Here is a 57671-nt window from a genome sequence, read left to right as displayed (position 1 = left end):
CACGTTGATGCCGTTGCTGAGGACCACCGCGCCGACCAGGATGCGGGTGAGGGCGCGCATCAGCAGCAGGACGCCGCCGACCGCGCAGAGCAGGGCGCCCGTCACCAACAGGGTCAGGCTGACGCTCACCGGGCGGACCCCCCGGTCGTCTCGCGGGCCTCCCGCTCGATCTGCCGGTCCACCCGGGCCCCGAGCGCCCGCACGATGTCCAGCACCACCCCCAGCACCAGGAGGTAGACCCCGGTGTCGAACAGCACGGGGGTGCCGACGTGGACGTGACCGAAGACGGGCAGGTGCGTCTCGTAGGTCAGCGGATGGAGCACGGCGCCCTCGACCAGCCCGAGGATCCCGACGACCGCCGACAGCAGCAGCCCCAACCCGGTCAACAGCCCCGGATGGCCCGGGGCCGCGTCGGCCAACTCGTGTCGCCCGCCGGCCAGGTAGCGCGCCATCATGGCCAGGCCCGCCACCAACCCCCCGACGAACCCGCCGCCCGGGAGGTTCTCCGCGCACAGCAACAGGTAGACGGAGAGCACCAGCACCGGGTGGAACACCAGCCGGGCCACCACTTCGAAGACCACGGAACGGTACTCCGGGGCGAGCGTCCCCCCGGCGGCGAGCCAGGTCCGCTCGGGAGCGGTGTCCTCGGCCACCGGCCCGCGGACCACGAAGTGCGAACCGTAGGACCAGGCGGTGGGGCCGCCCGGCGGCTCGACGGCCTCCGCCACCGGGGCCGGCTCCACCGCGCCGGCCCGGCGGTGCACGTAGATCAGACTGGTCACGCCCACCGCCGCCACCGCGAGGACCGCCGACTCGCCCAGGGTGTCCCAGGCCCGGAACTCCACCAGGATCGTCGCCACCACCTCCTTCACCCCGTGGCCGGCGGTGGCCGCCACCAACGCCCCGCCCGCCGGCTCGGCCACCCGGGCTGCCGCGACCACCCACAGGGCGGTGGCGACCACGGCCGAGGCGACCAGGGCCAGCGGGATGCGCATCAGCAACCTGCGGCGGCTGATGGTCTCCTGGAAGTACACCGGCATCCTGCGCAGCACCAGCACGAACACCAGCAAGGACACGGTCTCCACGCAGAACTGGGTGAGCGCCAGGTCCGGAGCGCCGTGCACCACGAACAGCAGGGCGGTGCCGTACCCGGTGAGTCCGGCCAGCACCACCACCTTCATCCGCCGCTGCACCGGCAGGCACAGCAGGGCCGCCGCGCAGGTCAGCAGGGCGATGCCGCCCTGCGCACCGGAGTCCCACAACCGCGGAGCCACCGCCCCCGCCCAGGGCTCGTCGACCAGGAGCACGGCGAGTTGCCCGCCGAGCAGCACGCTCAGCACCGTCGCCAGGTACACCGACACGGAACCCCGTTGGAAGAAGCCGGTCACCTGGAGGGCGATCCGCTCCAGCCCCAGCAGCCCGAGCCCGAACACCCGGTCCGCGGTGGGCCAGGCGATGCGCCGGGACAGCCGCACCACGGGGTCGCGCAACAGGAACAGCACCGCACCACCGGCCCAGGCCGCGGCGGACAGCAGCAGGGCGGTGCCGAGGCCGTGCCACAGGGAGAGCGCGTACGGGTGCGCCGGTGCGGGGAAGGCGGAGGCGTACGCTCCCAGCAGTCCGTTCCACCAGGACACCCCCGGTCCGAAGACCGCGCACGCGACGGCGAGCAGCGCCGGCGGCCCCAGGAACGCCGGGCCCACCCGTTGGACGGGGGTGTCGTCGAGCCCCGGCTTGCGGGCGAACGCCCCCCACAGGAATCGCAGGGTGTAGGCACAGGTCAAGGCCGAACCGGCGGTGGCGACGGCCAGGGCCCAACGGTCGACGGCGTCGCCGTGCAACAGGGCCTCGAAGGCCGCCTCCTTGGCGGCGAAGCCGAGCAGCGGCGGCAGTGCCGCCATCGAGGCCCCCGCGACCAGTGCGGTCCCCGCCACCCACGGCAACGCCCGCCCCACCCCCGACAGTCGCCGTAGGTCCCGGGTGCCCGCGGCGTGGTCGACGATGCCGGTGACGAGGAACAGCGGGGCCTTGAACAGCGCGTGGGCGAGGATGAGCACCGCGGCGGCCAGCGCGGCGTCCCGGTTGCCGACCCCGGCGAGCACGGTGAGGAAGCCGAGTTGGCTGACGGTGCCGTACGCCAGCACCAGCTTGAGGTCGCCCAGCCGCAGGGCGCGCCAACCGCCCAGGAGCATCGTCGCGGACCCGAGCACCAGCAGCACCGGCCGCCAGAGCGGCACGTCCGCGAACGCGGGCGCCAGCCGGGCGACCAGGTACACCCCCGCCTTCACCATCGCCGCCGCGTGCAGATAGGCGCTGACCGGGGTCGGTGCGGCCATCGCATTGGGCAGCCAGACGCTGAACGGCCAGATCGCCGACTTCGACAGGGCGCCCAGGAGCACCAGGGCGATCGCGGTGGAGACGGTGGCGGAGTCCGCGGGGGGATCGGCCAGCAGTTCCGAGATCCGATAGGTGCCGGCTTCCTGACCGAGCATCAGGAACCCGACCAGCATCGCCAGTCCGCCCAGGGTGGTCACGGTCAGTGCCTGGAGCGCGGAGCGGCGGTTCTGCTTGCGTTCGCTGTCGTGGCCGATCAACAGGTAGGAGAAGACGGTGGTCAGTTCCCAGAAGACGTAGAGGACCACCAGGTCGTCGGCGAGGACCAGGCCGAGCATGGCGCCCGCGAAGGCCAGCAGGTTGCCGGCGAAACCGCCGAGCCGGGGCGTTCCGTCCTCGAAGTACCGCACGCAGTACAGCAGGACCAGCGCTCCGACCCCCGCTGCCAGCAGCACCATGAGCAGCGCCAGCGCGTCCAACCGGAGGGCGATCTCCACGTCGTACGCGGGGAGCCAGGCGAGCGACCAGCTCACCGCACCGCCCCGGGCGGCCGTGTCCCACTGGGCGAGCGCCCAGCCGAGGGCGGCGGCGGGGACCGCCGCGAGCAGGGCGAACGCCCGCGGGCCCAGCCGCCGTACGAGGGGGACGGCGCACGCGGCGAGCAGGAAGTGGGCGAGGATCAGCGCCGCCATGCGGCCCCGGGAACCGAGGGACCGCGCGCGGCGGTCCGATCAGGGAGAGGGGCACCGGGCACGGGACATAGCTATAAGCCGCGGCCCGCATTTCGCGTCCCGGCACGCCGTCGCGGCCCCGACCTGCCGCGAGGTGCCCCCCTCCGGCCCAGCACCCGGGCCCCTCGACGGGCTGACGCCGGGTCAGCGGCGGGCGGTGGAACCGGGACCGTTCTCGGCGTGCACGACGAACCAGACGGCACGCGCGGTGCTGGTGCCGGTGTTGCGGAAGAGGTGGGGCAGACCGGAGTCGAAGGCGACGGAGTCGCCCGGCCCCAGGGTGTGGCTCTCCGCGTCGACGTGGACGGTCAGTTCGCCCTCGACGACGACGCCGTACTCGACGCCCGGGTGGTCGACGGGGTGGTCGTCCTCGTCGGAGGAGGCCCCGGGCTGGTAGACGATCTCCAGGAAGTCGACCCGGGTGTCGGAGGTGGTGGTGAGCCGTTCCCAACGGACGCCGCCGCCGAAGCTAACGCTCTGCCGGTCCGTCGCCCGCTGCACCTGGACCCGCTGGGTCGGCGGGAGGGCGCGCAGCGCCCCGAAGCCCGCGGCCCGGGGGACCGGTGCGAGGGTGCGCGGTGCGGGGTCCTCCTGCGGGGCCGGCCCCAGCAGGTGGTCGGTGGAGACGTCCAGGGCACGGGCCAACTGGTAGAGGACGCCGACCGAGGGGGCGGACTTCCCGAGTTCGATCTGGGAGAGCAGGCTCGCCGAGCAGCCGATCCGCCGGGCGAGCCCGCGGACCGACTCGCCGCGCGCCCGCCGGGCGGATCTGAGCCGTTCGCCGAGCGCCGGAACACCGGAGGCGGGAGGTGCCGGAGGCGTCGTAGCAGTCACGGGCGTCAGTCTAGACCGCACATCCCGGTGTGTGGTGGAACTGCACGGAGGCGCTGGTCATCGGGCGCCCTGTGCCCTTCGTGGGCTGGCTGGTGAGATGAAGTGAGCATGTCGGGCTGGTGGGGGGCGGAGAAGAAGAGTGTGCAGTGACACTTGACATCCGATTTGAGCGGTTCCTACGCTCTGGCGAACGTGAGGCGTGACACACGCCTCGCGTCAGGAGACGACGGACAGCGCGGCGACGCGGGGCAACAGCACGAGGAGAACGTGGTGAAGCGCACTCTCATCCAGAACGCCAGTGTCATCAGCGTCGACCCGGCCATCGGCAACCTCGACCGGGCGGACCTGCTCATCGAGGGCACCCGGATCGCCGCGGTGGGCCCCGACCTGTCCGCCGCGGACGCCGAGGTCATCGACGGGCGGGGCGCCATCGTGATGCCGGGCATGGTCGACACCCACCGCCACCTCTGGCAGACGGTACTGCGCAACATCGCCGCGGACTGGACCCTGAGCCAGTACTTCGCCGGCGTCCGCGTGCAGTTGGGCGGCCACTTCCGGGCCGAGGACGTGTACGCGGGCAACCTGGCGGGAGCCTACGAGGCGCTCAACGCCGGGGTCACCACCGTGCTCGACTGGTCCCACAACATGAACACGCCCGAACACGCAGACGCCGCGGTGGAGGCCCTGCGGGAGACCCGGGGCCGGTTCGTGATGTGCTACGGCAACGCCAACGACGAGTGGCTCCCGGTCAGCGGCAAGCCCACCAACGCCGCCGACGCCCGCCGGGTGCGCGCCCAGCACTTCTCCTCCGACGACCAGCTCCTCCAGATGGGCATGGCGCTGCGCGGACCCCAGTACGCCACCCACGACGTCACCCGGGACGACTGGGCCCTCGCCCGGGAACTGGGCGTCCTCATCTCCGTGCACGTCGGGGACGGGGCCTGGGGGCGCGACCGGCCGGTGGCCTGGCTGGCCGAGAACGGGCTGCTCGGCCCCGACGTGGTGTGCGCGCACTGCAACTCGCTGGCGGACGACGAGTTCCAGATCATGGCCGACGCGGGGTGCTCCGCGGCGATGACGCCCGAGATCGAGATGCAGATGGGGCACGGTTGGCCGGCCACCCGACGCCTCCTCGACGCCGGCATGGCCCCCAGCATCGGCATCGACATCGCCACCTGCAACAGCGGCCACCTCTTCCAAGTGATGCGCACCGTCCTGCTCGTCGAACGGGCCTTCGCCCACGCGGACGCCGAGCGCAACGGCGGGACCCTGGAGGAACAGCTGCCGCTCGACGCCCAGGACGCGATCGAGTTCGCCACCCTCAACGGAGCGAAGGCCCTGCGCCTGGACCACCGGATCGGCTCCCTCACCCCGGGCAAGGACGCGGACGTGGTGATGGTGCGGGCCGACGGCATCGAGATGGCCCCGATGAACAACGCGGCGGGCGCCGTCGTCCTCGCCGGGCACCCCGGCCTCGTGGACTCCGTCTGGGTCGCCGGACGCCGGGTCAAGGCGGCCGGCAGGCTCCTGGACGTGGACGAGTCGCGGGTGGTCGGGCTGGTGAACGGCGCCCGGGACGCCGTGCTCGCCCGGGCGGGCGTCGAGCCGGGCGGCCGTTTCCGTCCGTCGGGCTACTGATCCGGTGGCGGGTGGGGCCGTCCGCCCCACCCGCCCTCCCGACCCGGCTAGCGCCGGTCGGCGACGGTCAGTTCGCAGGTCCCGCCGGTGCAGGACCGGCGCAGCCGACCCCGGGCCACCGTCTGGACCAGCCCGACCGTCCAGCACATCGGGCAGCCCCGCAGGGCGAGCAGCCCGACCGGGGCGAGCAACAGGCTCCACGCCCCGGCCACCGGCAGCAGCAGGAAGGCGCCGGCCAGGGAGCCGAACCCGATCAGCCCGCGCAGCAGGTGGACGGGGACCGACCGGCTCGCGAACGCGGGGGCGTTGGTCACGACCGCCCCCCGTCGTCGCGGGCCGGCCGGGTCCCGTCCGCGGGGTCGAGGCTGCGCCGCACCGCTTCGCGCGCCCGGTGCAGCCGCGACTTCATCGCGGCGGTGGAGAGACCCAGCGCCTCGGCGGTCCGCCGTCCGCTGTACCCCTGGATGTCGCGCATGACGAGCACCCGACGCTGATCGGCCGGGAGCGCGAGGATCGCGTCCACCACCCACTGCGCCTCCAGCCGTGCCAGCACCTGCTCCTCGGCGGAGGGCAGTCGCCGGTCCGGCACCGGGGCGTCGGCCCGGCGCATCCCCGCCCGGAGCCGGCGCAGGCACTCGTTGCGGACCACGCGGAAGAGCCAGGAGGCCAACGCCCCCGAGGCCCTCAGCATGCCGATCTTCCGGTAGAGGACGATCAGCGCTTCCTGCGCCGCGTCCTCGGCGTCCTCCGGCGAGGCGCACAGGGCGTGGGCGAAGCGGCGCACATGCGGATGGGAGCCGTTGACCAGGGTGGCGGTGGCCCGGGCGTCCCCGCGCTGCGCGGCCCGCACCACCCCTTCACCGGGCCAGTCGCGGTCAGCCACGGGAACGCCTCCGCCGGCGCAGGACGAACACCGTGCACAGACACACGAGCACGGCGGCGGTGACGATCGCACCGACGAGCATGGTTACCTCCGGGTTCCGTGCCCACGGGGTCGTCGGCACACCCAGGAGAGCCACCGCGCCCCCGAAAGGATTCACCCCGATCCGGGTACCGTACGCGCGACCACGGGCCGTCGCCCGGGCGGTGTCAGTCGCAGACGACCTCGTCGCGCGGGGTGTAGCGGGTGTGGAAGGGCTCGCGCTTCACCTCGACGCCGTCGTTGCGGAAGACCCGCTCCACGGTGACGTCGAACCCCTCCAACGGGGTCTGCGGCTGGCACTCCTCCTTGGCGCCCTCCCGGGTGCCGGGTTCCTTGACGTTCTTCCGGGGGCCGGTGACCGATTCCACCGAGTCGTACTTCTTGGTGCCGACGAAGGTGACCGTCACCGAGGTGTCGGTGGCGTTGGTCAGGATGTGCAGCGCCCTGCCCGAGTCGTTGGTGAACTTGAGGTCGAGGCTGCCCCAGGCGACGGTGGCCTCCCGGCCCTCGGGGTAGCGCTCGATGTAGAACGAGTGGGCCCCGTACTCCACGGGCTTGACGCCGGCGAAGAAGATGGCGTTGAACATCGCCGTGGCGACCGTGGAGACACCGCCGCCGGACGCCTTGGTGTACTTGTCGTTGAGGATGATGATGCCGTCGACGAAGCCGTTGGCGGTGGTCCGCTCGCCCACCGTGTCGTTGAAGCTCCAGGTCTCGCCCGGCAGGACCGTCGAGCCGTTGATGAGTTCGGCGGCCCGCCCGATGTTCTTCGTCCGGTACTCGGCCTTCTCGAAGTTGGCGGTGAAGGACGACACCTTCTCCGTCAGCCCCAGCTCGGGCAGCTTCGCCCGGCTCAGCGTCGGCTGCTCCTTCACCGTCTCCACCGCGCCGGTGCGGGCCCCGCCCGTCTTGGTGAGCAGCGGCAGCACCGCCTCGCCCAGGGCGTCGGCGGTGACCTTCTGGCCCGCTCTGCCCTCGGTCGCCACCGCCACCCGGTCGCCGTCCAGCCGCAGGGTCGCGTCCTGCGCCCGGGTGGTGACCGCGTCCACGGCACGGACCACGGCCGGGTCCTTGAACAGGCCCTTCTCGTCCAGCGCCGGCTGGAGCCGATGGTTGCGGTCGGGGCGCAGGCTCAGGTGCTCGCCCAAGGTGGCGGGGGTGAGCGTGATGCGTCCCTCGTCGGTGGTGAGGGTGATCGGCCCGGACATCGCGGGACGGGCGAAGGCGCGCAGCGCGCGGTCGGTCTCGGCGGCGGTGACCCGCGGCGCGCTCTCCCGCACCGGCAGCACCACCGGACGGGGCCCCTCGGGGGCGAGGTACGCCTTCCGCAGGGCGTCCACGGCGCCGTCCACCTCCAGCGCCGTCCCGGTCCGGGCGGGGGTCACCTTCGGTGCGCCCCCGGAGAAGGCGACGGCTCCGTCCCGGACCGTGCGGTCGTGTTCCTCCGCCAGTTCGCGCACCGCGGCCCGGGTCGCCTCCTCGTCGGTGCGCACCACCGGGTCCACGGGACCGCCGTCGGAGGAGAACAGGTTGCCGATCACGGTGAACGGGTCCTTGCCGGCCCGGACGGCCCGCGCGGCGGTCTCCTCGGTGTCCACCTCGAACCCGGCGGCCCGCGGGGAGATCCGGTCGGTCCGCTCGCCCACCACGACCTCGATGGGAGCCGTTGCGCGGGCCGCCAGTTCCCGGTCCAGCTTCTGTCGCGCCCCGTCCCGGTCCAGCCCCCCGATGGCCACGCCGAGCACGCTGGTGCCGGTGGGCGCCTCCTCGGCGGTGAGCGCCAACCCGGTCAGGTAGAGCGCACCCGTTCCGAGGACGACGGCACCGCCCACGAGGGCAGCGGGGTGTATTCGGCGGCGCATGGAACTCCCAGGGGTGACCGGCAAGGAAAGGGCCGGGCCACGGCCCGGCCGGTGCGATGCTACTCAGGACAGTACTGTCCCAAATATAGTCAAATGGTAAATGGCCGGAACATGTCGTTCCGCGGCCGATGAGCGAGGCCCGGCACCTCCGGACCCGCTCACGCGTGCGGGACGACCGCCACCGGGCAGTGCGCGTGGTGGAGCGCGGCGTGGGCCACCGAACCGATGAGGCCCCCGGTGGGGGTGTAGCGGGCCCGGCGCCCCACGACCAGCAGTGCGGCCCCGCCGGCCGCGGCCAGCAGCACCTGTCCGGCGCTCCCGATCTCCACGTGCTCCACCACCGGCACTTCGGGGAACCGCTTCCGCCAGGGCGCGAGGACCTCGGCCAGCGCCGTGCGCTCCATCGGTTCCAGCCCGCCCGCCTCGTCGGTGCGGCGCAGGAACTCGGGGTAGGCGTAGAAGGGCGGCAGGCTCCAGGCCCGCACCACCCGCAGGGTCGCGCCGCGCGCCGCGGCGGCCTCGAAGGCGAAACCGAGGGCCGGGTCGCTGTCCTCGGCGCCGCCCTGCTGGCCGACCACGACCTCCCCTCCCGGGACCGCCGCCGTACCGGAGGGCACGCGCACGGACACCACGGGCCGGGGCGTGTGGGCGATCACCTGCTGACCGTGCGAGCCGAGCAGGAAGCCCAGGACGGGCCCCTGCGCCCGGGAGCCGAGGACCAGCATCTCGGCCCCGCGGGCCGCACCGAGCAGCGCGGGAACCGGTGCCTCGGTCAGGACCTCGGTGGTGACCGCCAACTCCGGGCGCCCGTCCACAGCGCGCTCCCGGGCCCCGGACACCACGGCCTCGGCGGCCCGGTCCAGGGCGTCGTCGCCCTCGACGACGGGGAAGTCCCGCGGCTCCCACCAGGGCGCGTGGACGATGCGGAGCGGGAGCCCCCGCAGGGCCGCCTCCCGGGCCGCCCAGTCGACGGCCGCCGTGCTCGCCGGTGAACCGTCCACCCCGACAGCGATAGCGCGGGTCATGTGCCATGCCTCCTCGTGACGCAACGGAGCGGCAAGGCTACCGCTCCCGCTCCAGCCTCCCCGACCCGGGCGCCCGGGGGCAGGGCCGATCGTCCCGAGATCCGGGTTTCCGCAGGTCCGCGCGGTCCGAGGGGCCTATGCGCCCGAGGCCAGGCGCATAGGCTGCCGGCATGACCTCACAGAGCTACCTGACGGAGCTGTTCTCCCTGGACGGCAGAGTGGCGGTGGTCACCGGCGGCAGTTCCGGGATAGGCCGGGCCGTCGCCGGGGCACTGGCGCGTGCCGGGGCCGGCGTGGTGGTCGTGGCCCGGGGCGAGCGGGACCTGGTGGCGACCGTGGACGAACTGGCCGCCGCCGGCTGCCGCGCCGCCTGGGTCAGTGCGGATCTGAGCACCCGGGACGGGGTGCGCGCGGCGGCCGAGCGGGCCGCCGAGGTCTTCGGGGAACCCGACGTCCTCGTCAACAGCGCCGGGGTCAACCTCCGGCCGCCCCTGGGCCGACTCGACGAGGAGGTCTGGGACGCCACCATGGCCGTCAACCTGGAGGCGCCGTTCCTGCTGGGGCAGCGGTTCGGTCCCGGCATGGCCGACCGGGGCTTCGGCCGGATCATCCACGTCACCTCGCAGCAAGCGCACCGCGCCTTCGTGGACAGCGGGGCCTACGGGGTGTCCAAGGGCGCCCTGGAGTCCCTCTCCCGTTCCCAGGCGGAGGCGTGGTCGCCGTACGGCGTCACCTCCAACACCCTGGTGCCCGGCTTCGTGATGACGCCCCTCAACAGGCGCCTGGCCTCCGACCCGGAACGGGTGACTGCCCTCGCCGCCCGCACCATGACCGGGCGCAACGGACTGCCCGCCGACTTCGCCGGCGCGGCGGTGTTCCTGGCCTCCAACGCCTCCGCCTACGTCACCGGCCAGTCCCTCTTCGTGGACGGCGGCTTCTCGGTGCACTGAGCGCGTCCCGCCGGCTCCTTCGCCCGCTCGGACCGGACGGCGTTGCGCCGCTCCGACCGGCCGTCGACGATGACGAGGGTGATGACGCGCACCCGCTCCCGCGGTCGCCGTCCGCTCCTGCGGCCGGCGGCGCGGGTCTCCCTGATCCTCCTGACAGCCCTGGCCACGTCGGTCCTGCCGCACCCCGCGGCGCACGCCGGCGGCCCCACGCCCGGCCGGGACGCCCCCGCGGTCGAGGACCGGGTCCGCACCCACGCCGGCTGGGTGCGCGGCACCCGCACCGACGCGCACCGCACCTTCCACGGCATCCCCTACGCCGACCCGCCCACCGGCGCGCACCGCTGGGCGGCGCCCCGTCCGGTGTCGCCCTGGGCGGGCGTGCGGGACGCCACCCGGCCGGGACCGCTGTGTCCCCAGGTGCCCTCGCCCTACACCCCGTCGGCCAGCACCGAGGAGGACTGCCTGGTCCTCGACGTGACCGCGCCCGCGACGCGGGGCGGGCGCGGGGCCCCGGTGCTGGTGTGGATCCACGGCGACGGCGCGGTCGGCGCCGGCTCCTTCTTCGACGGGCGCCGACTGGCCGACCGGGGGACCGTGGTGGTCACCGTGAACTACCGGCTCGGGATCTTCGGCGGGTTCGCGCACCCGGGCCTGCCCGGGTCCGGCACCTTCGGACTCCAGGACCAGCAGGCCGCGCTGTACTGGGTGCGGCGCAACGCGGCGGCCTTCGGCGGCGACCCGACCCGGGTCACCGTCGCCGGATCCTCCTTCGGCGCCGCCGCCATCACGGCGCACCTGACCTCCCCCACCGCCCGCGGCCTGTTCGACCGGGCGGTCCTGGCCAGTGGCGAGGGGCTGATGGACATGCCCGCCGGCGCCATGGGCCCGGACGTCCCCGGCTACCGGTGGTACGTGTGGCGGACCCTGCGCGAAGTGGAGGAGGCCAGCGCCCACATCACCGCCCCGCTCGGCTGCGCCCACGCCGACCCGGCCGCGGGCCTGCGCTGCCTACGGGCCCTCCCGGTGGCACGCATCCTGGAGGTGCCGTCGATCATGAACGTGTTCCAGGCGTTCGCCCACGGCACGCCCGTCCTCCCGGAACTACCGCCCGAGGCGCTGCGCGCCGGACGCCTCCACCGGGTGCCGGTGCTCTCCGGGGCCACCCTCGACGAACACCGCACCTTCGTGGGCATGCAGTACGACGCCGTCGGCACCCCCTTCACCCGCGAGGACTACGCCACCGCCCTGGACACCGCGTTCGGCGCCGACGCGCCCCGGGTGCGGGCCGCCTACCCGCTGCGCGACTTCCCCTCGCCGGCCCTGGCCTGGGCCACGGTCGTCACCGACCGGATGTGGGCGCTCGGCACCGACGCCCAGCACACCGTGCTCGCCCGCCACGTGCCCGTGTACGCCTACGAGTTCGCCGACCGCGACGCCCCGATGTACCTGCCGCTGTCGGGGGACTTCGACTTCGGCGCGTTCCACGCGGGCGACACCCCCTACGTCTTCGAGGACCCGCAGGCCCAACCGCTGTTCACCCCGGCCCAACTGCGGCTCTCGGACACCATGACCGACCAGTGGGCCGCCTTCGCCGACACCGGCGCGCCCGTGGGGGCCGGGCTGCCCCCCTGGCCCCGCCACCGCCCCGCGGCCGACGTGCCGTACACCCAGTCGCTCGCCCCGGACCGGATCGGGCCCGTCGACTACGCCCGCACGCACCGGCTGGGGTTCTGGCGCGGGCTGCCGAGCACCCCCGTCCGGTGACCTCCGGGAACCCGCCACCGACACCGACCGACTACCTCCCCGAGGCGACCTGCGGGTGACCGTCACCCGCAGCACCCCTCGTGGAGGCCCGAGTTGAGCACCATCAGACGCAGGAGCGCCCTCGCCACCGCCGGGGCGGCCCTGGCCGCCGGCTTCGCCGGCCCCGCAGCTGCCAGCGCCGCGACCGCGGGCCGCCGCTCCGGTGACGCCCCGCGCGCGGACCGTCCGCTGCGCGTGGACATCGTCCTGTTCGACGGGGTCGAGGAACTCGACGTGTTCGGTCCCTTCGAGGTGTTCGCCGGGGCCGCGGCGATGGGCCACCCGGTGCGCGTCCGGCTGGTGACCGGGGGCGCCCCGGGGCCGGTGACCCTCGCCTTCGGGACCCGGGTGGAGGTCGCCCAGGGCTGGGAACCGGACGGCACCGACGCGATCGTGGTGCCCGGCGGCGGATTCGGGGACCGGGACGGGCCGGGCATCTGGCCGGAGATCCGCGGTGGTGTCCTGCCCCGGAAGCTGCGGACGGCGGCCCGTCGGGGCTCCACCCTGCTCGGGGTCTGCACCGGCGTGGTGCTGCTGCACGCGGCGGGGCTCGTGGGCGACCGACCGTGCACCACGCACACCGGCGCCCGGCCGTACCTGCGGGAGCGGGGCTGCGACGTGCGCGACGTCCGGGTCGTCGACGACGGGGACCTCGTCACCGCGGGCGGCATCAGCTCCGGCATCGACGGCTCCCTGCACCTGCTGGACCGCGAGGTGGCGTCCGAGGCGGCGAAGGACGTGGAGTACCTGCTGGAGTTCGAACGGCGGGGCACGCCCCTGCGCACCTGAGGTCAACGGCGCAGCGAGGCGGCGTCCCCCATCACCACCACCGGGTGCGCCGCGGGGTCGAGACGGCGCAGCAACTCCCTCATCCGGCCCCGGGGCAGCGACACGCAGCCCTTCGTCGGCCCCCCGTGGTCGACGTGCAGCCAGATGCCGCTGCCCTTGTCGAGGCCGAGCGGGCGGGTCTTGTCCAGGGGGGACGTCCCGGGAACCCGGTTGTAGTCGATGGCCAGGACGTAGTCGAACGAGCCGGCCAAGGGCTCGTCGAGGAACCCGGTGCCCGAGTCGCCGAACCGGTCGTCCCGGTCGTAGGGCAGCTCCGTCCCGGGGTCGGGCAGCAGACCGCCGGCGTCGCCGAGCCCGAACACCCCGATCGGGGTGCGCAGGTCGCCCGCCCGGTGGTCGTCCGTCCACCCGCGCAGCGCGTTGTGCGCCGGCCAGGGGCCGGCGACCGTGCGCCAGGTACCCTGCGCGTCCCGCTGGTGCAGGGCGGCCGTGCCCGCGCTGGAGTCCCGGCCGGTGCCGGTCACCACGAGCGCCTGCCGCGCCCCGGACGGGACCCGGGCCCGGGTCAGCGAGCCGAGCCCCGCGATCGCCGCCGTCTCCCCACCGGTTCCCGGCCCCGGCCGGCCCTCGATCGGAGGGCCGGCCGGGGGCCCGGGCCGGCCGACGGACGCGGCGTCCTCGTCCCCGCCGGCACCTCCCGCGCCCGGCGCGTCCGCCCGGGAGCAGCCGCCCACCAGCAAGGCCGTGCAGCACAGGGCGGCGAGCACCCCCCGAACGGGGCGCTGCGGGCGGGTACGGGCTCGGGCGGGGCTCGCTGACACGGGGACACCTCTCGCTCGCGGGGCCGGACGCACGGCCCACCGGTGGGTCCATGTGTGCCCGTCCGCGCGGTGAACCCCGCACCCGTTGGGCCGACCCGACCACCCACCGGGTGCCCGGTCACCCGAGCGGACGCCGCGCCCGGGCCCGGCGCTCCCGAACGGCCCAGTCCGTCGGGCGCGGCGCCGCGGACGCGCGCTGCAATGGGCAGATGACCGCGCCCCCGGACGACTGCCTGGCCCGCAACGAGTGGATCTGCGGCGCCTACCTCACCACCCGGCGCCACATCCTGGCCGACGCGGTCCTCCAGCACGTCCAACTGACCTTCCTCGCCGTGCTGATCGCCCTGGTCGTGGCCGTCCCCCTGGCCGTCGCCGCCCGGCGCTGGCGCTGGGCCTCCGGACCCGTCCTGGTGGTGACCACGGTGCTCTACACGATCCCCTCCCTCGCCATGTTCTCGCTGCTGCTGCCCGCCTACGGGCTCTCCGCCTCCCTGGTCGTCGCCGGACTGGTCCTGTACTCACTGACCCTGCTGGTGCGCAACGTCCTGGCCGGGCTGCGCGCCGTACCCGAGGAGACCCGGCAGGCGGCCCGCGGCCTCGGCTTCGGGCCCGTCCGACTGCTGCTGTCGGTCGAACTCCCGCTCGCCCTGCCGGCCTCGATGGCGGGCTTGCGGATCGCCACGGTCTCCGCGGTGTCGCTGGTCACCGTCGGGGCCATCGTCGGCTTCGGCGGACTCGGCAACCTGATCTACTCGGGCATGAACACCTACTTCAAGGCGCAGGTCCTCACCGCCTCGGTGCTGTGCGTGGTGATCGCGGTCCTCGCCGACCTGCTGTTGCTCGGGGTGCAACGGCTGCTCACGCCCTGGACGAGGGCCGCCCGTGGATGAGTTGCCCCCGGGCCCGGGGAGACGGCCCTGAACACCCTGGCCGAGGCATGGCGCTGGCTGACCGACCCGGCGCACTGGTCCGGCGGCGACGGCATCGGACACCGGCTGCTCCAGCACGCCGTCCTGACCGCCGTCTGCCTGGTCGTCAGCTGCCTGATCGCGCTGCCCGTCGCCCTGGTCCTCGGCCACCTCGGCCGGGGCGGCGCGCTCGCCGTCAACCTGGCCAACGTCGGCCGTGCCGTGCCCACCTTCGCGGTCCTCGTCCTGTTGCTGCTGACGCCGGTCGGGCAGTACGCGGAGGGGCCGACGGTCATCGCCCTGGTGCTGTTCGCGGTCCCGCCGCTGCTCACCAACGCCTACGTCGGGATGCGCGGGGTCGACCGTGACGTGGTCCGGGCCGCCCGGGGCATGGGCATGACGGGGCGACAGGTGCTGGTGCGGGTGGAGTTGCCGCTCGCCCTGCCCCTGGTGCTCACCGGAGTGCGGATCGCGGCCGTCCAACTCGTCGCCACCGCGACCATCGCGGCCCTCGCCGGCGGGGGAGGTCTGGGCCGGATCATCACCGCCGGGTTCGCCCTCGCCAGCACCCCGATGGTCGTCGCGGGCGCGGTCCTGGTGGCCGCGTTCGCCCTCCTCGTGGAGGGCCTCTTCGAAGTGGTCGAACGCCTCGCCCCGTTCCGCGCCCGGGGCCGGCGGTGAGCGCCCGCCCGGCCCGCTTCGCCCGGCTGACCGCCCTGCTCCTCGTCGCGGTGCTCACCGGCTGCGCCTCCGGCCCGGCGCTGGAGGACCGGGACGCCGTCACCGCACCGCCCGGCGACAGCAAGGACCTGGTCATCGGATCGGCGGGCTTCACCGAGAGCGATCTGCTCGCCCAGATGTACGCACTCCTCCTCGAAGAGGCCGGCTACCGCACCCGACTGCTCACCGTCGCCAACCGCGAACTGTACGAACCCGCCCTGGAGTCGGGACAGATCGACGTCGTCGCCGAGTACGCGGCCACCTTCGCGGACTGGCTGAACGCCAAGGAGAACGGCCCCGACGCACCCCCCGTCGGCTCGCCCGACCTCACGGCTACCATGGAGGCCCTGCGCCGTCTCGCGACCCCCCGCGGGCTCACGGTCCTGGACCCGGGCCGCGCCGTCGACCAGAACGCGTTCGCGGTGTCCGCCGCCTACGCCCGTGAGCACGGGCTGAAGACCCTCAGTGACCTGGGGCGCTCCGGGCTGCCGGTGCGGCTCGCGGCGGGGGACGAGTGCGTCCAGCGGCCGTACTGCGAGCCCGGCCTGAGGAAGGTGTACGGCATCGACATCACCGGGATCGACCCCAAGGGCGTCGGCACCACCCAGGCCAAGAAGGCCGTCCAGAGCGGCCAGGACCAGATGGTCCTCACCACCACCACCGATGCGACGCTCGGCGAGTTCGACCTGGTGATCCTCGCCGACGACAAGCACCTCCAGAACGCCGACTACGTCGTCCCCGTCGTCAACCGCTCCCGGGCCGGCGCCGAAGGGGTGACCGGCGCCCTCGACCGGCTCAACGAGGTCCTCACCACCGCGGACCTCGCCTCCCTGAACCGGGAGGTCGACAGTTGGCGACGGTTGCCCGAGGACGTCGCCCGGTCCTACCTCAGGAACCGGGGGCTGCTGTGAGGCACCGGCGGGGGCACCCGGTCACACGTCCGCCACCGAGTCGAACGCGACCTCCCCGCGCGTCACCCCCTGGGCGTCCGCGTCCACCGACCTGCGCAGCGCCTCGTGCAGCTTCGCCGGGGTCAACACCCCGAGGAACCGCGCCCCGTCGAGGACCGCCACCCAACCCGCGTCGTGCTGGAGCATCACCCCGAACGCCTGCTTCAGCGACGCCCCCACCGCCACCCACGCGTTCATCCGGTGCGCCAGGTCCCCGACCGTGCCGCCCCGGCCGGCGAGCGCCAACTCGTCCGCGCCCACCCAGCCGTGCAGGTCCCCGCCGGCGTCCAGCACCACACCCCAGCGGGCGCCCGCCGCGCGCAACCGGCCCGCGGCCCGCTCGGCCGACTCCGCGGTGCGCACCACCACCGGCTGCTCCAGGTCGTCGGCTTCGACCACGGTGACCGAGAGCCGCTTCAGTCCCCGGTCGGCTCCGACGAACCCGGCCACGTACGGGTTCGCGGGCGTCCCGAGGACCGCGCCGGGGGTGTCGTACTGCTCGATGCGCCCCTTCCCGTACACGGCGATCCGGTCGCCGAGGCGCACCGCCTCCTCGATGTCGTGGGTCACCAGCAGCACCGTCTTGCGCACGGCCGCCTGCATCCGCAGGAACTCGTCCTGCAACTGCTCCCGCACCACCGGGTCCACCGCACCGAACGGCTCGTCCATCAACAGCACCGGCGGATCGGCGGCCAGCGCCCGGGCCACGCCCACCCGCTGCCGTTGACCGCCGGAGAGCTGGTCGGGGTAGCGCGGTCCGTACGTCGCCGGGTCCAACCCCACCAGCTCCAGGAGTTCGGCGGCTCGCGCCCGGGCCCGTCCGCGCTTCCAGCCGATCAGCGCCGGCACCGTCGCCGTGTTGTCGAGGACCGTGCGGTGCGGGAAGAGCCCCACCTGTTGGATCACGTACCCGATCCGCCGGCGCAGCCGCACGGGGTCGACCCCGGCGATGTCCTCCCCGTCGACGAGGATGCGTCCGGTGGTGGGTTCGATGAGCCGGTTGACCATCATCATGGTGGTCGTCTTCCCGCACCCGGAGGGTCCCACCAGGGTGACCAGTTCCCCCTCCGCCACCTCGAAGTCGAGGCCGTCCACCGCCGTCGTGCCGTCCGGGTAGCGCTTGCCGACCTGCTCGAACCGGATCATTCCCCCACGCTAGCCGTGGCGTCCGGCGCCCGCACACGGGGCCGTCGGCTGCCCGCCGGGTGCCGTACGGCAGCGCGGGGAGCTGTGGTCCACTGGTGGGACCACTCCCCAGGAACTACGCATCACAGGAGCATCCGAGTGCCTCTCACGTACCGCCAGCCGGGCGTCGTGTACACGGACCACCACTTCAGCGTCCCCTTGGACCACGGCCACCCGGCGGGGGAGCAGATCGAACTGTTCGCCCGGGAGGCGGTCGCCCCCGGACGCGACCCGGAGGGCCTGCCCTGGCTGGTCTACCTCCAGGGCGGACCCGGCTTCGGCGCCAACCGCTTCGCGGGCGCCTCCGCCTGGCTCCCGCGGGCCCTGGAGGAGTACCGCGTCCTCCTGCTCGACCAGCGGGGCACCGGCCGCTCCACCCCCGCCACCCGGCAGACCCTGCCGCTGCGCGGCGGTCCGCAGGCCCAAGCCGACTACCTGGTGCACTTCCGCTCGGACTCCATCGTCCGGGACTGCGAGGCCATCCGCCCAGCCCTGACCGGCGGCGCGCCCTGGACGGTGCTGGGGCAGAGCTTCGGCGGCTTCTGCGCCACCCACTACCTGTCCGCCGCGCCCGAGGGGCTCGCCGCCGCCCTGATCACCGGCGGGCTGCCGTCCCTGGACGCCCACGCCGACGACGTCTACCGGGCCGCGTATCCGCGGATCGCCCGCAAGGTCGGGGGACACTACGCCCGCTACCCGATGGACGTGGAGCGGGCCTGGCGGATCGCCGGCCACCTGGAGGAACGGGGGGCGGTCACCGACGGGGGCTACCTGCTGACCGTGGAGGCGTTCCAGTCCCTCGGCATCCTCCTGGGCGGCGGGGACGGCAGCCACCGTCTGCACTACCTGCTGGAGCACGCCTTCGCCCGCACCTCGAAGGGGCCCGTCCTCGCGGACGCCTTCCTGTCCCAGGTGCACGCCGTGCTCTCGCACGCCGAGCACCCGCTGTACGCGCTGGTCCACGAGTCCATCTACGCCCAGGACCGCCGACCGACCGCCTGGTCGGCGGAGCGGGTCCGGGCGGAGTTTCCGGAGTTCGACGCGCGCCGGTCCTTCGCCGGCGCGGGACCGCTGCTGTTCACCGGCGAGACCGTGCACCCGTGGATGTTCGAGGCGGACCCGGCGCTGAGCCCGTTGCGGGAGACGGCGGAGCTGCTGGCCGAGCGCACCGACTGGACCCCGCTCTACGACGCGGACCGGCTCGCCCGCAACGAGGTGCCGGTGGCCGCGGCCGTCTACCACGACGACATGTACGTGGACACCGCCCACTCGCTGGACACCGCCCGGACCGTGCGCGGGCTGCGCACCTGGGTGACCGACGAGTTCGAGCACGACGGGGTGCGGGTCGGTGGAGCACGGGTCCTGGACCGCCTGCTGGACCTGGTCCGCGGCGCAGCGTGACCGATCGGGGACTCAAGGCCACCGCCGTGCGGGTCGTGCGGTACGGCGGGGCGCAGCTCACACAATGCGCCGGGGCGTGCGCCGGGCGCATACCCCGCGGTCAGGAAAGGGATCTTTCCGTTGATGGTTCGTCAAAACCATGCAGGGCAAGGCTAGAGGCGTTCAGACCTGATCCCCGGGAACCCTGTCACCAGGTAAAACTGCTGGTCCAGACCACTTTGGGTATGCGTTACGGGTAGGAAACGAAGCGTTCGGATTCGTGCTCGGGCGGTCCTTTTGCCTACAGAATGTCACTCCACAAGTACCGTTCCCGTGGGGGGCTCGCCATGCGCACCAGGACTGCCGCACTACTCGCCATCACCGCCCTGTCAGCGACGCTCGTCGCTTGCGGCACCGACAGTCCGGGAGGGGCCGAGGGGAGCAAGTCCAGCACGGCGGCCGAAGCCGGCAGTTCCGCGCCGGACAAGACCGCCAAGCCGGTGCTGCCCGAGCCGGGCCCGGACGGGACCTACGAGCAGACCTGGAAGCGGTCGAGCGCCGACACCAGTTGCGACCAGTTCCGCGAGCAGATGACCCCCGAGGAGCGCTGGGTGATGGCCTTCGAGATCCTCACCGAGCAGCGGGGCGAGGACGTCGACGCCCCGGGTCGCTCCGAGGCCACCCGCTTCGAGGCCGACCTGGGCGTGGCCTGTCACAAGGCGGTGGCCGACAGCAAGATGACGGAGGTCGGGTCCACGCTCTACAAGTTGGACCCCAGCTACCAGTCCTGACCGGCCCCGCGGTCGGTCGGCCCTCCCTCCCGCCGGCCGCCCGCGGTCGCCGCGCCGGGCGGGCACCCGCTCTCCTCCCGGAATTGACAACCGGCATTGCCGAACCTGCAATGATCCCGTGACCGACGAGACGACCGGGCCCGCCTTCGAGGCGACCGACGAGGACCGCACCCACGACGTCCTGGCGGGGGTCGGACCGAGACTCCGGGCCCTGCGCAAGGAACGGGGGGCGACGCTGGCGGGTCTGTCCGCCGTCACCGGGATCTCGGTGAGCACCCTGTCCCGACTGGAGTCGGGGCTGCGCAAGCCGAGCCTCGAACTGCTGCTGCCGCTGGCCCGCGCCCACCGGGTGCCGCTCGACGAACTGGTCGGGGCGGCCCCCGCGGCCGATCCCCGGGTCCGCTCCCGCCCCATCCACCGCCACGGCCGCACCCTCTTCCCGCTCACCCGCCAGCCCGGCGGCCTCCAGGCGTACAAGGTGATCGAACGGGCCCGGCAGGGGGAGCCCGACCCCCGGGTCCACGAGGGGTACGAGTGGCTGTACGTCCTGGCCGGACGGTTGCGACTGGTCCTCGGCGAACACGACGTGGTGCTCACCGCCGGAGAGGCCGCGGAGTTCGACACCCGCGTCCCGCACTGGTTCGGCGCCGCCGGCGAAGGGTCGGTGGAGTACCTGAGCCTGTTCGGCCCGCAGGGCGAGCGCATGCACGTGCGCGCCCGCCCGGCCCGCTCCGTGCCCGACCGGACGTCCGACGGAGCGGGGCGGCCGCCGAACGGGCATCCGGTGTGACGTCCCGCACACCCCTCCTCTCCGGTGCCCGCGCACATCCCGCCCCACCGGAACCACGCGGTGCCTCCCGTACGGACCGCCCTCGCCTCGTGCCCGTTACCTGATGCATAATCCACAGTTGCGCATCACACGCAACAACATCTGATCATCAAGAAACAGGAAGCCAGGGGTGTGGCATGAGGGGCCGATCGATACGTGGCACGGGCATCGCGGCGGTGACGGTGGCCGTCGCGGTGGTCGCGACGGCCTGCTCGACCCCCGGCGGCGGTGACTTGGGCGGCGGTCCCGCCGACTCCGCGGTCGTCGGCATCGCCTACGAGCCCGAGAGCCTGAGCCCGCTGCTCGGCTTCGGCAAGGACGGCAACTCGAAGGTCTTCGACGGACTGCTCACCCACGACGCCGAGATGAACCTGCGCCCCGCGCTCGCCGTCGAACTGCCGGAGGTCAGCGACGGCGGCCTGACGTACACCTACCGCCTGCGCGAGGGCGTGAAGTTCAGCGACGGCGAGCCCTTCACCGCCGCGGACGTGGTCTTCACCTACCGCACCATCCTCGATCCGAAGACCAACAACGCCTCCAAGGGCGAACTCGACGCCCTGAAGACCGTGACCGCCCAGGGCGACGACACCGTGGTCTTCCGTCTGAAGTACCCCTACGCGCCCTTCGCCGAGCGGACCGTCCTGCCCATCGCCCCCGAGCACGTCGCGGGCCGCCAGGACGTCAACAACGGCCCCTTCACCACCAAGCCCGTCGGCACCGGCCCCTACGAGCTCGTCACCTGGTCCAAGGGCGAGAAGCTCTCCTTCCGGGCCAACCCCGAGTACTGGGGCGGGGCGCCGAAGGTCAAGAACTTCACCATGGCCGTCATCAAGGACGACGACGTGCGCGCCACCCGGCTGCGCTCCGGCGACCTCGACGGCGCCATCCTCCCGCCCAACCTCGCGGAGACCTTCGCCGAGGACGAGGACCGCAAGACCCACACGGCCAAGACCTTCGACTACCGCGTCGTCACCCTGCCCACCGGCAACCCGGTCGCCGGGGACGTCGCCGTCCGCCGCGCCCTCGACCTCGCCGTGGACCGCCGCGCCATGGTCGACTCCATCCTCAACGGCGCAGGCAAGGAGGCGTACGGCCCCGTCCCCACCGACAGCGAGTGGTTCACCGAGGGCACCGAGCGCACCCACGACCTCGCCGCCGCCGAGAAGATCCTCGACGACGCCGGCTGGAAGCCCGGCGACGGCGGGGTCCGCGTCAAGGACGGCGTCCGCGCCGCCTTCCCGCTCTGGTACCCCTCCGGCGACAAGCTCCGCCAGGACCACGCCCTCGCCTACGCCTCCGACGCCAAGAAGGCCGGCATCGAGATCAAGGTGCAGGCCGGCACCTGGGAGGTCATCGAGCCGCGGATGTCCAAGGACGCCGTCCTCGCCGGCGGCGGCTCCCCGGCCGACCCCGACTTCGACCAGTACACGCTGCTCAAGTCCACCCTCGCGGGCGACGGGTTCAACAACATGGCCTGGTACGACAACCCGGTCGTCGACGAAGCCCTGGACGACGCCCGCCGCAGCGGCGACAAGGCCGAACGGGGCGCCGCGTACGACACCGTCCAGCGCGAACTGGTGAAGAACCCCGGCTACACCTTCCTCACCCACATCGACCACCTCTACGTCACCGAGGACCGCTTCGGCCCGCTCACCACGCAGGTGGAGCCGCACGACCACGGCCTCGCCGCCGGCCCGTGGTGGAACGTCGAGGACTGGCAGCCCACCACGTGACCACCCCCGTCGACGGCCGCACCGGCGGCCCCCGCGCCACGCGGGGGCTGCCCTGGGGCCCCGCGAGCCGGCTGGTCGCCCGGCGCGCCCTGTTCGCCCTGCCGATCCTGTTCGCGGTCACCCTCGGCGTCTTCGCCGTCGCCGCGGCCTCCCCCTTCGACCCGGTCAAGGCGTACGCGGGCACCGCCGGTCTCACCGCTTCGCAGGAGAACCTCGACCAGCTCCGCGCCAACCTCGACCCGGACCAGTCCTTCGTCGCCCGGTGGTGGGACTGGCTCACCGCCGCCGTCACCGGCGACCTCGGCGACTCCGCGGTGATGCGACAGCCCGTCGCGGACGTCATCACCGAGCGCCTGGGCTGGTCCGTCCTGCTCGCCGCCACCGCGTTCGCCCTCGCCATCGTGCTGGGCACCCTGCTGGGCGTCCTCGCCGCCCGCCGCCGCGGCGGACCGCTGGACCGCGTGGTGACCTCGCTGGCGTACGGCCTGGAGGCCGCCCCGCCGTTCTGGCTCGGCCTCCTCGCCATCTGGCTCTTCGCCCTGAAGCTCGGGGTGCTCCCGGCCGGCGGCCTCACCGACACCGCCGCCACCACGGTCACCGCCGGCCAGGTGGCCCACCACCTGATCCTGCCCGCCCTGGTGCTCGCCGTCTCCCAACTGCCCTGGTTCGCCCTCTACGTCCGCCAGGGCGTCGGGGACGCCCTGGACGAGGACCCGGTGCGCGGCGCCCGGGCCCGGGGCCTCGCCCCCCGCACCGTCCTCCTCGGTCACGCCCTGCGCTCGGGGCTGCTGCCGGTGCTCACCCTCATCGGCTCGCGGGTGCCCGAACTCATCACCGGCGCCCTCCTCGTCGAAACCGTGTTCAGTTGGCCCGGGATCGCCGCCGCCACCGTCGAGGCCGCCACCTCCGTCGACTTCCCGCTGCTCGCCGCGCTCACCGTCCTCGCCACCGTCGCCGTACTGCTCGGCAACCTCCTCGCCGACCTGCTGTACGGCCTCGCCGACCCGAGAGTGGGCTTCGATGGCTGACACCACCGCCCAGGTCCCGCTCACCGAGGACGACGGTGCCACCACCGTCTGGACCTCCCGCGGCGGCCCCCGGCGTTCCACCCGGACCTGGCGGCTGTGGTCCTCCGCCACCATCGTCCTCGCCGTGGTCCTCGCGGTGCTGGTCGTCCCGCCGCTGGTGCACCTCGACGAGCAGGCCGTCGACCTCGCGGCCAAGCTCCAGCCCCCCTCCTGGGAACACCCGTTCGGCACCGACGACGTCGGCCGCGACCTGCTGCTGCGCTGCATCTACGGACTGCGGGTCTCGCTGCTGGTGGGACTCGTCGCCGCGCTGGTCGCCACCGTGATCGGCACCGCCGTGGGCACCGCCGCAGCCGTCTTCGGGGGCTGGGTCGACCGCCTGGTGATGCGGCTCGTGGACGCCTTCGCCTCCGTGCCGCACCTGCTGCTCGGCATCTTCATCGTGGCGATGTTCCGCCCCGGGGTGTGGCCCGTCGTGTTCTCGGTCGCCCTCACCCACTGGCTCTCCACCGCCCGCATCGTCCGCTCCGAGGTGCTGTCGCTGCGCTCCCGCCCCTACATCGACGCCGCCGTCTCCGGCGGTGCCTCCCGCCGCCGGGTGGCCGTGCGGCACCTGCTCCCCGGCGTCCTGCCCCAGGCCGGCCTGGCCGCCGTCCTCATGGTGCCGCACGCCATCTGGCACGAGTCCGCGCTGTCCTTCCTGGGCCTCGGCCTGCCCACCCACCAGGCCAGCCTCGGCACCCTCGTCCAGACCGCCCGCAGCTCCCTGCTCGCCGGGGACTGGTGGCCGACCCTCTTCCCCGGACTCTTCGTCATCATCCCGACCCTGGCCATCGCCGGGCTCGCCGGAGTCTGGCGCGAACACCTCAATCCGCGACGCCGATCGGAGCTGATGCTGTGACCAGCACGGCGAAGAGGCCCCGCCCGCCCGCCGCCACGGTGGCGGAACCGGCCCGGCCGCCCCTCCTCACGGTGCGCGGCCTGTCCGTCCGCTTCCGCATGCGCGGCGGCGCCCACGTCCGCGCCGTCAGCGACGCCCGCTTCGACCTCCGGCGCGGCGAGTGCCTCGCCCTGGTGGGCGAGAGCGGCTGCGGCAAGTCGGTGCTCGCCTCCGCACTGCTCGGCCTGCTGCCCGCCAACGCCCAGACCGCGGGCAGCGCCCTGCTCGACGGCGCCGAGCCCGGCACGGAGACCGTCGACCTGCTCACCGCCGACGAGGCCACCCTCGCCCGCCGGGTGCGCGGCCGGCGGGTCGGGCTGGTGCCCCAGAGCCCGGCCGCCCACCTCACCCCGGTGCGCACCGTCCGCTCCCAACTGGAGGAGACGCTGCGGGAGGTGGCCGGCACCCCGCGCGTCGAACTGCGGGCCGCAGCCCGGGCCGCGGCCGTGCGCGCCGCCTTCCCCGAGGACCACCTGGACCGCTACCCCCACGAACTCTCCGGCGGCCTCGCCCAGCGCGCCGCCACCGCACTCGCCCTGATCGGGGACGCCCCCCTGCTGCTGGCCGACGAACCCACCACCGGACTGGACCGCGAACTCGTCGACCGCACCGTCGACGAACTCCGCCGGCACACCGGCGAGGACCGCGCCCTCCTGCTGATCACCCACGACCTGGCCGCCGCCGAGCGGATCGCCGACCGGGTCGCCGTCATGTACGCGGGCCGCATCGTGGAGATCGCCGACGCCCCCGCCTTCTTCGGCGAGCCCGGCCCCCGCCACCCCTACGCGCGCGGCCTGCTCGACGCCCTGCCCGAGCGGGCGTTCACGCCCGTCCCCGGGATGCCGCCGGAACTCACCGACCTCCCCGCCGGCTGCGCCTTCGCCCCCCGCTGCGAGCGGGCCACCGACCGCTGCGGCACCCTCCCCGCCCTCCGGGCCCCCGAGCCCGTCGCCTGCCACCACCCGCTGCCCGTCCGGGTCGAAGCCGCGGAGGTCCCCGGTGCTTGAACTCCGTTCCGTCGTCGCCGGGTACGATCGCCGCGCACCGGTCGTCCGGGGCGTGGACCTGCACGTCGCCCCCGGGGAGTCCGTCGGGCTGCTCGGCCCCAGCGGGTGCGGCAAGTCCACCCTCGCCCGGGTCGCCGCACTGCTGCACCGTCCCTACGCCGGCGAGGTCGACCTCGCCGGCGAACCCGTGCGCGGCTGGCGCCACCAGGCACCGCGGGCCCAACGCACCGCGATCGGCGTGGTGTTCCAGCAGCCGAGGCTCGCCGCCGACCCCCGGCTCACCCTCGCCGACATCATCGCCGAGCCCCTGCGCGCCACCGGCCGCCCCGCCGAGGCCCCCCGGCGGACCGAGGAACTGGCCCGGACCGTCGGCCTCGGTCCCGATCTCCTCGGCCGCCGCCCCCACGAGGTCAGCGACGGGCAGTTGCAGCGGGCCTGCCTGGCCCGCGCCCTGGTGCTGCGGCCCCGCCTCCTCATCGCCGACGAGATGACCGCGATGCTGGACGCCTCCACCACCGCCGCGCTGGTCGCCGTCGTGGAGGAGTACCGGGCGCGAACCGGCGCCGCGCTGCTCGCCGTGGGCCACGACCGCGTGCTGTTGGAGCGCTGGTGCGACCGCACCGTCACCTGGGCCGAGCTGCCCGGGACCGCCGCACCCCCCTCGCACGCCCGGGGAGCGTCGGAGGAGGAGATCGCGCGACGGACGGTCGACCTGCGCAACGGGGGGAAGGACATCACCCGTGCGGGCATGACCCCCGAGTAGGTGCGGCGCCTGGAGGGGCGGAACGTCGCCGAGTACGGCAACCCGCTCGGCCCGACCGCGGACCGGCCGTACGCCAAGTACGGCTCCCGGGAAGCGGTCACCGAGGCCGCCACCCGCACCAGCGCGGCCGTCGACGGCGAACTCGGCCCGGAGTACCGGTCCCATCCCTGCGGGACGGACCGGCCCGCCGCCGCCTGACTCGGCGGTCTTGCAGGCTCAGCCTCGGACGGCGTACACGATCAGGTTGTCGACCGGGTGCCCCGCGTCGTCGTAGGCACCGTCACAGGTGATCAACCGCAGCGCCCGTTCGGGCGTGTCGCCGTACACCTTCTCGGTGGGGAAGGACCGCTTGCGCACCGTCTCCCGGGCGGTGACCCGGAAGTGGACGTCCTTCCCCGCAGTGGTGCGCACGGTGATGCGGGCACCCTCGCGGATGTCCTTCAGCCGCTCGAACACGGCGGGCCCGTGCCGTGTGGTGTTGTGTCCGATGATGACCGCGGGCCCGGGCGCGCCGGGCACCGGGCGGCCGGTGTACCACCCCGCCGTCATGCCCCGGTCGGCCGGCGGCACTTCGACGGTGCCGTCCCGGTTCAGCCCCAGCGGCATCAACCCGCTGGAGATGCCGAGCGAGGGGACCAGCACCCGCGTCGGGGTCGAGGCCCCGTCGGCACGGTCCGCTCGGCCCTTCGAAGGAGCGGGAGCGGCGCCGTCCGCCCGGGCGGACGGCGTCCCGGGGGGCGGTGTCGGTCGAGCGGACGAGCCGCAGCCGGCGAGGGCCGCGACCACGGCGAATGCCAACAGGGCCGGCCCGAAGGCACGGAAGGGGGAAGGACGGAGCACGGGGGTCCCGGGGTCGTAGGGGCGAGGTGGCGGTGGCGCCGCCCGACGGGTGGCGCCACCGGTGGGTCAGACGCCGGGCCGACCGGCCGTGCGGCGGCGCACGACGAAACCGCCCGCGCCGGCCAGCATCAGCAGACCGGCGGCAGAGCCGACCAGCGCGCCGGATCCACCCCGCTCCGCAGGACGTTCGCCGGCCGCGACCCCGCCGCGGGGCGCGGCCCGCGTGCCGGCGTCCTCGACGGCGGCCTCGGGAGTCTCCCGCAGCCCCAACGGCGGCGCCGGCGTGGGTGTCGCCCCGCCGGCCGCGACGCCGCCCCGCGGAGCGGCGGGCACCAGTGCCACCCGCTGGCCGCCGTCCCCCGGAGCGGGGGCCGGGGACGCATCGGACGCGAACAGCGGGACGGGTCGGTCGGCCGGAGGCTGCGAGGCCACGGCGACGGAGGCCGGGGCGAGCACCCCGCCGACCGCGATGGTCAGCAGGGCGGCCCGGCGCAGGGCGGTGCGGTGGGTCATGGAGAGGTCTCCCGAGTTCGGCTAGGGACGATGCGGCGTCCGGTGACCGGTCGGGACCGGCCCACCGGGACGTCCGCAAGACTCGCCCGCCGATGTGAAGAACCTGTCAGCCCGCTGTGCGGATCACATCAGCCCGCATCGGTCGCCCTGCTTCGCCCCCGGTCCGCCGGGGCGTCGAAGCGGGGCGGGATGCGCAGGGTGAACACCGATCCCGTGCCCACGGCGCTCCGCACCTCCACCGTGCCCCCGTGGGCCTCGGCCAACCGCCGGACGATCGCCAACCCCAGCCCGCTGCCCCCGGTCCGCCGGTTGCGGGACTTCTCCGCCCGCCAGAACCGGTCGAAGACATAGGGGAGGTGCTCCGGCGCGATGCCCTCTCCCGTGTCGCGGACCTCCAGCACCAGATCCCCCCGCGGCCCGCCCCGAGAGGCGCGCACCGTCACCTCGCCGCCCGCCGGGGTGTGCCGGATCGCGTTGGAGACGAGGTTGCCGACCGCCTGCCGCAGTCGCACCGGATCCGCCGCGGGATGCACGTTCCTCGACGGCGGCCCGTCCGGACCCGCCCCCACGGTCAGGGTGACGCCCGCCGCGTCGGCGCGCGCCTGATGGGCCGCCGCGACCTGGGCCAACAGTTCCGCGATGCGCACCGGCTCCGGGCGCAGCCGCAGTGCCCCCGCATCGGCCTCGGCGAGGTCCTGGAGGTCGTCGATGATGTGCTGGAGTTGCACCGCCTCCTCCAGAAGGGAGGACACGAACGCCGAATCCGCCTCGGCGACCCCGTCCTGCGCACCCTCCAGCCAGCCCCGGATGTTGCTGAGCGGCGTCCGCAACTCGTGCGCGACATCGCTGACCATCACCTTCCGTTGCTCCTCCAGCCGGGCGCGGTGGGCCGCCATGTCGTTGAACGCCGCGGCCAGCCGCCCGACCTCGTTGTCCCCGGACACCGCAACGGGCGTCCACCGGTCCCCGTCCCCGTCGTCCTTCATGCGCTGCGCGGCGCCGGTCAGCGCGTGCAGCGGACGCACCAGCCGGGTGCCCGCCACCACGGAGACGCCGACGGTGAGGGCCAGCACCAGTGCCGCGACCCCGGCGATCTTCGCCGTGTTGGCGGTCGACAGGTCGAACCTCGAAGGACTGCCCCCGTCCGGCGCGGTGATGAACAGCAGGGCACGGGGCGCCACGTGGGAGGACAGCTGCTCGCGGCGGGCACTCTCCAGACAGTTCGCGATGATCCGTCTGTCGACCGTGGACCGTGTCGGGTGCGGGTGCGGGTTCACGCCGGGCGCGTCCGACCAGCTCAGATCGAGGGCGATCGTCACATGGGGGAGGAAGCTGCGGTCGAGGCAGGTGTTGGTGAGGCGGTTCAGCGCGTCGAGCGCGACCCGCTCGGAAGGGGTCGGGGAGTTCAGGGCAGCCGCTTCGCAGAGTTGCCCGTCCAGGAACATCCGGGTCGAGGACCTCGACGGGTCGCCCTGTTCCACCCGGGGTCGCCCACTGTGGCCGGTGACGATGGTGGCGGAGAATCCGCTCCGGAGGTAGCACCGGGCCTGCCGTTCGGCGAGGACCAGCAGCCGGGAGCGGTCCGCCGGGGAGAGCCGGAACGGGCCCACCGCCCGGGGGTCTATTCGACCGGATTCCGCTTCTCCCACCGTGCGGGAGCCCTCGTCCGTCCCCTCTTGCGAGACGGCGGCCACGGGCGCCCCCCGGCGTCCGAGCGGCTGGCGGGTGCTGCCCGGCGCCGAGTCGGTGGGGACGAGGGCCCGGGGTTCGGCGGGCTCGGGGGTGACGGCCGGGGGGAGGTCGTCGGGTTCCAGGGTCCGCCGGGTCACCCGGGTCCCGCCGGTGCCCAGCGAACTCAGGGCGGTGTCCACGTAGGTCGGGTCGACGACGGCGGATTCGCGGGCGGGCAGGGACGGGCGCGGCCTCTGGGTGCTGGAGTCGGCCAGGGGGGTGCGGTGCTCGTCGGTGAGGGTGATCCGGCGTCCGGTCCGCCGTGCCAGTCCTTCCACGGTCTCCTGGACGTCGTCCCAGCGGGGACGGGTGGCCGCGTAGGCGAGGAGGGTGTCGTAGACATGGGCGTCGTCGGCGAGCAACCGCCCCTGTTCCTTCCTGATCGCCCCGGACGTGGTCTGTGCGGCGAGCCATGCGGTGGCCGCCACCGAACACGTGGCCACCAGCGCCGACACGGCGAGGAAGCGCCCCAGCAGGCTCTTGCGCAGGGGCAGTCGCCGGGTGCGCTCGGCGGCCCTACGCACCGCGCCCGCCCGGGTCGGTGAGCTTGTAGCCGACGCCGAACACGGTGAGCAGCCGTAGCGGACGGCGCGGGGAACGCTCGATCTTCTTGCGCAGGTTCATCACGTGGACGTCGACGGTGCGGGCGCTGATGTACCGGTCGAAGCCGTGGAGTTCGGCGAGCAGCCGCTGCCGACTGAACACCCGGTCGGGCTCGGCGGCCAACGCGGCCAGCAGTCGGAACTCACCGGGCGTGCAGTCGACGGCCTCGCCGTCGACGTGCACCTCGTGCCGGGCGGGGTCCACGGTGAGCGTGCCGACCCGCAGCGCCGGCGGCTCCGGAGGGACGACGGCCCCGGGCCCCGGGCGCCGGGAACGCCGCAGCAGGGTCCGGACCCGGGCCATCAACTCCCGCGGACTGTACGGCTTGGTCATGTAGTCGTCGGCACCGAGGTCGAGTCCGAGGAGCAGGTCGTCCTCGGTGCTGCGGGCGGTGAGCATCAGCACCGCCACCTCGCGGGACTCGGCCCGCAGCACGCGGACGACGTCCAGACCGTCGGCCTTCGGCATCATCACGTCCAGGATCAACAGGTCCGGTGCGCGCTGTCGGACCCGTTCCAGAGCGGCCAGACCGTCCCGGACCACGGTGACGCCGTGTCCCTCGCGCTCCAGGTATCGGCGGATCAGTTCGGCCTGTTTGTCGTCGTCCTCGGCGACCATGACGTCTGCGCACACAGCGACGATCGTAGAGGAGGTACGACCGTCGTCCCGGTGCTCCCGCCCGACTCCGGATCCGCCGTCACTTCGGAGCGAACACGCCGATGCCGTTGGCCACCATCCGCTCCGACCCGTCCGTGGGATGGTTGCGCACCGACACGCCGCCGGCACCGGCGGAGCGCGCGGTCAACGTCGACGAGCCGCCGCCGTCGAGGTTGAAGCCCTCCGCGGCGCCCGCCTCCACCAGGACCCGGGCCAGTTCCGCCACCGTCAGACCGGTGCGGTACGCGCGCGCCCCGTCCACCGCGAACAGCAGCAGCCGGCGCCCCCCGTCGGCGATCCCCACCGCGGTGCGCACCGCCGAAGCCGCCGTGTCCAGCCCGGAGATCGGCGTGCCCCCGCGCAACACCGGGAACCCGCCGATCGCGAACCGGTACGTCACGCCGGCCGTCGACGGGACGAGCCGGTGCCGCACCGTCACCTCGTCCCCCACCGAGAGCTTCCGCAACCGCTGGGCCCCCGCCTCCCGACCGACCAGCACCGTGGTGCCGCCCGCGATGCGCCCGCTGCCCGGCGTGTCGCTGGTGTCGACCACCTCGCCACCGCGCACCACCACCTCGTGGACGTCCGCACTGCACGGCGCGCCGCGGCTGGTGTCGCTGCCGCAGGTCGCGCGGAGCCGGGAGCGGCTGCCCCAATCGGAGGTGAACGCCCCCACCGAACCGTTCTTGAGGGCGTACTGGTTGAGCCCGTGGAGCTGCACCGTGCCGTCCGCGGTGGTGAAGGCGCCGTCGAGGCGGAGCCGATCGAGCCGGGCCCTGCCTCCGGTGTCGACGCCCAGCACGTCCTCGGGCGAGGTGCCGGAGGGCAGTGACGGGCCGAACCGCTGTTTGCGGGGGACCGCGGCCTTCAGGGCCCGTCCGTCGGCGACGGCCGGACCCACCGGCGCGTAGGTGGGCGACACGCCGGGGTGTTGCGCCTCGGAGATGTTGAAGAAGTCACCGTTCACGCCGGCGACCGCTCCTTCGGCGTCGGCCAGCGAGGACACCGTGGCCCGCGCTCCGACCACCGAGGGGTAGAGCAGTCCGACGCTCACCCCGGGGGCGCCGAGGTCCACGCTGAGCAGGTGGCCGTGGGTGACACCGCGCGGGGTGTCGATGTCGTAGTGCCGGTACGTCACACCACCGGCGATCCGCTGGGTCACGCCCCGTGCGCCGTGCGCGCCGGGCGGTGCGCCGCGGACGGCGCCCCGGGCGGTCGCCCGGTCGGGGGACGCTCCGTGCGCGGGCGGCGCGCCGGACAGGGCCGCGCCGGTGACGGCGACGTAGGCGAGGCACGCCGTCAGCAGCACCGTGACCCGAGGCCCCGGACGGTCGGCGCGGGGGCGCGGGCGCGCGTCGTCGTTCGTATCCGTACCGCGTGCGGTCACGGGTGGTGCTCCTTCCGCCGGCCGACGACCAACTTCCGTTCCGAGGAACGGCCTTCGATGATCGAGCAGTGAGTTCAGCAGAAGGGTGCGCCCCGTGGGGGGAGCCCGCCCTGACCGGAGGCGAACGGGCGACAAAACGCACTCCTTCGGGTGCCGGAGCCGGCTCCGCACGGCGCAGCGGACCGAAGGCACCTAGGGAATGCGTGCCACCGCCCCCCAACCCACGTCCGCGGCGACCCCCACCGTGCTTCCGTCCGGCCGCCAGCGGGGCATGGGCACCAGCCCCGGAGCCACCAACTCCAGCCCTTCGAAGAACCCGGCGATCTGCTCGGGCGTGCGCAGGGCGTAGGGGATGCCGCCGCCCCGGGCGTACGCGTCGTTCGCCAACGCCAGCCGGGGGAGCCGGGAGCTGGGGGCGGTGTGGCTGAGGATCAGCCAACTGCCCGGGGCTACCGCCTCGACCAGCCTCCGGACCAGGGCGTACGCCTCGTCCAGGTCGGTGACGTGACCGAGCATGTCACTGAACACGAGCGCGGTCGGCGAGGCCAGGTCCAGGGTCCGGGCGGCCTCGACCAGCACCCGCTCGGGCTCGCGGACGTCCGCGTGGGCGTAAGCGGTGGCCCCCTGCGGAGAACTCTCCAGATAGGCGGACCGATGGGCCGCGACCATCGGATCGTTGTCGACGTACACCACCCGGGCCCGGGGATCGACGGACTGCGCGATCTCATGGACGTTCGGTGCCGACGGCAGCCCGGCCCCGAGGTCGAGCACCTGCCGCACCCCCGCCTCGGCGACGGCCCAGCGCACCGTCCGCCGCAGGAACTGACGGCTCGACTGGGCCACCTGTCGGATCTCCGGCACCTGCGCCGCGAACGCCTCGCCGGCGATCCGGTCGGCCTCGTAGTGGAGGTCTCCGCCCTGCCAGAAGTTCCAGATCCGTGCCGAGTGCGGTACGGAGGTGTCGATGTCGGTCGGCGCCTGGGGCGGGGGAGTGGGCTCGGGCATGCTGCGACTCCTCGGGGCGACGGGCCGCGGCCCCTCGCGGCAGCGGGAGCCGCCGCGGGCCGGGGCCGGCGGGTGCGGTCCCGGTCATCCTCGTGTGCGGCCGCTGCACCGCCGGGGAGGCCCCCGCCGGTCACCCCGCGTGTCGGGCCGGTCGCCCGCTCGCTGCGCCGAACGGCGTACATTGCGCATGCACCGCAGGGCGCGCATCGTGGAGACATGGCCGACCACGAGTGCCCCGAGCCCCGACCGGGCCGGCAGCGGAGCGCCCGTCCACCGGGGCGCCCGCGCCTGCTCGCCCGCTATGTGCAGGCAGGCCCGGAAGGGCCCCGAGAGGCGCGCGCCCATGTGCGGGCGGCACTCGCCCGGTGGCACGTGGACCCCTCCACCACCGACACGGCGACCCTGCTGGCCTCGGAGATCGTCACGCACGCGGTGCGGCACGCCGGCGCCGAACCGGGACGCCCTGACGCGGACCGGGTGCGGTGCCAGGTCGAGCACTGGCAACGGGGAGCCGTGCGGGTCACCGTTCAGGGGCCGCCGTGCAGGTGCATGCCGAGCCCGCGTCCCGCTTCCTCGGCAGAGGGCGGTCGGGACCCGGTGGCGTCCTTGCGGGAGTACGCCCGCGGGTTGGAGATCGTGGTGGCCCTGTCGGACGCCTGGGGCACCCGGCAGACGGGTTCCGGTCAGACGGTCTGGGCGCAGGTGTAGGGACGGGGCGGGCCCGAAGCGCCGTCCGCGAGGCGGAGCGGCAGCCCTGTGGGGGCACGTCCGAGGACGTGCCCCCACAGCCGTGTCATCGACGGGAACGGCTGAGGACCCCGTCAACACGGCAAGTGTGGAATTGCAGATGTCTGCAATTCACGGGCAAAGAAAAACGCGTCGACGGTCAGCCGCGGTGTCCGCCGTCGTACGGCGGCTGCGTCCAGCCGTTGCCGTCCCCGGGGTAGGGATCGCCGGGCCGGGCGGTGGGGTCCCAGGACGTCGGCCCGTACTCCGGGGCGGGGCCTCCGGGTGCCGCGGTGCCCGGGTGTCCGTACTCCTGGGGCGGTACGGCGGCCTGGGCCTCCTGGGCGGCGTACCGACGGTGGCTGTGCGCCGGGTGGGCGAGGTGGACCTGACCGTGCTGGACGGCCTGCTGCTGGTGGGCGGCCCTGGTGTAGACCTGTCCACCCATGCCCGGGTACTGCTGTGCGTAGGGGTGCGGGCGGGCCTGGGGGTGCGCGCCGTACGCACCGGAGCCGACGTAGTCGTGCATCGTCTCCGGGGAAGCGGCGTACGCCGGGGCGCTCGGCTGCTCGGCCGCCCAGGGCTGGCCGGCGGCCGGCGCCTCGGCCGCGAAGTCCCGGGCCCGGGGGCTCGGGGCGTCCGCCACCTCGGGCTCCTCCTCGGCCGGCTCGTCGTTCGGCTCGTCGCCCGGCAGCAACAACTCGACGTACTCGGCACCCGACTTGCGCCGTTGCTCGGCCCACTCCTCCAACTGGGCCTTGCACGCCAGGTCGAGGTGGGTCACCGCATGGGCGTCCACGACGACCCGGTCCTTGTCGGCGACGGAGTCGAGGGCGCGGATCAGCCGGATGAGCCGGAGGAAGGTCGCGTTGCCCCGCAGCACCAGACGGGTGGTGTCCCCCTCGGTGGTGGTGCGCAACGTCAGGTGGGACATCCGCAGGGCGATCAGGACGATGGCGACGGCGAGACCGCCGATCACGCCTTCCAGGAGGTCCGTGACCACGATGGCGCCCGTGGTGATGAACATGACCAGGCCCTCACCGCGGTCGGTGCGCCACATCTTCACGAACGAGGGCGGGTTGAAGAGCTTCCACCCCGCGTGCAGCAGCACGCCCGCGAGGATGGTGACCGGGATCATCCCCAGCAGCCCCGGCAGCAGCAGACCGAAGCCGAGCAGCCAGGCGCCGTGCAGGATGCGGAGACCTTCGTCTTCGCGCCGGCCTGGAGGTTGGCCGCACTACGGACGATCACGGCGGTCATGGGCAGTGCCCCGAGGAAGCCGCACAGGGTGTTGCCGACGCCTTGGGAGAACAGTTCCGCGTTGTACTTGGTGCGCGGACCGGTGTGCATGCGGTCCACGGCCGCGGCGCTGAACAGGCTCTCCGCCGAGGCGATGACGGTGAAGGTGATGACCATCGTCAGCACCGCGGGGCTGGTCAGGTGGGAGAAGTCCGAGGGACCGACGAAGTTCACCGCCTCCAGCATGTTGCCCACCTCGACCTTCTTGACCTCCAGGCCGGGGAACGCCGCCACGGCCGAGCCGAGCATCACGGCGATCAGGGGTGCGGGGACCTTGCCGAGCGGATCGGGGACCTTCTTCCAGACGAAGCAGATCACCACGGCCATCACGCCCAGTCCGAGTGCCGCGACCTTGTGGGTGTCGCCCACCACCTCGGCGGCGAGGTCCGGCAGGCCCGCGATGTTCTTGGTGGCGGTGCCGAGTTGCTTGGAGTCCACCAGGGCGTAGGTCTGGCTGAGGATCAGGGGCAGCCCGATGCCGGCCAACATGCCCTGGACCACCGAGAGCGAGATGGACTGGAAGACCCGGCCCATCTTCAGCACCCCCAGGATCATCTGGAGGATGCCGCTGACCAGGACCACCACGCCGAGCATCCCGACGCCGTGTTCGGTGGTGAACTCCAGGACGAGGACGGCGAGTCCGGCCGCCGGCCCGCTCACCTGGAAGGTGCTGCCGGGAAGGAAGCCGACCACGAGACCGCCGACGATGCCGGAGATGATGCCGAGGGACACCGGCACCCCCGAGGCGGCGGCGACGCCGATGCACAGGGGCAGCGCCACCAGGAAGACGACCACCGAGGCCATCAGGTCCGTGCCCAGGGAAGCGACGGAGAACGATCCGGATGCCTGGCCGGTCGTCGCTCCGCCGCTTCTACGGGCGTGTCGCCCTGCGGCGGGACGCGTGCGTTGAGTCGACACCTTGGTCCTTTCGTCGTGCTCCGCTCGCCGGTCGGTCCCCGGAGCGTTCCGGGAGCCGTGCCGGGCGGTCGGCCGCACGGGTTGGGGGGTGAGGGTGGATCGGCCGTTCCCGTTCCGTCGCCGGACCGGCGACGGAACCCGCCCGCACCCCGGGAGCGCCCGGCGGTGACCGGGGCGGGGAAGCCGGGGCCGTGTCGGGGAGTCCGTGTCGACGGGACCGGTTCCTCGCGGGGATCGGTCGTCGCCTCACGTCGCGCTCCTCGCTCGGCAGGTGGGGGGAAGGCAGAAGTGTGTTGGGGCACCTGGGTGGGGCGCCTGGGGCGGGATCATGCGCGCACGGTGTGAGCCGTCCGTGAGATCACCGTGAGAGCGCCCTCACGAAACCCGTTCCGCACCAGCCGCGCGGATCTGCGGCGGTACCGCTGCGACGAGCCGGAGCAGTGGGCAAGGCGAACCGTGTCGTTCCTGGTCAACGAGGTGGTGGCGGGTCTCCGGGACCAGAAGGAAGGGGTCGTTCCGAAGGTCGGACGGGCACGTTCCGGAGGGTCGTTCGCCAACTTGAAGAGTTCTTCAATTCATCAGGTGGCGCGAGGTCGCAGGGGTGGAACGGGGTGGTACGGGGTGGTTCGTCGAAGTGGTCGGGGAGCGCGCCCGGGTCGGCGGCGTCCACGGTGCCCGGCGGGCCCGGGAGGAACGTGGGGACGCCGTGCGCCCGGCGTGCGAGCATGTCCTCAGCACGGGCGACGGCGAGGACGGGGTGAACGGCTGGTGAGCGCGGCGGTTCCGCTGTATCAGGCGAAGGCGGAGTTCTTCCGCATGTTGGGGCACCCGGTGCGGATCCGGGTCCTGGAGCTCCTCCAGGACGGCCCCACGCCGGTGCGTGACCTGCTGGCGGAGATCGAAGTGGAACCCTCCAGCCTGTCGCAACAACTGGCGGTGCTGCGACGCTCCGGCATCGTCACGGCCACCCGTGAGGGCTCCACGGTGGTGTACGCGCTGGCCGGCGGGGACGTCGCCGACTTGATGAGGGCCGCCCGCCGCATCCTCACCGAGATGCTCGCCGGGCAGAACGAGCTGTTGACCGAGCTGCGGGCCGCCGACGTCGGTACCGAGGCGTCCTGACACCGCGGTGTGCGAGGGACGGGTCGCCGGGGAAACGTGATCGAGGCGTTCCTTCCGCGTTCGTCCGCGTCCCGGTGCAGTGCGGCGGTTCTCCCCGAACTCCGCCGTCAGCTCCACGACGGCCGCCGGACCGGCCCCGGCCGGGCGAGGAAGTCGTAGCGCATGGGCGGCGGCGCCCTTCCTGGCGGACCGTGACCCGGAGCCGGCGGGGGCGGGGGAGGCGCTGTCGACCGGGGTGCGACGGACCGGTGGGCGGAGTGCCGTGGTCCGGTTGTCGCGATCGGACCCCGATGGCGGGAAGGGGCGGGATTTGTAGCATACTCACCGGATACCAGCAGGACCGTGAAGCGGGGGGCCACAGTGACGATCGATGCTGCCGTTCGGGGGAACGCACACGGAAGAGCGGCCGCGCCACCGGGCCCGACCGATTCGGGGACCCGGAGGGACGGCGCCGCATGAGCGGCGCTTCCGCCGTCACGCTCGCCACGCCGTACCTGGACACCGACGCCGATCAACTCTCCTTCTCCCTCGACGAGCCCGCCCGTGCGGCGTTGGTGGTACGGGACCTGACGGTCAACGGAACCGACGTCCAACTCAGGGTGTTGGGTGCTTCGCACCAGGTGTTCGTCGGGCCGGTTCGGGAGACGGTGGCCTGCCTGCCCGGCATCAAGGGCGGACTGACCGATACCACGCGGATGTTCGATAAGTGGGAGTATCGTTTCTCCGCCCGGGTGGAGACCCTGGATGCGGACGACTTCCGCACGCGGGTGGAGCAGGTGCGCCGGCGGACCGACGTCCACCCCCGCGCTCTCTACGGAATCTTTCCCGGAGCGTCGGAAGCGGTCACGGCGCTGACCGTGGACCCCCGTGTCACGGGGCTCGACTGGCACACCTGGCACACCTACCCGCAAAGCTGCCGGATCGTGGCGACGCACACCCGGCTGGAGGCCCGATGAAGACCGCACGACGCTTGGGCGCGGCATTGCTCGTCACGGTGGCGCTGTCCGCCTGCTCCAGCGACTCGGAGGACGCCAACTCCGTTCCCCACTACTGGATCAGTCAGCAGTACACCTCGGTGCCGCTCGGCTACGTGGACAAGAAGGACGGTCCGTCCGAAGTCGCGGAGGAGATCGACGACCACACCTCGGCCCGGGACCGCAGTGCAGCCGGAGACGCCGTCTTCCTCCGCTACCGGGACGACATCGTCTCCATCACCCCCCGCAAGCGCCGGGGCAGCCAGATCGAGGTGGCGGACTACCGCACCGGCTACCACCGGTGGAACACGAAGCTGCCCTCCAGTTGGCCGCACCCCGACAGCGACGCCTTCCGCGGTGGGGGCCCCGGCACCGGCAAGTAGTGCCGCACGCCGCTCCGTCCCGAGGGACCGACCGCCCCTCTGCCGTCCTCCAACGAACCTTCGAAAGGCATCACCGTGACAGAGATATTCGAGTCGGCGGGCACCGCCCTGCTCTACGGACTCGTCGGTTTCGTCGTGATGGCGGCGGGCTTCGTCGCGCTCGACCTCGTCACCCCCGGCAAGCTCTTCCACGTGGTGTGGACGGAACGCAATCGTGGTGCCGCCGTTCTCCTCGCGGGGCAGACGGTCGCCATCGGCCTGGTCATCGAGCAGTCGATCCGCGCCAGTGAATCCGAGCAGGGCCTGGAGTACGGTCTGGTCAGCACCTTGCTGTACGGCCTGGCCGGTGTGGTCGTGATGACGGTCATCTCCTTGGTGGTCGGCCTGCTGACGCCGGGTCGTCTGGGGGCCGTGGTGCTGGAGGACAACGACGGCCGTCCCCACCCCGCGGCCTGGGTCCAGGCCGCCATGTACCTCGGTACGGCCTTCATGGTCGGTGCCGCCGTCTCCTGACCCGCCCGTGACCGTCGATACCACCCCCCGCCCCGCCGACACCGCACCCACCACGGGAGGCGCCCAGTCGCGGGGGGCCCGGTTCCTGTTGCTGCTCGCGGTGTTCATCTGCGCCGCGTGCGGGCTCACCTACGAACTGGCTCTGACCGCACTCGGCAGCTACCTCATCGGCAACTCCGTGACGCAGACCTCCGTGGTCCTGTCCGTGATGGTCTTCGCCATGGGGATCGGCTCACTGGCGGCCAAACCCCTCCAGAAGCGCGCGGCCGGCGGATTCGCCCTCGTGGAGGGCGCGTTGGCGCTCGTCGGCGGTCTGTCGGTGCTCGTCCTGTACGTCTCCTTCGCCTGGCTCCGCATCTACATGCCCGCCATGGTGGTCGTGTCCTTCGTGGTGGGGCTGCTGATCGGCGCGGAGATCCCGTTGCTGATGACGCTCCTCCAGCGCATCAGACGACAGGAGGCGGGCAGTGCCGTCGCCGACATGTTCGCGGTGGACTACATCGGTGCCCTCGTCGGCGGTCTGGCCTTCCCCTTCCTGCTGCTGCCCGCCTTCGGCCAGCTCCAGGGCGCGCTGGTGGTGGGGGCTGTCAATGCGACCGCCGGTGTCGTCGTGGTGTTGTGGATCTTCCGCCACGAGATGCGTCGGGTGGTCCGCCTCGGGTTGCTGACCGGGATGACGGCCGTCCTCGCCGTGCTCGCCACGGTCTACGTCCTGGCCGACGACATCGAGGTCAGCGCCCGGCAACAGCTCTACCGCGACCCGATCGTGCACGCCGAGACCACCCCCTACCAGGACATCGTCATCACCCGGTCCAGAGCCTTCACCGGAGCTCCGGACACCCGCCTGTTCCTCAACGGCGACCTCCAGTTCTCCTCCGTCGACGAGTACCGGTACCACGAGGCGCTGGTGCATCCCGGGCTGTCGAAGAAGCGTTCGTCGGTACTGATCCTGGGCGGCGGGGACGCGCTCGCGCTCCGGGAGGTGCTGCGCTACGAGGACGTCCGCGAGGTGACCCTGGTGGATCTCGACCCCGCCATGACCGAACTGGCGCGTTCCTTCCCCCCGCTGGTCGACCTGAACGAGCGGGCGCTCGACGATCCGCGGGTCACCGCGGTGCACGCGGACGCCTTCACCTGGCTCCGGGACGCCACCCGGCGCTACGACGCCGTGCTGATCGACTTCCCGGACCCGGACACCGCGTCCCTCGCCAAGCTGTACAGCGTCGAGTTCTACCACCTGCTCGGGCGCGTACTGACCCCGCAGAGCCAGGTGCTGGTACAGGGCGGCTCCCCGTTCTTCGCCCCCAAGACGTACTGGTCCATCGGCGAAACGATCACCGAGGCGGGGTACGCGGTGACGCCCTATCAGGTCGATGTCCCCAGTTTCGGCAACTGGGGCTTCTTCCTGGCCGCACCGGGCGACACCGCAACGGCACCGACTCCGCACCTCGCCGCGGGCGCGCCGCCCCTACGGTTCCTGGACCCCTCCGTCCTCCGGGCGGCGACCGTCTTTCCCGTTGACCGCCGCCCCCAGGACGTACGGGCCAGCACCCTGATGGATCCGGCCGTACTGGAGTACACCCGCCACGAGTGGCGCCACTACTAGGGTGACCGGGTGCGGCGGCTCAGGCCCGCTGGACCAGACGCAGGTACCGCGACCAGTCCCAGAAGTCACCGGGATCGGTGTGATCGGCGCCCGGGACCTCGTGATGTCCGATGATGTGCTTCCGATCGACGGGGATGCCGTACTTCTCGCAGAGGACCGCGGTCAGCGCGGCCGAACTCTCGTAGAGGGCGTCGGTGAAGTACTCCGGTCGGTCGACCCACCCCTCGTGCTCGATGCCGATGCTGCGGGTGTTGTAGTTCCAGTTGCCGGCGTGCCAGCCGATGTCGCGTTCCCGGACGCACTGGGCGATGTGTCCGTCGAGGGAACGCACCACGTAGTGGGCCGACACCTTCCGCGACGGGTTCTGGAAGATGGCCAGGGTGTCCGGCCACGTCTCCTGGGTCACGTGGATGACGACGCGGTCGACGGCGTAGCTGGCCGGGCGGCGCGATGCGGTGTAGTTGGACGTGCTCGCGGGCGCGGGCTCCGCCAGCAGGTAGTCGACGGGGCTCCGGTGGGCCGCCTGCGCGTGCGATGCGGGGAGCGCGAGCGTGGGGAGCGAGGCGAGGGCGGCGCAGGACAACAGACGGCGCCGGCTCGGCTCCCCCTGGGATCGGGGCATGAACTCTCCTGACTCTCGGTCGTGGTGGGCACGGGAGTGCAGTACGGGACGGACCCGAACGGGAACCTCCCGCAGTGCGTGCTGGGGCACGGGGTCCGGAGGGGTGTCGGCGGACCGCGCCCCGTCACGGTGCACCGTCAACGGGTCCCACCGGTGACGGCGCGCCGTGACGCTCGCCTGGCTGGAGCCGCGCCGGGCGAGGCCGCGCGCGGTCGCCGCCCCGGTCGACCGCACGGGCCGGCCGCTCAGATCGAGGGCACCCCGGGCTTCGGGAGCGTTGCGGCGACGTCCCGGAGTCGTGCGTGGAGCCCGCGATGGGTCTCCCGGTCCGGGAGCCACTCCTTGCGGACCTTCGCGATGCAGGTGTAGTTGGTGTCGCAGACGTTCGCCACGGGTGATTCGACCGCCTGGGTGAGGAACTGGTAGGCGTCGAGCTCGCTGAACCCGTAGTCCCGCACCAGCCACTGCACCAGGTCGAGTTGGGAGATGCGGAAGGCGTCCTCCAGCGGGCGCGCCGAACCGGTGGAGATCAGGTGGGTGTCGGATTCGAGACGCGGCCAGGGAGTGGACACCCCCTTCAGCAGTTCGACGATGATCACGGTGTTCATGGCGCATTCGACCGCAACCCCGCAAGTCTCCCCCTCGCCCTGGCGGGCGTGGCCGTCGCCCAGGCTGAGCAGCGCGCCCTCCACGTTCACCCCCAGGTAGCAGGTGACGCCCGCCCTCATCTCCGGTGTGTCCATGTTCCCGCCGTGGGCATCGGGAGCCAGGGCGGACCGCACCTCCAGATGGGCGGGTGCGACGCCCACGGTGCCGTGCATGGGGTCCATGGGCAGAGCGAGCCGCAGGTCGCTGTCCTTGGCCTGGAACGTCGCCGTCCGCCGGGCCCGGTCCAACTGCCAGATCCAGACGGTTTCCGGAAGCGGAGCCTGGAGGGAGGCGGTCGTCGAGGTCGACGTCAGTGCCCCGAACAGCGGCACGGTCGTGGAGGCGGCCCAGTCCCGTGCCGGTTCGATGGAGACGAAGTGCACCGCCACCGTGTCACCGGGCTCCGCGCCCTCCACGTAGAACGGGCCGGTCTGCGGGTTGAGGTAGGGGAACTCGCAGACCTGGGACACGAGGTCCTTCTCCGACCGCACCCGGCCGCCGAAGCAGTCCTCGGTGAAGACGTCGAGCACCGTGCCCGGAGTGATGCGGGCGTAGGGGGCGGCCCCGCCGAAGGTCCAGGCGTAGTCGCCCGGTTCCGGGCGGACCGTGATCATCCGGGGGTCACTCATGGAGTACTGCTCCTTGCCGTCGTCGCTGCCGGGACCGTCGAACGGGCCCCGCTCCGACAAAGGTACGGTTCCCGAAGAGGGCAGCGGAAGGCTGATCACGGCATCTGAGGATGCAGGGGCGAATGTGGATAACTCCGGCACTCGAACGAGTAATTCCGCTTGCTTGTCCATAAGGGAGAGCTCGGCGGGGTCGTCCACGGGGCAGTGCTCCCCCCACGGCGTCACCCTTCATGGCCGGGGTCCGTCGAGCGGGATCAATCCTCACCCCGCGCCACCGCCAGAGCGGTTGCCGGATCCCCGGCCGCCGGCCCCGCGGGGGCCCAACGTCCGTCCTCCCGTCGGAAGGGCCACCACCGGCCGCTTCCGTCGACACCGATCCGGGCGCGCCCGTCCGGCGTCGTCCACGCGCCCCCCTCGCCGTGCAGGGGCGGGGCCTCCTCCGCTTCCCACGCCGCGGCCACCACCGCCCGTGCCCGGGCCTCCTCCTCGTGCGTCGGGGTCCACGCGCGTTCCAGTGCGGACACCGCCCCGGCACCCCCGTACCGCCAGGCGCGCACAGCGAGCGCCAACGCGTCCGGCGTCCGACCGGAAGCCGATGCCAACCGCATCACCGTGTCCTCGTCCGGATCGCCCGCGGCGAGCCGGACCGCATCCTGCGCCAGGGGCGGCTCCGTGACGGGTGCTCCGAGGTCGGAGGAGAGCGACTCGACGAGGAGCCGCCGGGCCTCGCGGGCCGTCTGGAGCGCCAGGAACTCCAGGGCGCTCGGAAGCAGGTCCGACGAGGGCGACGTCCCGACCCCCAACGAGGGGGCCGCCCGCGGCGGCTCCGGCACCGGGGGCAATCCGGGCAAGGGCGGCAGCAGGTAGCCCGTGGCGAACGCCTCGACGGCGTCCACTCCCGGCCGTACCTCCTCCCGCAGGGCGCCCGCCGGGGTGGGTTCGACTCGGGCCGCGGTGCGGTCCTGCACCGCGGCCAGCACCTCCCGCTCCCCCCTCCCCCGCAGGAGCAACAGGGCGAAGGGGTCCTGGTCCAGGATGCGACCCACCTGGTAGGAGAGGGCCGCCGTGTGGCCGCACTGGTCCCACGCGCCGCAGTCGCACTCCGGTTCCAGATCGCCGATGCCCGGCAGGAGCTCCACGCCCGCCGCGGCGGCGTCCTCCACGAGGTCCGGCGGCATGTCGTGGTCGAGCAGCGCCGCGAGGTGGCCCGCGCGATCCACGGTCACCTCCAGGAAACGGTCCCACTCGTCCCCCGAGAACTGCTGGAGCAGCACGTCCGCGCGGTGCGCGGTGCCGTCACGGTCGCGCACCACACCCGTGATGCGCCCGGGGCGCACCGTGACCGCCCCCACCGCACCGGAGCGCGCGAGGGCACGCCCCGATCTCAACTGGTCCGCTTCCAGAGCCGTGTCCTCCAGCGCCTTCAGCCACGACCGTCCCCACCAGGTCCTCGCGAAGCCCCGACCGTGTGCAGGAGGCTGCGGGGCGAAGGTCCGCTCGTGCTCGGGAGTGGTGAAATCCTCGTGGTCCATGCGCTCCTCGTTCGTCCACGTGCTCTCATCGGTTCGGTCCGCCGTCCGGCACGGCGCCCGCTCACCGCGAGTCCTCCCGCAGCGACACCAACTCGCTCAGTTCGGCGTCGGACAACTCGGTCAGGCCCGACTCGCCGCCTCTCAGGACGGACTCGGCCAACTCGTGCTTGCGCACCAACATCCGTGCGATGCGGTCCTCGACCGTGCCCTCGGCGATCAGCCGGTGCACCTGCACGGGCCTGGTCTGCCCGATGCGGTACGCGCGGTCCGTGGCCTGGGCCTCCACGGCCGGGTTCCACCAGCGGTCGTAGTGCACCACGTGTTCCGCGCGGGTCAGGTTGAGCCCGGTGCCGGCAGCCTTCAAGGACAACAGGAACACCGGCACCCCACCGCTCTGGAAACGGTTCACCATGTTCTCGCGCTCCGCCACCGGTGTTCCGCCGTGCAGGAGTTGGCAGGGGACCCCGCGCTCGGCGAGGTGCTGCTCCAGCAGCCGTGCCATCTGGACGTACTGGGTGAACACCAGCACCCCCGCCCGCTCCGCGAGCATCGGGGTCAGCAACTCGTCGAGGAGTTCCAGCTTTCCGGACCGTCCGACGAGCCGGGGCTCGTCCTCCTTCAGGTACTGCGCGGGGTGGTTGCAGATCTGCTTGAGTCCGGTCAGCAGCTTGACGATCATTCCGCGCCGGGCCATCCCGTCGGCGTCCGCGATGTCCGTGAGGGCCTCGCGGACCACCGCCTCGTAGAGCCCGGCCTGTTCCGGTGTGAGGGAGACCGCCCGGTCCGTCACCGTCTTGGGCGGCAGCTCCGGAGCGATGCCCGGGTCGGACTTGCGGCGGCGCAGCAGGAAGGGCCGCACGAGTGCCGAGAGCCGCTCGGCCGCCCCGGGGTCGCTCCCCGACTCCACCGCCCGCGCGTAGCGGTCGCGGAACTCACCCAGCCGTCCCAACAGCCCGGGAGTTGTCCAGTCGAGGATCGCCCACAGCTCGGAGAGGTTGTTCTCGACGGGGGTGCCGGTCAGGGCCACGCGCGCGCCGGCCCCGATGGTCCGCACCTGCCTGGCCGTCGCCGAGTAGGGGTTCTTCACGTGCTGTGCCTCGTCGGCGACCACGAGGCCCCATGCGACGCCTCCGAGCCGCGGTGCGTCCACACGCATGGTTCCGTACGTGGTGAGCACGAACTCGCCGTCGGCCAAGTCGTCGAGGGAACGGTCCGCTCCGTGGTACCGGCGCAGGGCGGCGCCCGGTGCGAACTTCTCGACCTCCCGTTGCCAGTTGCCCAACAACGAGGTGGGGCAGACGACCAGGGTCGGCCCGGCCGTCGCCGGTTCCCGTTGGCGGTGCAGGTGCAGCGCGATGACGGTGATCGTCTTGCCGAGGCCCATGTCGTCGGCGAGGCAGGCGCCCAGCCCCATCGAGGTCATCCGCGCGAGCCAAGCGAGCCCCCGCGCCTGGTAGTCGCGCAGGGTGGCCGCGAGTGCCGCGGGCGGATCGACCGGGGGCATCCCCTCCGGGTCGGCGAGCCGTTCCCGCACCGACGCGAGCCAGCCGGCCGGTCTGACCTCCACCCGCTGTCCGTCGACCTCGGTCCGCCCGGTGAGGACGGCGCCGAGCGCCTCCACGGGGGACACCCGGCGGTCCTCCCGTTCCCGAGCGTGAGCGAGCTCGGTCGGATCGACGAGGACCCAACGGTCGCGCAGTCGGACCACCGGGCGCTTGGCTTCGGCCAGTTGGTCGAGTTCCGCTCTGCTCAGGCTGTGCTCCCCGAGCGCGAAACGCCAGTTGAAGGCGAGGAGTGCATCGGCCGACAGGAACGAGGGCGTCCCGTCCGGCGCGCGTCCGGTCGGCTCCGTGCCGTGGTCGGGCGGGCCGATGACCGCATGGGCGGTCAGCCGGTGCGCGAGTTCCGCGGGCCAGTGGACGTCCACCCCCGCGAGGGCGAGCGCCCGTGACCCACCACCGAGCAGTTCGGTGACCTCTTCGTCCATCAACTCGATCTCGCTCGGCACGCTCGCCGACAGCAGCGGGGCGAGCGGCGCCCACGCCTGGGTGGCCCGCCGCAGCGCCAGCAGGACGTCCAACCGGACCCCCGGGGCGAGTCCGGTCGTGCCGCCGGGCGCCGCCCAGACGTCGGCTGCGTCCACGATCACGGTCGGGTCGGCACGGTGGTGCACCTGGAGCACCACCCGGAAGCGGAGGTCGTCGTGGTCGGGCCGGTCGCCGGACAGCCCCGGCACCTCCACCCTGAGGGAGATCCGCACCCCGGAGTCGTGGGCGGCGGCCACCTGTGCCGCCCACGTCCGCAACTCCGGAACCGGTGAGCGCTCTCGGGTGGCGAAGGGTCCCGCCCCGGTCACGAGCGCCGCGGCGGGGGAGCGGGGCAGGGCATCCGCCACGGAGTGGAGGAAGGCCCAGAGGTGCTGCTCGGGGTCCGGGAGGCGAACGGCCTCGTCGTCGTGCGGCAGTGGCAGGGCGTGCGCCTCCGGCGGCATGGCAGCCGCCAGTTCGCGCACGAGCTCCGCGTCATGGGCGCCGAGCGGCCCGAAGCGCCAGGCCGCGCGGTCATCGGCGGCCAGACCGGGAAGGAGGAGGCCGCGGGCCGCGAAGTGGAGGGCCAGCAGGGAGGCGCTGTGCCAGAAGGCCGCGGTGGCGCCGGCCGGGGGGAGCCCCTGGGACGGGGCGAGCACCGCCAGCGCCGCGCGGATCTCCAGGAGGCGCGCGGGGACGCTGATCGTCGTCACCCCGGTCTCTTCGTCCGGTACGACGACGGTGATGTCCGTGGTCTCGCCGACGAGGGCAGGTGGCAGGGGCTCGTCCCGGGGGCTCCAGAAGGCCATCCGCTCCGCTCCGGAACGGTCGGAAGGGAGGAACAGGACGGTGAGACGGGCGAGGTCGGGCACGGCATCGAGGGGAACGTCGGGCGTACGCGGCACTACCGGGCCACACTCCTCAAACTTGACTACCTGGCGGCGGGTAATCATACATGGAGTGATGATGAGGGAAGGGTGAAATCTTGGTGATGTCGGTCACTCCATGCCGGTCGCGTGGACGGGCCCGCCCCTCTCCTCAGGGGATTCCCTCATGCGGAGGAGGTGGTGGATCGGGGTGGGTTCAGGGGTGGGTCGGGGTGCCCATCGGAACCCGTGGTCCCGTTCCGTCGTTTTTCCATCAGGAGCAGTGCAGGTCCCCGAGGAGGTCGATCAACGGTGTCGAAGCAGACGAAGATCGTCGTGGGCTGTGTGGCGGTGGGGCTCGTCCTCTCCGCCTGGTTGCCGTTGTGGAGCGTCCTGTTGATCGTCCTTGGCGTCCCCGCAGCGGCCTACCTCGCCCTCGACCCCGCCCAGCGGCGCAGGCTGCGACGTGTGCGCCGCAAGGAGATCGGCCGGTGACGGGTCACCCGCGCCACTCACCTGCCGGCCGCCGATGCGACCCGATCGCCACTGGATGCCGTCGAGCCCGTCGGATGCGTGCACGGTTCCCTGCGGCAGAACGAAGGCGAGGGGGCGGTCGTCGTCCGCGCGGCGCACGACGCGCGGCCCGGTGGCCAAGTTTCGCCCCTTGACAGTCTCCTTCGCCGTGGTGAACACCCACTCGTCACCGTCCAGGACGAACCAGATCGGTCCGATGTGCGTGGCTTCCTTCGGCCCGAACGGTCGAAAGCATTCCGGGGTGAGTGTCCTGTGAAACGAAGGCCCTCCACCGCTCGTCGGTCATCTTCTCTGCCATGTGCCCATCCTGCTTGCCGAGGGGCCGAGGGTGGGGAAGGCTTGCGGAACGGAGACTCCGGCCGGTAGTCGATGAGGCCGAGAGCGTGGGGAGCGGGGAGCGGGACGATGGGGCAGAAGACGGGACTGAGTTGGCTGCTGGACGATCTGATCGATCGGGTCGAACACGTCAGGCACGTACTGGTCCTCTCCAACGACGGGCTCGTCACCGGCGCCAGCACCGCGCTCGCCCGTGAGGACGCCGAGCACCTCGCTGCCGTGGCGTCCGGACTGCACAGCCTGGCCAAGGGGTCCGGACGGCACTTCGGAGCCGGCCAGGTGCGGCAGACGATGATCGAGTTCGACGGGGCGGTCATGTTGGTGACCGCTGCCGGCGAAGGGAGTTGCCTCTGCGTTCTCAGCACCGCCGAGGTCGACATCGGTCAGGTCGCCTATGAGATGACCTTGCTGGTGAACCGGGTGGGGGAGCACCTCCGGGTGGGTGCCCGGTACTCGGAGCGCACCACGATCGTGGACGGTTGACGGGAGGGGTCGCCGTCGGTCGAACGGACGTCCGGGCAAGGGAGGCGCCCCCCCGGCCGGGCGGCCCTGGATCGGCCGCCCTCACCCGTGCGGGATCGTGGAACGGCCCGCTGGCGGCGTCGTCACCGACGCCCGAGAACCAGCGACCGCAGCGACTCGTCGACCGATCCGGCTGCCGACGAGATCCGGCGCCGTCGCCCCACGGGCACCGGGACACCCGGGCGGGCAGCCGCGCGCCGTGTGCCCCGCCCCCTCACCACTGACCGACCCCCGTGACCCGGACCACCGCCCGGCCCTCCGCATCGGAAGCCGTGAGGTCGACCTCGGCACTGATGCCCCAGTCATGATCGCCGTTGGGGTCGGCGAAGGTCTGCCGCACCCGCCACAGCGCGTGCTCCGCATCCTCCTCGATCATCAACAGCTTCGGACCGCGCGCATCGGGGCCCGTGCCCAGGTCGTCGTACTCGTCCCAGTACCGGTCCATCGCCTCGCCCCAGGCGTCGGCGTCCCACCCGGCGTCCCCGTCCAACGCGCCCAGCGCGTCGACGTGGTCGAGGGCCGCGAGCTCCACCCGGCGGAACATCGCGTTGCGGACCAGCACCCGGAAGGCGCGGGCGTTGGCCGTCACGGGCTTCACCTGATCGGCGCGTTCCTGAGCCTCCTCGGCCGTCATCTCCGCCGGATTCGCGAGCTGTTCCCACTCGTCGAGGAGGCTGGAGTCCACCTGACGCACCAGCTCGCCGAGCCAGGCGACCAGATCCTCCAGGTCCTCCGACTTGAGGTCGTCCGGCACGGTGTGGTCCAGCGCCTTGTAGGCGCTCGCCAGGTACCGCAGCACGATCCCCTCGGTGCGTGCCAACTCGTAGAACGACACGAACTCCGTGAAGGTGAGCGCCCGTTCGTACATGTCGCGGATCACCGACTTGGGCGACAGCGGGTGATCGCCCACCCACGGGTGACTGCGGCGGTACGTGTCGTAGGCGTGGGACAGCAACTCGTCCAGGGGCTTGGGGTACGACACCTCCTGGAGCCGTTCCATCCGCTCCTCGTACTCCACCCCGTCGGCCTTCATCGCGGCCACGGCTTCGCCCCGTGCCTTGTTCTGCTGGGCGGCGAGGATCTGCCGCGGGTCGTCCAGGGTGGACTCCACCACCGAAACCATGTCCAGGGCGTACGAGGGGGACTCCGGGTCCAGCAACTCGAACGCGGCGAGCGCGAAGGTCGACAGGGGCTGGTTCAGCGCGAAGTCCTGCTGGAGGTCCACGGTCAGCCGGACGATCCGGCCCTCCGCGTCCGGCTCGTCCAGTTTCTCCACGATGCCGCCGTCCAGGAGGGACCGGTAGATCGCAATGGCGCGGCGGATGTGTCGCAACTGTTGCCGGCGCGGCTCGTGGTTGTCCTCCAGCAGGTGCCGCATGGCGTCGAAGGCGTTGCCGGGCCGGGCGATCACCGACAGGAGCATGGTGTGCGTGACCCGGAACCGTGACGTCAAGGGCTCCGGCTGCGAGGCGATCAGCTTCTCGAAGGTGCTCTCCGTCCAGCCGACGAAGCCCTCCGGGGCCTTCTTGCGCACCACCTTGCGGCGCTTCTTCGGGTCGTCCCCGGCCTTGGCCAGGGCCTTCTCGTTCTCGATCACGTGCTCCGGAGCCTGGGCCACCACGAAGCCGGCGGTGTCGAAGCCCGCCCGTCCCGCCCGTCCGGCGATCTGGTGGAACTCCCGCGCGCGCAGCGTGCGCACCCGGTTCCCGTCGTACTTGGTCAGAGCGGTGAAGAGCACGGTGCGGATGGGCACGTTCACCCCGACGCCCAAGGTGTCCGTGCCGCAGATCACCTTCAGGAGACCGGCCTGCGCCAGCTTCTCCACGAGCCGACGGTACTTCGGCAACATGCCCGCGTGGTGCACCCCGATGCCGTGCCGCACGTATCGCGAGAGGTTCCGACCGAACTTGGTGGTGAAGCGGAAGTTTCCGATCAGCTCGGCGATGCGGTCCTTCTCCTCACGGGAGCACATGTTGATGCTCATCAACGCCTGCGCCCGCTCCACGGCCTGGGCCTGGGTGAAGTGCACGATGTAGACCGGTGCCTGCTTGGTCTCCAGCAGTTCCGTCAGGGTGTCCGTGAGCGGCGTCAACCGGTACTCGTACGACAGCGGGACGGGGCGCGTCGCCGACCGCACGACCGCGGTCTCCCGTCCCGTCCGCCGCGTCAGGTCCTCCTCGAACATCGACATGTCGCCGAGCGTCGCCGACATGAGGACGAACTGCGCCTGGGGGAGTTCCAGCAGGGGGATCTGCCAGGCCCAGCCGCGGTCCCCCTCCGCGTAGAAGTGGAACTCGTCCATGACCACTTGACCGACGTCGGCGTTCCTACCGTCCCGCAGCGCGATCGACGCGAGCACCTCGGCCGTGCAGCAGATCACCGGTGCGTCGGAGTTGACCGAGGCGTCACCGGTGAGCATCCCGACGTTCTCGGTGCCGAACAGCTTGCACAACTCGAAGAACTTCTCCGAGACGAGGGCCTTGATCGGCGCCGTGTAGAAGGTGACCTCGTTCCGTGCCAGGGCCGCGAAGTGCGCGCCCGCCGCGATCATGCTCTTGCCGGAGCCGGTCGGCGTCGACACGATCACGTTCGCCCCGGAGACGGCCTCGATCAGGGCCTCCTCCTGATGGGGGTAGAGCGTGAGACCCCGCGCCTTCGCCCACGACTCGAATGCTTCGTAGAGGGCGTCGGGGTCGGCGGACTGCGGCAGCTGAGCGATAAGGGTCACCCGCCTATCTTGCCTGGCTCCCGCTCCGATCGGGGAATCGGTCGACACCTCGAAGATCGCGAACGCTACGCTGATCCGCTGGCACGGCATCACCGCAGGTCCAGCGGCCGTGTCGGGCACGGCACGGCCCGGGGCAGGGGATGCCCCGGGCAGCCGGACCGGGCCGGGGACGATCCGTACGCGAACAGCAACAGAAAAGGGGCGGGGAACCATGATGGGACCGGCGCACTCCCTGTCAGGAGCGGCAGCATGGTTGGGGGTGGGGGCCGCGGCGGCAGCGGCGGGGCACAGCATGCCCTGGCCGGTCCTGCTCACCGGCGCGCTGATCTGCGCGGGCGCCGCACTCGCGCCCGACCTGGACCACAAGGCCGCGACGATATCCCGGGCCTTCGGACCGGTGTCCCGCGCCCTGTGCGAGATCGTCGACAAGCTCTCCTACTCCGTGTACAAGGCCACCAGGAAACCCGCAGACCCCCGCCGGTCGGGCGGCCACCGCACCCTGACGCACACCTGGCTCTGGGCCGTTCTGATGGGCGCCGGCGCCTCGGCGCTGGCGTTCACCGGCGACCGGTGGGCCGTGCTCGCGATCCTGTTCGTGCACCTGGTCCTCGCGATCGAGGGCCTGCTGTGGCGGGCCACCCGCGGGCAGGGCAGCGACGTCCTCGTCTGGTTGTTGGCCGCGGCCGGCTCGTGGATACTCGCCGGCGTGCTGGACCAGCCCGGCAACGGCTCGGGCTGGCTGTTCACCGCCCCGGGCCAGGAGTACCTGTGGCTCGGGCTGCCGATCGTGCTCGGAGCCCTGGTGCACGACCTCGGAGACGCACTCACCGTGTCCGGCTGCCCCGTGCTGTGGCCCCTCCCGATCGCAGGACGGCGCTGGTACCCGTTGGGTCCGCCGAGGTTCATGCGGTTCCGCGCGGGAAGTTGGGTCGAACTGAAGGTGCTGATGCCCGCGTTCATGCTCTGCGGCGGAGTGGGCGGGGCCTTCGCGCTGAACGTCCTGTGACTCCCGGCGCCCCCGGAACCGGGGCGGGCCCCGCTGCTGCCTCGACGGGCGATCGCGTGGCACTCACCGGGCGGGGGGACGCGTGGCCCGTTCGAGCCCCAACAGGACGGAGGAGTAGGCCCGACCCGTCGCGTGGTGCATGCCCACCTCGCACATGCGGTTCGCCGACCAGTGTCCGTCGTACGAACGGGCCGCCACCGCCGCGGCTTCGCGGCGGGTGGCCGACTCCGTCAGCTCCCGGTGCAGCATCCCCCGGTCACCCGCGAACGCACAGCACCCCGCGTCATCCGGCACCTCGACCTCGTCGGCGCAGGCATCGGCCACCGCGCGGAGTTGTCCCTCGTTCCCGAGGTGGCGCATCGAGCAGGTCGGGTGGAGCACCGCCGACTCCACGGTGCGGTGCACGGTGAGCCGCGGCAGCAGTTCCTCCGCCGCCCACGCGATCGAGTCGACGACGGTGAGTTCCCGGTGCAGCGCCCCGTTCTCGGGAGTCAGGTACGGGACCACTTCGTGGGCCAGGCCCAGCGTGCACGAGGAGGCGTCCACCACCAGCGGAAGGCGGCCACCCCGGGTCCATCCCCAGGCGGCTTCCACGATGCGGTTCGCCATCAGTGCGTTCCCGGCGGCGTACCCCTTGGAGTGCCAGATGGTGGCGCAGCAGGTTCCCGACACGTCGCGCGGAATCCACACGGGCCTGCCCGCCCGGGCGGAGACCTCCACCAGGGCTCGGGGGAGGGAGGGCCCCTGCTGCCCCGGAGAGTTGCCGAAGATGCGGTTGACGCAGGCCGGGTAGTAGACGGCGACCGCACCGGCCCGCGGGGTGCGCGGCAACCTGCGCGGGGCGGCCCCGGGGACGGAGGGCAGCCACTCCGGAACGAGGTCGGGACGGACCGCGCTGCGCGCGGCCCGCGTCACCGCGACGAGCAGACGATCACTGATGCGGTGGGCGGCCGAGACGGCCAGCCGTGTGGACGCCTCCACCGCCGCGAAGCGTCGTGCTGCGAACGCGGCCACCCGCTCCTCCCGCGCCGAATGCCGCTGGTGTCGGAAGTCCCTCATCAACGCGCCCGTGTCGATCCCGACCGGGCAGGCCAAGGTGCAGGTGGAATCGCCCGCACAGGTGTCGACGGAGGCATAGCCGTAGGCGCGCAACAGCCCCTGCTCGACCGGTGAACCCGCGGGCTGGCGCATCATCTCGCGGCGCAGCACGATCCGTTGGCGGGGCGTGGTGGTGAGGTCCTGGCTGGGGCAGGTGGGCTCGCAGAAGCCGCACTCGATGCAGGGGTCGGCGACGGCTTCCACCTCGGGGATGGTCTTGAGGCCGCGGAGGTGGGCTCTCGGGTCGCGGTCCAGCACGATCCGCGGCGCCAGCACTCCCGTGGGGTCGATCAGCCGTTTGAGCCGCCACATCAACGCGGTCGCCCGGGGACCCCACTCCCGTTCGAGGAAGGGGGCGATGTTGCGGCCGGTGGCGTGCTCGGCCTTGAGGGAGCCGTCGAAGCGCTCCACGGTGAGCCGACAGAAGTCGTCCATGAAGGCGGCGTAGCGGTCCACGTCGGCCGGGTCGCCGGCGTCGAACGCGAGGAGGAAGTGCAGATTGCCGTGGGCGGCGTGCCCTGCGACCGCGGCGTCGAAGCCGTGCCGGTGCTGGAGCTCCAGCAATGCCTCGCACGCCTCGGCCAGGCGGGCCGGAGGCACCGCGAAGTCCTCGGTGATCAAGGTGGTCCCGGAGGGGCGCGAACCGCCGACCGCGGTGACGAACGCCTTGCGGGCCTTCCAGTAGCCGGAGACGGTTCCCGGATCGCGGGTGAACGCGTTGGTGATCGAGGCGACCGGCGCGACCAGGTCGAGTGCCTCCGTCACCCGTCGGGCCGCGGCCTCGTGCACGAGTCGGGCGGCGGCGTCGGGGGCCCGGAACTCGACCAGCAACGCGGTGGTCCCCTCGGGCAACCCGGCCCAGTCGGCGGGTACCCCGGCAACCTTGACGGACGCCCGGAGCGTGTTGCCGTCCATCAGCTCGACGGCCGCGGCCCCCGCCTCGTTGAACGCGGGCACGGCAGCCGCGGCTGCCGGCAGGGAGGGGAAGAACAGCAGCGCGGCCGTCACGTACCGGTCCAGCGGCAGGGTGTCGAAGACGACCTCGGAGATGAACCCGAAGGTGCCCTCGGAGCCCACCATCAGACCCCGCATGATCTCCACCGGAGTGGAACCGTCGAGGAAGGCGTCGAGACGGTAGCCGTTGGTGTTCTTGATCTCGTACTTCGCCCGGATGCGGGCGACCAGTTCGGGGTCCGCCTCGATCTCCGCCTTGAGTTCCCGCAGCCCTCTGCACAGCTCGGGTTCCGCCCGGGCCAGGTGGGCGCCCGCCTCGGGATCGCCGGTGTCCACGACCGTGCCGGACGGGAGGACGAAGGTCAGGGAGGCGACCGTCCGGTAGGAGTTGCGGGCGGTGCCGGCGGTCATCCCGGAGGCGTTGTTGGCGACCACGCCCCCGATGGTGCAGGCGACGGCACTCGCGGGATCAGGCCCGAGGACCCGTCCGTACCGCGCGAGTGCGGCATTGGCGCGGACGACCGTGGTGCCGGGCCCGATGCGGGCCCGGACGCCGCCGTCGAGGACCTCGACGCCCGCCCAGTGCCTGCGCACGTCCACCAGGATGTCCTCGCCCTGCGCCTGCCCGTTGAGCGAGGTGCCTGCGGCACGGAAGACCACCTCCCGCCCCTTGCCCCGCGCGTAGGAGAGGACCGCGGAGACGTCGTCGAGGTCCTCCGCCACCACGACGGCCTGCGGGAGGAAGCGGTACGGACTCGCGTCGGAGGCGTAGGCGACCAGGTCGGAGACCCCGGTGAGCACTCTGTCCGCACCGAGGAGGGAGACGAGTTCACTGCGCAACGGCTCCGGTGTGCCCCCCGCCCGGTCGACGCCGACCCGATCGGGAGCGGGCTCGTCCGGGCGGGAAGCGGGCTGCAGGGCGCCCGGGTCCGGTTCCAGCAGGGGCATGGCTCCTCCTCGTCCTGGGGTGCGCTTCGTGCCGTGGCGTGCCCGGCTGCCGTTCGTCACCGGCTGCCCGGCCGTCTCCGCCCCGGCTCCGTCAGGCCCGGTGGTCCGGGGCGGGGGCGCCTCGTCCGGGCGGGAGAACGGGACCGTCGATCAGGGTGGCCAGCAGCAGCCCGAGGGTCTCGCGCTGGTCGCCGTCGAGCGGGGCGAGGATGTCCTCGGCTGCAGCCCGCCGCACGGAGCGCAGGACCTCCAGGGTCCGGCGTCCGGCGTCGGTGAGTTCGATCCGGATGACCCGTCGATTCGTCGGATCGGGTGCCCGCCGCACCCGATCGGCGGCTTCGAGGCCGTCGACCAGGGTGGTGACGGCCCGCGGCACCACCTCCAGACGTTCGGCGAGGTCCGTCATGCGGGGCGGTGAGTCGTAGAGCGCGAGGATCCTGAGGAGACGGGACTGGGCAGGGGTGACGCCGAGCCCCCGTGCCTCCAGATGACGCTTCTGAATGCGGTGCACGCGACGGGTGAACCGCAGCAACTGCTCGGCGAGGACGCCGTCCGGGTCCGGGGTGCTCATGGCCGAATCCTAGCGGGCGGAGGTCATAGTGAACATAGGTAACTATGAGCTATACTCCTCATGGAGTCGGGTCGCCCCATCTGCCCGCGCCAAGGGTGCGGCATACGGGGTACGGTGCCGCGCCTCCGCTCGCTCGTGAGTCCGTAGGAGTTCCATGCGCGCCGGATCGATGCCTTCGACGTCCCTGTCGCCGGAGGCGGAAACGTTGCCCTCTCCGCCGTGGAGATCTGGGCAACTGCTCCGCATCATGCGACTGTTCCATCCGTACCGAGGCAGGCTCGCACTCGTTGCCCTGCTGGTCTGCGGTGCTTCCCTGATCTCGGTGTTCACCCCCTTCCTCCTCAAGGCGATCATCGACACCGCGATCCCGGAGGGCCGTACCGGACTCCTGGGGCTGCTGGCGCTGGGCATGATCGTCGGTTCCGTGGCGACGAGCGTGTTGGGCGTGTGGCAGACCCAGATCTCCACCACCGTCGGCCAGCGCGTCATGCACGACTTGCGGACGGCCGTGTACGCCCGCCTCCAGCGCATGTCCCTGGCGTTCTTCACCCGTACGCGGACCGGTGAGGTGCAGTCCCGCATCGCCCATGACATCGGCGGGATGCAGGCGACGGTCACGTCCACCGTGACCTCGCTGGTCTCCCACTTCACCTCGGTCGTGGCCACGCTGGTGGCGATGCTGGTGCTGGACTGGCGGCTCACCGCGGTGTCCGTGCTCCTGCTGCCGGTGTTCGTCTGGCTCAGTCGTCGTGTGGGGCGAGAGCGCAAACGGATCACCGCGCAGCGTCAGAAGCAGATGGCTGCCATGGCGGCCACGGTGACGGAGTCGTTGTCCGTCAGCGGCATCCTCCTGGGGCGCACCCTCGGGCGATCCGAGTCCCTGACCCGTGCCTTCGCCGTGGAGTCCGAGCGGCTGATCGACCTCGAAGTGCGCTCCAGCACGGCCGGACGGTGGCGGATGGCCGTCATCTCCATCGTCATGTCCGCCATGCCCGCGGTCCTCTACTGGTCGGCAGGCGTGGCCTTCGCGTTCGGTGGGCCAGCCGTTTCCCTCGGCACCCTCATCGCCTTCGTCTCGCTCCAGCAGGGGCTCTTCAGACCCGCGGTCGGCCTGCTCTCCACCGGCGTGGACGTCCAGGCCTCGCTCGCTCTGTTCCAGCGCATATTCGAGTACCTGGATCTACCCGTCGACATCGCCGAACCGGTGAATCCCGTTCGTCCAGGGCGGATCAAGGGTGACATCGCCTTCGAGGAGGTCGAGTTCCGATATGACCGCCAGGGCGCATGTGCCCTGCAAGGAATCGACATCATGCTCCCCGCGGGCGGCAGCCTCGCCGTCGTCGGAGCAACCGGCTCGGGAAAGTCGACCCTGGGTCACCTCGTCCCGCGCCTGTACGACGTCACGGCGGGCCGCGTGACCGTCGACGGGATCGACGTACGCGACTTGGACTTCGACACCCTTGCGGATGCCGTTGGCGTGGTGGCCCAAGAGACCTATCTGTTCCACGCGACCGTCGCAGAGAACCTGCGCTTCGCCCGCCCTGAGGCCACCGATGAGGACATCACGGCAGCCGCCCGTGCCGCCCAGATACACCACCACATAGCTGCGCTTCCCGATGGCTACGACACGGTGGTCGGTGAGCGGGGCCACCGATTCTCCGGAGGGGAGAAGCAACGCCTCGCCATCGCTCGCACCATCCTCCGGGACCCACCGATCCTCCTGCTGGACGAGGCGACCAGCGCACTCGACACCCGGACGGAGGCGGCGGTGCAAGAAGCGCTCGACGCCCTGTCCGAGGGTCGCACCACCATCACCATTGCGCACCGGCTGTCCACCGTTCGAAACGCCGACCACATCGTGCTCCTGGAAGCGGGAAGGATCGTCGAGCGCGGCACGCATGAGGAACTGCTGGCCTTGGGCGGACGTTACGCCGCCCTGGTGCAACGGGATACCGAACTGGAGACGACAGGGTGAATACCTACGGGATTCAGCGGCTTTGCCGGGTTAGCGTGCCGCCATGCAGACCAAGACCCCGCAACGTCGCTCCATCCGTCTGACCCGCCGGGGCCGGATTGCTCTGGTGGCCACCACTGCGGCGGTGATCGGTTCGGTGGTCGCTCTTCCCGTGGTTCTCTCGGGAGAGCAAGCCGAGGAGCCCACTTCTCTGACCATCCCAGTGGGCTGGCGGGCGGAACAGGTGTACACCGCCATCGACAAGGTTCTGGCCCTTCGGAGCGGCACCACGAAGAAGGAGCTGCCCGCCATGAAGCTGCCGCTCCCCGCCGAGGCGAAGGGGAACCCCGAAGGCTATCTCTTCCCCGCGACCTACCCGACCACGGAGGATTCCACTCCACGCTCGCTCCTGAGCCAAATGGTGGACGCGACCAACGAGGAGCTTCGCGCCGCTCCTCTCGCCGCAGGCGCCAACT

The 57671-nt window shown here is 72.6% G+C and carries 48 protein-coding genes and 3 pseudogenes (2 of these 51 cut by a window edge); 27 read left to right on the top strand and 24 right to left on the bottom strand.

Annotated features, from left to right (window positions below; genetic code table 11):
• The 3 genes from ABT092_RS10520 to ABT092_RS10510 form a co-directional block, all read right to left on the bottom strand.
• Positions 1-129, bottom strand: partial view of a Na(+)/H(+) antiporter subunit C gene (locus ABT092_RS10520; RefSeq protein WP_351242007.1) — the start only. Its footprint begins 456 nt before the window's first position; 129 of the gene's 585 nt are visible here — the first part of the coding sequence; the start codon lies at positions 127-129; its stop codon lies beyond the left edge, outside the window.
• Positions 126-3026, bottom strand: a complete 2901-nt coding sequence (locus tag ABT092_RS10515) for a Na+/H+ antiporter subunit A (protein WP_351242005.1) — start codon at positions 3024-3026, stop codon at positions 126-128. The genes ABT092_RS10520 and ABT092_RS10515 overlap by 4 nt, the downstream gene beginning before the upstream one ends.
• Positions 3027-3209: 183 nt before the next feature.
• Positions 3210-3899, bottom strand: coding sequence for a helix-turn-helix domain-containing protein (locus tag ABT092_RS10510; RefSeq protein WP_351242003.1), 690 nt, complete (start codon positions 3897-3899; stop codon positions 3210-3212).
• Between the two features lie 270 nt (positions 3900-4169).
• Here ABT092_RS10510 and ABT092_RS10505 point away from each other — a divergent pair, with 270 nt between their 5' ends.
• Positions 4170-5537 (top strand): amidohydrolase family protein, encoded by a 1368-nt coding sequence (locus tag ABT092_RS10505; protein WP_351242001.1) that lies wholly within the window; start codon positions 4170-4172, stop codon positions 5535-5537.
• 47 nt (positions 5538-5584) lie between these two features.
• On the opposite strand, the gene ABT092_RS10500 is transcribed toward ABT092_RS10505, so the two are convergent.
• From ABT092_RS10500 to ABT092_RS10485, 4 genes are all read right to left on the bottom strand, one after another.
• Positions 5585-5851: a hypothetical protein gene (locus ABT092_RS10500; protein ID WP_351241999.1), complete on the bottom strand. Its 267-nt coding sequence runs from the start codon at positions 5849-5851 to the stop codon at positions 5585-5587.
• Positions 5848-6420: an RNA polymerase sigma factor gene (locus tag ABT092_RS10495; protein WP_351241997.1), complete on the bottom strand. Its 573-nt coding sequence runs from the start codon at positions 6418-6420 to the stop codon at positions 5848-5850. Before ABT092_RS10495 ends, ABT092_RS10500 begins: the two co-directional genes overlap by 4 nt.
• A gap of 206 nt (positions 6421-6626) precedes the next feature.
• Positions 6627-8321 (bottom strand): VanW family protein, encoded by a 1695-nt coding sequence (locus tag ABT092_RS10490; RefSeq protein ID WP_351241995.1) that lies wholly within the window; start codon positions 8319-8321, stop codon positions 6627-6629.
• A gap of 158 nt (positions 8322-8479) precedes the next feature.
• Positions 8480-9346: a universal stress protein gene (locus ABT092_RS10485; RefSeq protein ID WP_351241994.1), complete on the bottom strand. Its 867-nt coding sequence runs from the start codon at positions 9344-9346 to the stop codon at positions 8480-8482.
• A 170-nt stretch (positions 9347-9516) separates the two neighbouring features.
• On the opposite strand from ABT092_RS10485, the gene ABT092_RS10480 reads away from it, so the two are divergent.
• From ABT092_RS10480 to ABT092_RS10470, 3 genes are all read left to right on the top strand, one after another.
• On the top strand, positions 9517-10296 hold the full coding sequence (locus ABT092_RS10480; RefSeq protein ID WP_351241992.1) for an SDR family NAD(P)-dependent oxidoreductase: 780 nt from the start codon (positions 9517-9519) through the stop codon (positions 10294-10296).
• 81 nt (positions 10297-10377) lie between these two features.
• Entirely contained in the window at positions 10378-12060 is a 1683-nt protein-coding gene (locus tag ABT092_RS10475; RefSeq protein ID WP_351242103.1) for a carboxylesterase/lipase family protein, read from the top strand.
• 93 nt (positions 12061-12153) lie between these two features.
• Positions 12154-12888 carry a DJ-1/PfpI family protein gene (locus ABT092_RS10470; protein ID WP_351241990.1) on the top strand — a complete coding sequence of 245 codons (735 nt, stop codon included), beginning with the start codon at positions 12154-12156 and terminating at the stop codon, positions 12886-12888.
• 2 nt (positions 12889-12890) lie between these two features.
• Here ABT092_RS10470 and ABT092_RS10465 read toward each other — a convergent pair whose 3' ends face one another.
• On the bottom strand, positions 12891-13709 hold the full coding sequence (locus tag ABT092_RS10465; RefSeq protein ID WP_351241988.1) for a L,D-transpeptidase family protein: 819 nt from the start codon (positions 13707-13709) through the stop codon (positions 12891-12893).
• A 209-nt stretch (positions 13710-13918) separates the two neighbouring features.
• Between ABT092_RS10465 and ABT092_RS10460 the strand changes: the two genes are divergently transcribed.
• From ABT092_RS10460 to ABT092_RS10450, 3 genes are read left to right on the top strand one after another with little or no spacing between them, the layout of a single operon-like run.
• Positions 13919-14599, top strand: a complete 681-nt coding sequence (locus ABT092_RS10460; protein ID WP_351241986.1) for an ABC transporter permease — start codon at positions 13919-13921, stop codon at positions 14597-14599.
• Positions 14600-14626: 27 nt separating this feature from the next.
• Positions 14627-15298, top strand: a complete 672-nt coding sequence (locus ABT092_RS10455; RefSeq protein ID WP_351242101.1) for an ABC transporter permease — start codon at positions 14627-14629, stop codon at positions 15296-15298.
• Positions 15295-16248, top strand: a complete 954-nt coding sequence (locus ABT092_RS10450) for an ABC transporter substrate-binding protein (RefSeq protein ID WP_351241984.1) — start codon at positions 15295-15297, stop codon at positions 16246-16248. Before ABT092_RS10455 ends, ABT092_RS10450 begins: the two co-directional genes overlap by 4 nt.
• 21 nt (positions 16249-16269) lie before the next feature.
• On the opposite strand, the gene ABT092_RS10445 is transcribed toward ABT092_RS10450, so the two are convergent.
• A complete protein-coding gene (locus tag ABT092_RS10445; RefSeq protein WP_351241982.1) occupies positions 16270-17433 on the bottom strand; it encodes an ABC transporter ATP-binding protein in 1164 nt (387 codons plus the stop codon).
• A gap of 138 nt (positions 17434-17571) precedes the next feature.
• Here ABT092_RS10445 and ABT092_RS10440 point away from each other — a divergent pair, with 138 nt between their 5' ends.
• From ABT092_RS10440 to ABT092_RS10400, 9 genes are all read left to right on the top strand, one after another.
• The gene (locus ABT092_RS10440) at positions 17572-18873 is read left to right on the top strand and encodes an alpha/beta fold hydrolase (protein WP_351241980.1); all 1302 of its coding nucleotides are present in this window, start codon (positions 17572-17574) and stop codon (positions 18871-18873) included.
• A gap of 326 nt (positions 18874-19199) precedes the next feature.
• Entirely contained in the window at positions 19200-19643 is a 444-nt protein-coding gene (locus ABT092_RS10435) for a hypothetical protein (RefSeq protein ID WP_351241978.1), read from the top strand.
• A gap of 118 nt (positions 19644-19761) precedes the next feature.
• On the top strand, positions 19762-20433 hold the full coding sequence (locus ABT092_RS10430; protein WP_351241976.1) for a helix-turn-helix domain-containing protein: 672 nt from the start codon (positions 19762-19764) through the stop codon (positions 20431-20433).
• 176 nt (positions 20434-20609) lie between these two features.
• Positions 20610-22205, top strand: coding sequence for an ABC transporter substrate-binding protein (locus ABT092_RS10425; protein ID WP_351241974.1), 1596 nt, complete (start codon positions 20610-20612; stop codon positions 22203-22205).
• The gene (locus ABT092_RS10420; RefSeq protein WP_351241972.1) at positions 22202-23233 is read left to right on the top strand and encodes an ABC transporter permease; all 1032 of its coding nucleotides are present in this window, start codon (positions 22202-22204) and stop codon (positions 23231-23233) included. Before ABT092_RS10425 ends, ABT092_RS10420 begins: the two co-directional genes overlap by 4 nt.
• Entirely contained in the window at positions 23226-24134 is a 909-nt protein-coding gene (locus tag ABT092_RS10415; RefSeq protein WP_351241970.1) for an ABC transporter permease, read from the top strand. The genes ABT092_RS10420 and ABT092_RS10415 overlap by 8 nt, the downstream gene beginning before the upstream one ends.
• Positions 24135-24232: 98 nt before the next feature.
• A complete protein-coding gene (locus ABT092_RS10410; protein WP_351242099.1) occupies positions 24233-25180 on the top strand; it encodes an ABC transporter ATP-binding protein in 948 nt (315 codons plus the stop codon).
• A complete protein-coding gene (locus tag ABT092_RS10405) occupies positions 25173-25943 on the top strand; it encodes an ABC transporter ATP-binding protein (protein WP_351241968.1) in 771 nt (256 codons plus the stop codon). The genes ABT092_RS10410 and ABT092_RS10405 overlap by 8 nt, the downstream gene beginning before the upstream one ends.
• On the top strand, positions 25944-26141 hold the full coding sequence (locus ABT092_RS10400; RefSeq protein WP_351241966.1) for a hypothetical protein: 198 nt from the start codon (positions 25944-25946) through the stop codon (positions 26139-26141).
• Positions 26142-26159: 18 nt separating this feature from the next.
• On the opposite strand, the gene ABT092_RS10395 is transcribed toward ABT092_RS10400, so the two are convergent.
• From ABT092_RS10395 to ABT092_RS10370, 6 genes and pseudogenes are all read right to left on the bottom strand, one after another.
• Positions 26160-26783 carry a class F sortase gene (locus tag ABT092_RS10395; RefSeq protein WP_351241964.1) on the bottom strand — a complete coding sequence of 208 codons (624 nt, stop codon included), beginning with the start codon at positions 26781-26783 and terminating at the stop codon, positions 26160-26162.
• 66 nt (positions 26784-26849) lie between these two features.
• Positions 26850-27296 (bottom strand): hypothetical protein, encoded by a 447-nt coding sequence (locus tag ABT092_RS10390; protein WP_351241962.1) that lies wholly within the window; start codon positions 27294-27296, stop codon positions 26850-26852.
• Positions 27297-27424: 128 nt separating this feature from the next.
• A complete protein-coding gene (locus ABT092_RS10385) occupies positions 27425-29551 on the bottom strand; it encodes a sensor histidine kinase (RefSeq protein ID WP_351241960.1) in 2127 nt (708 codons plus the stop codon).
• Positions 29540-30263 (bottom strand): annotated as a pseudogene (locus ABT092_RS10380) (response regulator transcription factor); the annotation flags it as partial. The gene ABT092_RS10385 and the pseudogene ABT092_RS10380, both read right to left, overlap by 12 nt.
• Before the next feature lie 64 nt (positions 30264-30327).
• Positions 30328-31548: a phosphodiester glycosidase family protein gene (locus tag ABT092_RS10375; RefSeq protein WP_502968418.1), complete on the bottom strand. Its 1221-nt coding sequence runs from the start codon at positions 31546-31548 to the stop codon at positions 30328-30330.
• A 318-nt stretch (positions 31549-31866) separates the two neighbouring features.
• Positions 31867-32679: an SAM-dependent methyltransferase gene (locus tag ABT092_RS10370; protein WP_351241956.1), complete on the bottom strand. Its 813-nt coding sequence runs from the start codon at positions 32677-32679 to the stop codon at positions 31867-31869.
• A 216-nt stretch (positions 32680-32895) separates the two neighbouring features.
• Between ABT092_RS10370 and ABT092_RS10365 the strand changes: the two genes are divergently transcribed.
• On the top strand, positions 32896-33387 hold the full coding sequence (locus ABT092_RS10365) for an ATP-binding protein (protein WP_351241954.1): 492 nt from the start codon (positions 32896-32898) through the stop codon (positions 33385-33387).
• Between the two features lie 178 nt (positions 33388-33565).
• Here ABT092_RS10365 and ABT092_RS10360 read toward each other — a convergent pair.
• Positions 33566-35508 (bottom strand): annotated as a pseudogene (locus tag ABT092_RS10360) (SulP family inorganic anion transporter).
• A gap of 882 nt (positions 35509-36390) precedes the next feature.
• Here ABT092_RS10360 and ABT092_RS10355 point away from each other — a divergent pair.
• The 5 genes from ABT092_RS10355 to ABT092_RS10335 all read left to right on the top strand — a co-directional run bounded on the left by ABT092_RS10355 (position 36391) and on the right by ABT092_RS10335 (position 40220).
• A complete protein-coding gene (locus ABT092_RS10355; protein ID WP_351241953.1) occupies positions 36391-36744 on the top strand; it encodes an ArsR/SmtB family transcription factor in 354 nt (117 codons plus the stop codon).
• A 455-nt stretch (positions 36745-37199) separates the two neighbouring features.
• The gene (locus ABT092_RS10350; RefSeq protein ID WP_351241951.1) at positions 37200-37700 is read left to right on the top strand and encodes a DUF2617 family protein; all 501 of its coding nucleotides are present in this window, start codon (positions 37200-37202) and stop codon (positions 37698-37700) included.
• Positions 37697-38101, top strand: coding sequence for a DUF4247 domain-containing protein (locus ABT092_RS10345; RefSeq protein WP_351241950.1), 405 nt, complete (start codon positions 37697-37699; stop codon positions 38099-38101). The genes ABT092_RS10350 and ABT092_RS10345 overlap by 4 nt, the downstream gene beginning before the upstream one ends.
• Positions 38102-38176: 75 nt before the next feature.
• A complete protein-coding gene (locus ABT092_RS10340) occupies positions 38177-38614 on the top strand; it encodes a DUF350 domain-containing protein (protein WP_351241948.1) in 438 nt (145 codons plus the stop codon).
• A 7-nt stretch (positions 38615-38621) separates the two neighbouring features.
• Positions 38622-40220 (top strand): polyamine aminopropyltransferase, encoded by a 1599-nt coding sequence (locus tag ABT092_RS10335; RefSeq protein ID WP_351241946.1) that lies wholly within the window; start codon positions 38622-38624, stop codon positions 40218-40220.
• A gap of 19 nt (positions 40221-40239) precedes the next feature.
• Here ABT092_RS10335 and ABT092_RS10330 read toward each other — a convergent pair whose 3' ends face one another.
• From ABT092_RS10330 to ABT092_RS10315, 4 genes are all read right to left on the bottom strand, one after another.
• A complete protein-coding gene (locus tag ABT092_RS10330) occupies positions 40240-40842 on the bottom strand; it encodes an N-acetylmuramoyl-L-alanine amidase (protein ID WP_351241944.1) in 603 nt (200 codons plus the stop codon).
• A gap of 245 nt (positions 40843-41087) precedes the next feature.
• Positions 41088-42119, bottom strand: coding sequence for an acetamidase/formamidase family protein (locus ABT092_RS10325; protein WP_351241942.1), 1032 nt, complete (start codon positions 42117-42119; stop codon positions 41088-41090).
• Between the two features lie 254 nt (positions 42120-42373).
• A complete protein-coding gene (locus ABT092_RS10320) occupies positions 42374-43651 on the bottom strand; it encodes an SWIM zinc finger family protein (RefSeq protein ID WP_351241940.1) in 1278 nt (425 codons plus the stop codon).
• Positions 43652-43712: 61 nt separating this feature from the next.
• Positions 43713-46583: an SCO1167/SCO6262 family helicase gene (locus ABT092_RS10315; RefSeq protein WP_502968416.1), complete on the bottom strand. Its 2871-nt coding sequence runs from the start codon at positions 46581-46583 to the stop codon at positions 43713-43715.
• Positions 46584-46856: 273 nt separating this feature from the next.
• Between ABT092_RS10315 and ABT092_RS10310 the strand changes: the two genes are divergently transcribed.
• Complete coding sequence (locus tag ABT092_RS10310) at positions 46857-47039, top strand: tail-anchor membrane protein (protein WP_351241938.1); 183 nt, start codon at positions 46857-46859, stop codon at positions 47037-47039.
• Here the strand turns inward: ABT092_RS10310 and ABT092_RS31010 are convergent.
• Positions 47022-47376: pseudogene (locus tag ABT092_RS31010) on the bottom strand (pyridoxamine 5'-phosphate oxidase family protein); the annotation flags it as partial. The gene ABT092_RS10310 and the pseudogene ABT092_RS31010 overlap by 18 nt on opposite strands.
• A gap of 107 nt (positions 47377-47483) precedes the next feature.
• Here ABT092_RS31010 and ABT092_RS10305 point away from each other — a divergent pair.
• Positions 47484-47897, top strand: a complete 414-nt coding sequence (locus ABT092_RS10305; RefSeq protein ID WP_351241936.1) for a roadblock/LC7 domain-containing protein — start codon at positions 47484-47486, stop codon at positions 47895-47897.
• Positions 47898-48150: 253 nt separating this feature from the next.
• Here the strand turns inward: ABT092_RS10305 and ABT092_RS10300 are convergent, their stop codons facing one another.
• Complete coding sequence (locus tag ABT092_RS10300) at positions 48151-50664, bottom strand: DEAD/DEAH box helicase (RefSeq protein WP_351241934.1); 2514 nt, start codon at positions 50662-50664, stop codon at positions 48151-48153.
• Between the two features lie 211 nt (positions 50665-50875).
• Between ABT092_RS10300 and ABT092_RS10295 the strand changes: the two genes are divergently transcribed.
• Positions 50876-51670: a metal-dependent hydrolase gene (locus ABT092_RS10295; protein WP_351241932.1), complete on the top strand. Its 795-nt coding sequence runs from the start codon at positions 50876-50878 to the stop codon at positions 51668-51670.
• A gap of 63 nt (positions 51671-51733) precedes the next feature.
• Here the strand turns inward: ABT092_RS10295 and ABT092_RS10290 are convergent, their stop codons facing one another.
• The gene (locus ABT092_RS10290) at positions 51734-54670 is read right to left on the bottom strand and encodes an FAD-binding and (Fe-S)-binding domain-containing protein (protein WP_351241930.1); all 2937 of its coding nucleotides are present in this window, start codon (positions 54668-54670) and stop codon (positions 51734-51736) included.
• A 91-nt stretch (positions 54671-54761) separates the two neighbouring features.
• A complete protein-coding gene (locus ABT092_RS10285) occupies positions 54762-55241 on the bottom strand; it encodes a MarR family winged helix-turn-helix transcriptional regulator (RefSeq protein ID WP_351241928.1) in 480 nt (159 codons plus the stop codon).
• Positions 55242-55488: 247 nt separating this feature from the next.
• Here ABT092_RS10285 and ABT092_RS10280 point away from each other — a divergent pair, with 247 nt between their 5' ends.
• Both ABT092_RS10280 and mltG read left to right on the top strand, forming a co-directional pair.
• The gene (locus ABT092_RS10280) at positions 55489-57216 is read left to right on the top strand and encodes an ABC transporter ATP-binding protein (protein WP_351242093.1); all 1728 of its coding nucleotides are present in this window, start codon (positions 55489-55491) and stop codon (positions 57214-57216) included.
• 43 nt (positions 57217-57259) lie between these two features.
• Positions 57260-57671, top strand: the beginning of a protein-coding gene (mltG, locus tag ABT092_RS10275; protein ID WP_351241926.1) for an endolytic transglycosylase MltG. It continues 431 nt past the right edge of the window; the window shows 412 of its 843 coding nt (coding positions 1-412); its start codon is at positions 57260-57262; its stop codon lies off the right edge, out of view.

This window comes from Streptomyces sp. NPDC002490, from assembly GCF_040296045.1.
In the GTDB taxonomy this organism is placed as follows: Bacteria; Actinomycetota; Actinomycetes; order Streptomycetales; family Streptomycetaceae; genus Streptomyces.
This window is presented reverse-complemented; position numbering and strand designations above follow the sequence as displayed.

Coding starts and splice junctions, on each gene's coding strand:
- ABT092_RS10515 (WP_351242005.1), bottom strand. CDS start 3,026: ATGGCGGCGCTGATCCTCGCCCACTTCCTGCTCGCCGCGTGCGCCGTC.
- ABT092_RS10490 (WP_351241995.1), bottom strand. CDS start 8,321: ATGCGCCGCCGAATACACCCCGCTGCCCTCGTGGGCGGTGCCGTCGTC.
- ABT092_RS10485 (WP_351241994.1), bottom strand. CDS start 9,346: ATGACCCGCGCTATCGCTGTCGGGGTGGACGGTTCACCGGCGAGCACG.
- ABT092_RS10480 (WP_351241992.1), top strand. CDS start 9,517: ATGACCTCACAGAGCTACCTGACGGAGCTGTTCTCCCTGGACGGCAGA.
- ABT092_RS10475 (WP_351242103.1), top strand. CDS start 10,378: ATGACGCGCACCCGCTCCCGCGGTCGCCGTCCGCTCCTGCGGCCGGCG.
- ABT092_RS10460 (WP_351241986.1), top strand. CDS start 13,919: ATGACCGCGCCCCCGGACGACTGCCTGGCCCGCAACGAGTGGATCTGC.
- ABT092_RS10445 (WP_351241982.1), bottom strand. CDS start 17,433: ATGATCCGGTTCGAGCAGGTCGGCAAGCGCTACCCGGACGGCACGACG.
- ABT092_RS10435 (WP_351241978.1), top strand. CDS start 19,200: ATGCGCACCAGGACTGCCGCACTACTCGCCATCACCGCCCTGTCAGCG.
- ABT092_RS10425 (WP_351241974.1), top strand. CDS start 20,610: ATGAGGGGCCGATCGATACGTGGCACGGGCATCGCGGCGGTGACGGTG.
- ABT092_RS10415 (WP_351241970.1), top strand. CDS start 23,226: ATGGCTGACACCACCGCCCAGGTCCCGCTCACCGAGGACGACGGTGCC.
- ABT092_RS10410 (WP_351242099.1), top strand. CDS start 24,233: ATGCGCGGCGGCGCCCACGTCCGCGCCGTCAGCGACGCCCGCTTCGAC.
- ABT092_RS10390 (WP_351241962.1), bottom strand. CDS start 27,296: ATGACCCACCGCACCGCCCTGCGCCGGGCCGCCCTGCTGACCATCGCG.
- ABT092_RS10370 (WP_351241956.1), bottom strand. CDS start 32,679: ATGCCCGAGCCCACTCCCCCGCCCCAGGCGCCGACCGACATCGACACC.
- ABT092_RS10365 (WP_351241954.1), top strand. CDS start 32,896: ATGGCCGACCACGAGTGCCCCGAGCCCCGACCGGGCCGGCAGCGGAGC.
- ABT092_RS10350 (WP_351241951.1), top strand. CDS start 37,200: ATGAGCGGCGCTTCCGCCGTCACGCTCGCCACGCCGTACCTGGACACC.
- ABT092_RS10345 (WP_351241950.1), top strand. CDS start 37,697: ATGAAGACCGCACGACGCTTGGGCGCGGCATTGCTCGTCACGGTGGCG.
- ABT092_RS10330 (WP_351241944.1), bottom strand. CDS start 40,842: ATGCCCCGATCCCAGGGGGAGCCGAGCCGGCGCCGTCTGTTGTCCTGC.
- ABT092_RS10325 (WP_351241942.1), bottom strand. CDS start 42,119: ATGAGTGACCCCCGGATGATCACGGTCCGCCCGGAACCGGGCGACTAC.
- ABT092_RS10320 (WP_351241940.1), bottom strand. CDS start 43,651: ATGGACCACGAGGATTTCACCACTCCCGAGCACGAGCGGACCTTCGCC.
- ABT092_RS10305 (WP_351241936.1), top strand. CDS start 47,484: ATGGGGCAGAAGACGGGACTGAGTTGGCTGCTGGACGATCTGATCGAT.
- ABT092_RS10295 (WP_351241932.1), top strand. CDS start 50,876: ATGATGGGACCGGCGCACTCCCTGTCAGGAGCGGCAGCATGGTTGGGG.
- ABT092_RS10290 (WP_351241930.1), bottom strand. CDS start 54,670: ATGCCCCTGCTGGAACCGGACCCGGGCGCCCTGCAGCCCGCTTCCCGC.
- ABT092_RS10285 (WP_351241928.1), bottom strand. CDS start 55,241: ATGAGCACCCCGGACCCGGACGGCGTCCTCGCCGAGCAGTTGCTGCGG.
- ABT092_RS10280 (WP_351242093.1), top strand. CDS start 55,489: ATGCGACTGTTCCATCCGTACCGAGGCAGGCTCGCACTCGTTGCCCTG.